This window comes from Pseudomonas sp. LAM2023 (assembly GCF_016620375.1).
Taxonomy (GTDB): Bacteria; Pseudomonadota; Gammaproteobacteria; order Pseudomonadales; family Pseudomonadaceae; genus Aquipseudomonas; species Aquipseudomonas anuradhapurensis.
This window is the reverse complement of sequence record NZ_JAENHV010000023.1, coordinates 1-55687: the sequence shown is the minus strand read 5'-3', so window position 1 is coordinate 55687 and position 55687 is coordinate 1. Positions and strand designations below refer to the sequence as shown.

Below are 55687 nucleotides of genomic sequence, written 5' to 3'. Positions count from 1 at the left end.
GGCTGCGAAGGTATCGAATTCGATTTCCGCCGACAGTGGGTCCTTGGCCAGCTCGCCGTTGCCGACCGGGGCCTTGGCTTCGGCGGCCAACAGGTCTTCCTTGCTGGCGGCGACCATGGCTTCGACCTTGGCTGGCTCGATGCGGCTCATCAGCGCTTTGAACGGGTTCAGCTGGTGGTTTTCCAGGCGCGACTGGTGGTCGTTCCAGGTCAACGGGGCCACGTTGAGGAAGGCTTCGGCGTCGGCAGCCAGCACTGGCAGCACCGGCTTGAGAAAGATCACCAGTTGGCGGAACAGGTTGATGCCCTGGGCGCAGATGGCCTGCACTTCATCCTGCTTGCCTTCCTGTTTGGCCAGCGACCACGGCGCCTTGTCGGCGATCCAGGCGTTGGCGCGGTCAGCCAGTGCCATGATCTCGCGCATGGCACGGCCGAAGTCGCGGCCTTCATAGGCCTCGGCGATCGACGGGGCGGCCGCCAGGAAGGCTTCGCTCAGCTCGGGTGCGGCATCGCCAGCAACCATCACGCCTGCATTGCCCTTGTGAATGAAACCGGCGCAGCGGCTGGCGATGTTGACCACCTTGCCGACCAGGTCGGAGTTGACCTTCTGCACGAAGTCTTCCAGGTTCAGGTCCAGGTCATCGACGCCACGGCCCAGTTTGGCCGCGTAGTAGTAACGCAGGTATTCGGGCTGCAGGTGGTCGAGGTAGGTGCGGGCCTTGATGAAGGTGCCACGCGACTTGGACATCTTGGCGCCGTTCACGGTCAGGTAGCCGTGGACATTGACCGCAGTCGGCTTGCGGAAGCCGGCGCCTTCGAGCATGGCCGGCCAGAACAGGGCGTGGAAGTTGACGATGTCCTTGCCGATGAAGTGGTACAGCTCGGCCTTGGAGCCCTCGTTCCAGAAGGCATCGAAGTCCAGCTCCGGGCGGCGTGCGCAGAGGTTCTTGAAGCTGGCCATGTAGCCGATCGGTGCATCCAGCCATACGTAAAAGTATTTGCCGGGCTCGCCCGGGATCTCGAAGCCGAAATACGGCGCATCGCGGGAGATGTCCCACTCCTGCAGGCCCGAGTCCAGCCATTCGGCCAGCTTGTTGGCCACCGCATCCTGCAGCGTGCCGCTGCGGGTCCACTGCTGCAGCATGGCCTGGAAGTCCGGCAGCTTGAAGAAGAAGTGCTGGGAATCACGCAGTACCGGGGTGGCACCGGAAATGGCCGACTTGGGGTTCTTCAGTTCGGTGGGCGCATAGGTGGCGCCGCATTTTTCGCAGTTGTCGCCGTACTGGTCTTCGGCGGCGCACTTGGGGCAGGTGCCCTTGATGAACCGGTCGGCGAGGAACATGCCCTTTTCCGGGTCGAAGTACTGGGTCACCGAACGGGTGGCGATGTGCCCGGCTTCACGCAGGCGCGTGTAGATCAGGCTCGACAGCTCGCGGTTCTCTTCGCTGTGGGTGGAGTGGAAGTTGTCGAAGTCCACCAGGAAGTCGGCAAAGTCGCTGCTGTGTTCGGCCTGGACGTTGGCGATCAGTTGCTCCGGGGTGATGCCTTCCTTCTCGGCGCGCAGCATGATGGCCGAACCGTGGGCGTCGTCGGCGCAGACATAGATGCACTGGTTGCCGCGCAGCTTCTGGAAGCGGACCCACATGTCTGTCTGGATGTACTCGAGCATATGGCCAAGGTGGATCGATCCGTTGGCATAGGGCAAGGCGCTGGTGACGAGAATCTGACGTGGCTCGGACATGGTGGCTCGGCTACTTATCTGGCGACGGAGTAAAAATGAGGTTGATCGGCCACTATAAAGGGCTGGCGAAGATATTTCACCCCGCATGCACATCTGCTGACGATTGACGGGTTAGGATAGGCGCCTGTTTTACATTCAGTTTGCCAATGGGAGTCTCCATGAGTGCCGTCACCCGTGCCGCCGTCGAAGGCGTGCTTCGCCAGTACACCGACCCCTATCTGAACCAGGATCCGGTCAGCGCCGGCTGCGTGCGCGCCATCGATATCCAGGGCGGCCAGGTCAGCGTGCAGTTGCAGCTGGGTTATGCCGCAGGGCTGTTCAAGAACGGCTGGGCCCAGGTGCTGCAGACCGCCATCGGCAACCTCGCGGGCGTCAGCAGTGTCCAGGTGTCGATCGATTGCGTGGTCGCCGCGCACAAGGCCCAGGCCCAGGTGCCGGCCATGGCCAACGTCAAGAACATCATCGCCGTGGCCTCGGGCAAGGGCGGGGTGGGCAAGTCGACCACCGCGGCCAACCTGGCCCTGGCCCTGGCCCGCGAAGGTGCTCGGGTGGGTATTCTCGATGCCGATATCTACGGCCCCAGCCAGGGCGTGATGTTCGGTATCGCCGAAGGGACCCGCCCGCAGATCCGTGACCAGAAGTGGTTCGTGCCGATCAAGGCGCATGGCGTGGAAGTGATGTCCATGGCCTTTCTCACCGACGACAACACGCCGATGGTCTGGCGCGGGCCGATGGTTTCCGGTGCGCTGCTGCAACTGGTGACCCAGACTGCCTGGGACGACCTGGACTACCTGGTGATCGACATGCCGCCGGGTACCGGTGATATCCAGCTGACCCTGGCGCAGAAGGTGCCGGTGGCAGGCTCGGTCATCGTCACTACGCCGCAGGACCTGGCCTTGCTGGATGCCAGGAAGGGCGTGGAGATGTTCCGCAAGGTCAACATCCCGGTACTGGGCGTGGTGGAAAACATGGCCGTGCACATCTGCTCGAACTGCGGCCATGCCGAGCACCTGTTCGGTGAAGGCGGTGGCGAAAAGCTGGCGAGCCAGTATGGTGTCGACCTGCTGGCCTCGTTGCCGCTGTCGATGCTTATCCGTGAACAGGCCGACAATGGCAAGCCGACCGCCATCGCCGAGCCGGAAAGCCAGATCGCCATGGTCTATCAGGAGCTGGCGCGCCAGGTCGGGGCGCGGATCGTGCTGCAGGAAGCGGCTGCACCGGCAATGCCGAGCATTACCATCAGCGAGGATTGATGTTGGCTTGAGCCTCGTAGCGCCTGGGAGAGCGAGCGCCGCCCGCGCGGCGCTCGCTCTCCCAGGCGCTACGAGGCTCAACCCATCAGGCATAAAAAAACCCGCCGGAAGGCGGGTTTTTCTGAAAGCTAAAAAGCTCGATCGACTTAGGCGATCTGAACTTCTTCAGCCTGCATGCCTTTCTGGCCGCGGGTAGCGACGAAAGTAACAGCCTGGCCTTCTTTCAGGGTTTTGAAGCCGTCAGCTTGGATGGCTTTGAAGTGCACGAACAGGTCATCGCCCGACTGAGGGGTGATGAAGCCGTAGCCTTTCTCATCGTTGAACCACTTAACAACACCGGATTGACGGTTGGACATTTTTCTGTCTCCTTGGACAATTTGATAACGGTCAGGAAAAACCCTGCCCGGGACTGAGCGCAAAGAGAGCAGAAAATTCAGCGATGGGCCGATCAGGATCGTGCATCAAACTAGAGATTCTCGGTGTCACGTGCAGCACAGTGGCGTCACCTTACCCCACTTTCCGCAACCTGCCAATGGTCAGAAGGCGCTTTAGGCGAATTCGGATCGACGGCGGCGCAAACCCCCGCCCGGCGCGGGATGAGGCATGGAACTTTAACCTGGGCGCGGGGACCGGTAAGATGCGCGTCTGGTTTTTCCCCTCGCAACTCTTCTAGGACATCCCGCCATGAGCATCAAATCGGACAAGTGGATTCGCCGCATGGCGCAGGAACACGGCATGATCGAACCGTTCGTCGAGCGCCAGGTGCGCGGCGAGCAGGACAACCGGGTAATTTCCTTCGGCGTCTCCAGCTACGGCTACGACGTGCGCTGCGCCGACGAATTCAAGGTGTTCACCAACATCAACTCGGCCACCGTCGACCCGAAGAACTTCGATGCCGGTAGTTTCGTCGACATCAAGAGCGACGTCTGCATCATCCCGCCGAACTCCTTCGCCCTGGCGCGCACCGTCGAGTACTTCCGCATTCCGCGTGACGTGCTGACCATCTGCCTGGGCAAGAGCACCTATGCCCGTTGCGGCATCATCGTCAACGTCACCCCGCTCGAACCCGAATGGGAAGGCCACGTGACACTGGAGTTCTCCAACACCACCACGTTGCCGGCCAAGATCTACGCCAACGAAGGGGTGGCGCAGATGCTGTTCCTGCAGTCCGACGAAGAATGTGAAGTGTCGTACAAGGACCGTGGCGGCAAGTACCAGGGCCAGCGCGGCGTCACCCTGCCGCGTACCTGAGCCGACAAGCGCGGGGAATTACCCGCGCCTTTGGCACTCCAACGGGATAATGCCGATGCGCATGATGCGCAGCGGCCTTGTCAGGAGCAGCCAATGAAACTCCATCCCGCAATCAGTGCCAAGCTGGCAGTCCTGCAGCCCAACCATGTGGGGTTGTTGTCCTGGTCACTGCTGGCGCACCCGCTGCCGATGCAGGCGGGGGGCGTGCCCCACCAGCCTGATCCAGATACGCCACAGCCGCCGGAGCCGGGCGAAACACCGCCCATGGAACCGGGCGAGCCGACTCTGCCTGACGAACCGCCTCCGGCGCCTGTCGCCTGAACCGCTAAAGCGCCCAGACGCGCCCTGCACCGGCCAGGTAGACGCGGCTGGTAACCGTAGGCGTAATTTCCCAACCCCCGGTGAACTCGCCGAACGCCGGCAGCAGGCTGACCTGGCCATCGACCATGAAGCACGGCAGGCGCAGGCGCTGTCGCGCCTTGCCGCGCAGGACGAAGACCGGGTGGACATGGCCGGCCAGCACTGGGTGTGTTGGATGAGCATGCGGTTCGTGCTGTAGCGCGAAGGGTTCCAGAAGCCAGGGTTCGTCCAGTACCTCGATGCCAAGAGAAGTGGGTGGATCGCCGGCGCTGCGATCATGATTGCCGCGTATCAGCACGATCTTCACGGTCTTGTGCCGTTCGCGCCAGGTCTGCAGCCTGGCCAGCGTCGCTGGCGCTCGCGCCGCGCGTGCATGCAGGAAGTCGCCCAGAACGATCAGTTGCTCGCAATCATGCGCGGCCAACAGGGCATCCAGGCGGGCCAGCGTCGCGGCAGTGGTACCGCGTGGTACCGGCTGGTGCAGGGCGCGATAGCTTGCCGCCTTGCCGATGTGCACGTCGGCGACCAGCAGGGCGCGGCGTGCCGGCCAGTAGATGGCCTTGTCGGAAAGCAGCCAGAGCTGCTGGCCACAGTGTTCGATGGCCAATAGGTCGGTCATTGAGTATTACTCGCTGCGCTTTCCAGTTCGGCGACCATCCGTGCAATCCGGTCTGCCAGTTTCTCGGTGCTCAAGGTTTCGCGCATGCCCTCCACCAGCAAGGCAAACGCCAACGGCCCCGGCCGTTGCAGCAGCCGCAGGTCGAGCCGCAGGCGCTCCATTTTCAGCAGTTGCCGATGCAGCCGCTCGATCTCCAGTTCCTCATTCAACACTTCGTCTCGCGCCTGGCCCAGCAGCAAGTTGTCGGCGTCATGCTTGCGAAAGACCTCGTAGAACAGGCCACTGGACGCCTGAATCTGTCGCAGGCTTTTCTGCGCTGCCGGATAGCCGCCAAACACCAGCCCGGCAATCTGGGCGATCTCGCGAAAACGCCGCAATGCCATTTCACCCGCGTTGAGGCTGGCCAGCACGTCGTCGAGCAGGTGCTCTGTAGCCAGTGCCTGCGGCAGGTGGATCGCCCAATCCACGTTGCCGGGGCTGAGCAGTTCGAAGCCATAGTCGTTGACAGCGATCGAGACCGACAGCGGCTGCACGCGGCTCACCCGCCAGGCAATCAGGTTGGCCAGGCCAAGGTTGGCCATGCGCCCGGCGAACGGGTACAGAAACAGATGCCAGCCCTGGCGGGATTTGAAGGTTTCGGCCAGCAACGTGGCGGTGGACGGCAGCGCCGACCATTGCGCCTGCAAGGCCAGCAGCGGGCGCGCCACGCGCATTTCCGGGCTCTCGAAACGCCCTTGTGCTGCTGCATCCAGCTGGCCGACCAGAGCCTCGGCCAGTTCGCTGGAGAGCGGCATGCGGCCGCCGTTCCAGCGGGCAACCGCGGCCTTGCGGGCGCTGCTACGGCGCACGTAGGCGGTCATGTTTTCCACGCGTACCAGTTCCAGCACGCGCCCGGCGAACAGCAAGGTATCGCCAGGCCGCAAGCGGGCGATGAAGGCTTCTTCGACGCTGCCCAGCGCTTTGCCCCCACCGCCCTTGCTCCAGTACTTGAGTTGCAGGCTGGCGTCGCTGACGATGGTGCCGATGCTCATGCGGTGGCGGCGTGCCAAGCGTTCGCTGGCGACCCGGTAAATGCCGTCGGCCTGGCGCTCGACCCGCTGGTAGTCGGGGTAGGCGCTGAGCGAGCTGCCGCCATGACAGACGAAGTCCAGCGCCCATTGCCACTGGCTGTCACGCAATTCGCGGAAGGCCCAGGTGCTGCGCACTTCCTCGAGCAACAGTTCGGCGTGAAAACCACTGCCCAGGGCCATGCTGACCAGGTGTTGCACCAGCACGTCCATGCACAGGCGTGGCGAATACCGCGCCTCGATGTGCCCGGCGGCCAGGGCCTGCCTGGCGGCAGCTGCCTCGACCAGTTCCAGGCTGTGGGTGGGCACCAACGTAACCCGCGAGCGCCGCCCTGGCGCGTGGCCGGAGCGCCCGGCCCGCTGCATCAGCCGGGCAATACCCTTGGCCGAGCCAATCTGCAGCACGCGCTCCACTGGCAGAAAGTCCACGCCAAGGTCCAGGCTGGAGGTGCAGACCACCGCTTTCAGGCCGCCCTGCTTGAGGCTGCGCTCCACCCAGTCACGGGTCTCGCGGGCCAGTGAAGCGTGGTGCAGGGCGATCAACCCGGCCCAGTCGGGGCGTGCGTCGAGCAGCGCCTGGTACCACAGTTCGGCCTGTGCCCGGGTGTTGGTGAACACCAGGCAGCTGCTACTGGCGTCGATTTCCTGGCAGACCTGTTCAAGCATCTTCAGGCCCATGTGCCCGGCCCAGGGGAAGCGCTCGATGGCTGCCGGCAGCAGGGTATCGACCAGCAGCGGCTTGTCTTGCCTGCCTTGCACCAGCAGGCCACCCTGCGGCAGCAACACCTCCAGCGCGTGCTGAAGGTTGCCGAGGGTGGCGGACAGGCCCCAGGTCGGCAGGCCAGGGTGCCAGCGGCGCAGGCGGGCCAGGGCCAGTTGCAGTTGTACGCCGCGCTTGTTGCCCAGCAGTTCGTGCCATTCGTCCACCACCACCAGGCGCAGCGTGGCGAAATCGTCGCGGGCCTGTGCGCGGGTCAGCAGCAGGGTCAGGCTTTCGGGGGTGGTGACCAGCACACTGGGCAGGCGTCGCGCTTGGCGGGCACGTTCGGCACTGCCGGTATCGCCGCTGCGCACGCCCACGCTCCAGGGCAGGCCGAGCTCGTCCAGCGGCGCCTGCAAGGCGCGGGCGGTGTCAGCGGCCAGGGCACGCATCGGCGTAACCCACAGCACCTGCAACGGCGCAGCCTGTCGCCCCTGGGCTTCGGCCTTGAAGGCGCGCAGCGCGGCGAGCCATACCGCGTAGGTTTTGCCGGCCCCGGTACTGGCATGCAGCAGGCCGGATTCGCCGCGTGCCACGGCGGCCCAGACACGGCGCTGGAAAGCGAACGGCTTCCAGCCACGCTTGGCGAACCAGGCACTGGCGAGGTCGGTGGCGGCGGGCATCGGGCATGGCGTCCTTGGCGGGCTGTGTTTCTACAGACAACCGGCCAGATGCAATGGTTTTACCTGATCAATTGGCCAGCAGGTAGCCGCTGCGGCATACCTGCTCACCGGCCACATGGGCGATGACCATGCCGGCGGTGGCCATGCGCCGTACGCTGCGCGCATACAGCAGGCCGGGCTGATCGTTGCGCACGGCAGTCACGCGGTCGCTGAGCGGGTCGATGACTTCGGCGATCAGCTGGCCAGCCTCGAGGGTTTGCCCAGGCTTGGCGTGGTACACCAGTAGCCCGCCCAACGGGGCGACCACGGGCTCGACGGCGGCCAGTGGGGTAGCGGGGCTGCGCAACGCGGGCAGGGCGGCGTGGGCGCCTTCGATGACCCCGCTGTAGGTCAGGAAGTCGAGGATCGCCTGGCAGTCCTTGCTGGCCAGGTCATGGCTGACATCGGCCTGCCCGCGCAACTCGACAGTCACCGAGCAGCAGCCCAACGGAATCGGGAAGCGCTTGCCGAAGCGCTGCTGCAACTGCCACCAGACCAGGCTGAAGCACTCATCGAACGACTGCCCGCCCGAGTCGGTGGCCAGCAGGCTGGCCTGCGCGCCCAGATAGCGGGCCAGGGGCTCGATCTGCACCCAGGCGTCCGGGGTGGTGTACAGGTGCTCCACAGCTTCGAAATCGCAATGCAGGTCCAGCACCATGTCGGCATCGCAGGCCAGCCGCTGCAGGATCAGGCGCTGGGCTTGCAGCGGTGTGCGTGCAGGGTGCGCATCCAGGCCACGGCGCAGGTACTCGCGGATCAAGGCGAGATTATGCGCCGGGTCCTGGGTCAGGTGTTCTTCGATCTGATCGCCGATGCTGTCCGACAGGTCGACGAAGTTGCGGTTGAAGTTCTCACCGCTTTGCAGTTCGAAACGCCCCAGCGGTGCGTCCAGCAGCACCTGTTCCAGGCCGACCGGGTTGGCCACGGGTACCAGGATGATCTCGCGCTGCAGGCGGCCTTGCTGTTCCAGTTCAGCCAGGCGGCGCTTGAGATGCCAGGCCACCAGCATGCCCGGCAACTCGTCGGCATGCAGCGAGGCCTGGATATACACCTTGCCGCCACCGCGGGGGCCGAAGTGGAAGCTGTGCAGCTGGCGGGTGATGCCCGGAACGGGGGACAGCAGGTCGTGGGTTGAATGGTGCATGGTCGTCCTGATGGCGTGGCGAAAACGGTCTGCGACACGGGTCGGCACACAGATAGAAGCATAGATTGCGTGACTGCGCCTCATCCGCTATCAGTTGGATCAGCGCGCGGTCTGGTTCGCGGTGCGAATTGTCTCAAGCCAGCAGGGCCTGCAGGGTCGCCAGGTCGTCCGCCTCTTCAACCGGCTTGTCCAGCCGCCAGCGCAGCATCCGCGGAAAGCGCACGGCAATGCCGCTCTTGTGCCTCCGGGACAGGGCGATGCCCTCGAAACCCAACTCGAATACCAGCGTCGGTGCCACGCTGCGTACCGGGCCGAAGGTTTCGACCGTGGTCTTGCGGATGATGGCGTCGACCTTGCGCATCTCTTCGTCGCTGAGCCCTGAATAGGCCTTGGCAAAAGGTACCAGCGCCCGCCCCGGGGTGCCGGCCGGCGCGTCCCACACGGCGAAGGTGTAGTCGCTGTACAGGCTGGCCCGCCGGCCATGGCCGCGCTGGGCATAGATCAGCACGGCATCGACGCTGAACGGGTCGATCTTCCACTTCCACCAGGTGCCCATGTCCTTGGTCCGCCCTACGCCATACAAGGCCTCGCGCTGCTTCAGCATCAAGCCTTCCACCCCCAGGCTGCGTGACTGTTCGCGCTGGCGGGCAAGGTCGGCCCAGTCCGGGCCTTCGAGCAGCGGCGAGAGCAGCACCGGGGCCAATGGCTGTGCCTCGAGCACCCGTTCCAGCTGCCGGCGGCGCGCGTGCTGCGGCCGGCTGCGCCAGTCCTCGCCCTGCCATTCCAGCAGGTCGTAGGCCTGCAGGACCACCGGCGCATCGCTCAGCAGCTTCTTGCCCAAGGTCTTGCGGCCCAGGCGCTGCTGCAACAGGGCAAAAGGCTGTACCGCCAGCTGTTCCGCCGAGCTGCCCGGTTTCCACACCAGGATCTCGCCATCGAGCACGACCCCGTCGGGCAGGGTCTGCGCCAGGCTGTGTAGCTCGGGAAAGCGCTCGGTGACCAGTTCCTCGCCGCGCGACCAGACCCACAGCTGGCCGTCGCGTTTGACCACCTGGGCGCGAATACCGTCCCACTTCCATTCGATCTGCCAGTCGTTTGGCGAGCCGAGCACTGCATCGAACTGTTCGCTCGGCACTTGCAGAGGGTGAGCCAGAAAGAACGGGTAGGGCTGGCCGCCACGCTGGCCATGCTCATCGTCTGATGCCGGGGCGACCAGGCTCTGGTAGCTGGCGGCGGTGGGGCGGTGGCTGATGTCGGTGTAGCCGACCAGGCGCTGGGCCACGCGTTTGGCATCCAGCCCGGCCAGTTGCGCCAGGGCACGGGTGACCAGCAGCTTCGATACGCCAACGCGAAAGCTGCCAGTGATAAGCTTCAGGCACAGCATCAGGCTGGGGCGGTCCAGCTGGGCCCACAATGGCGCCAGGCGTTGCTGAAGCTGATCGACGGGCAGGCCGCGCAATGGCAGCAGATGGTGTTCGACCCAGTGGGCCAAGCCATCGTCGCTCGCGTGATGGCTTTGCGGCACCAGCAGGGAAATGGTCTCGGCCAGGTCGCCAACGGCCTGGTAGCTTTCCTCGAACAGCCAGTCCGGCAGCCCGGCCAACGCAGTGGCCAGTTCGCGCAGCACCCGCGTAGGCACAAGTTGGCGCGGCCGGCCACCGGCCAAGAAGTACACGGCCCAGGCGGCATCCGCAGCTGGGGCGGTGCTGAAGTAGTCACGCAAGGCCTGCAGCTTGGCAACGCTGGAGGTGGTCGCATCCAGCCTCAGGTACAGGTCGGCGAACGCTTTCATGCGTTTGGCCCCGTGGCGACAGCGTCGTCTTCCTCGCCGTATTCGGTCGCGAAGGCGCGGGCATCGAGGCCTTGTTCGTTCAGGTAGCGCACCAGCACATTGACTGACCCGTGGGTGACCATCACCCGTTCCGCGCCGGTCTGGCCGATGGCCCAGAGCAACCCCGGCCAATCGGCATGGTCCGAGAGCACGAAGCCACGGTCCACCCCGCGCCGTCGGCGGGTGCCACGCAACAGCATCCAGCCACTGGCGAAGGCATCGCTGTAGTCGCCGAAACGGCGCATCCAGCTGCTGCCAGCGGCCGAGGGTGGAGCCAGGACCAATGCCTGGCGCAGCAGCGGGTCGTTGCGCGGGATATCACCGGCGTAGCGGGTCTCTGGCAAGTACACGCCAGCTTCCCGATATACCCGGTTGAGCGGCTCGACGGCGCCATGCACCAGGATCGGGCCAATGCTGGCGTCCAGCCCGTGGAGGATCCGCTGGGCCTTGCCGAAGGCGTAGCAGAACAGCACGCTGGCCTTGCCCTGTGCGCAGTTGGCGCGCCACCAGGCATTGATCCCGGAGAAAATTTCGCCTTGGCTGGGCCAGCGGTAGATGGGCAGGCCGAAGGTCGATTCGGTGATGAAGGTGTGGCAGGGCACCGGTTCGAACGGTGCGCAGGTGGCGTCCGGCTCCACCTTGTAGTCACCGGAGGCGACCCAGACCTCGCCCTGGTACTCCAGGCGCACCTGCGCCGAGCCCAGGACATGCCCGGCCGGGTGCAGGCTCAGGGTAACGCCATGGTGCAGCAGGCGTTCGCCGTAGGCCAGGGTCTGCAAATTGATGTCCTGGCCGAGGCGGCTGCGCAGGATGCCGGCGCCAGGGCTGGCGGCCAGGTAATGGCGATTGCCGATGCGGGCGTGGTCGCCGTGGCCATGGGTGATCACAGCTCGGTCCACGGGCCGCCACGGGTCGATATAGAAATCACCGGGCGGGCAGTACAGGCCTTCGGGGCGGGCGATGACGAGGTCCATGGCTCAACGTCTGGGATAGGGCTTGCTAGCTCAGAGTGTCGAGGGCCGCGGCAAGTTCGATGTGTGAGGGCAGCCCTCTCGAGGGCTGCCCGGACCGCGTCAGGAAATAGCGATCTTCCAGCCCGACTTTCTGGCGTCTTCGATACTGATCTTGGCAACGCGGGAGATGTTCAGGCGTTTGCCGTCATGCATCAGGTAGGGAGCGGTACGGAAGTGATCCCATACGGTGTCGGCGCTGCTTGGCCGCAGGTCCTCGGTGTCATAAGTGATTTCCAGCTTGGCCGGTGAAGTGACAGCAGGGGCGCTGGCATCTCCGTCGCTGATCATGCGGTAGTCGGCGATGGCGGTACCTACCCAAAGTTGTGCATTGACGGTAGCGCCAGCTGGAACTTTGAGCGTATCCGGCCAGGAAATTTCAATTTTCAGGGTTTCTGTAGCCATGTTCATCATCCTCTTGATGGAAGTGTGCCGCAGCTGTCGGGGAACAGTGCGGCACCGAGGATGCTAGGTAGCTGGCCGGCTGCGGGTCAGCAGGAAACGGTCCACTAGCGGCCAGGCACCAACGCCAAACGCTGATTGCCATACGCGCGCCCGAAGTTCTGCTGCTGCAGCGGCAGGCTCATGAAGCGCCCCTTGAACCACGCATCCAGCCCGTCGCTGTAGTGTGCGCTGGCCGGGTTGCCGGACTGTCCACTGCTGGTCAGCACCTGCAACGGCTCGGCCTGGCCGAAGTCGACGATCATCCGTGCCGAGGCTGGCAGGCGGGTATCGAAGTCGCTGCCCCAGGCGTAGGGTGTCAAGGCCAGGGTGGTGAAATCACCACCGGCAGCCTGCGACGAGCGGCTGATGGCATCGCCCAGGCCGTGGTAGGCCGGTGCCGGCCAGCGGTACTGGTGCAGCTTGCCCCACTGCCAGGCACGGCGGTCGGCCCCCAGTTGCGTGGTGCCCGCGTCGATGGCGCCAGCCAGGCTGCGCGCCAGGATGGCCGGCTTGTCTTCTTTCTGCGGGGTGTTGCGGTCATCCCAGAGCGGGCTGTCGTCGCGCCCCAGCAGGTGGTCGGCCTGGGCCGAGAACGACAACCGCGCATTGCTGACGAAAGCCTGCCAGGCCGGGCTGGATTCCGGCCCGAGGTCGTCGAGGAAGGTTTGTCGCGCGACTTCCTGGAGGAACAGTTGGTACAGGGCGGCATCGGCCGACACCGGGCTCAGGCGGCCATCGAAGGCCTTGAGCCGGGCCAGCGCGTCGCGGGCCTTGTCACGCTGGGCGGCGGGCAGGGCGTCGATTGCCTGCTGCAGCGGCTGGGCCATGCCAGGGGCGTCGAACACCTGCTTGAGCTTGTCGCCCAGCAGGGTGACCTGGTCGTTCTGCAGGGCCATCAGGCTGCGGCTGTCGTGACGGCCATTGGCGGCCAGCTGCGCCAGGCGTTCGGCCCGCTCGGGGTAGTACCAGGTGCTGGACAGTTGCATGCCATAGCCGCGCGGCAGGCTGCGCTGGTTGGCGTGGCCGATCCAGCCGGCAGGCGGGTCCTGGTCGTAAGGGTGCAGCATCGGGTCGGCAAAGCCGTCCCAGTCGTAGCGGCCGTCCCAGCCCGGCGATGGCAGCAGGCCCTGGCCGTCGCGGCGGTTGGGGTAGCGGCCACTGACTTGCCAGCCGATGTGCTCGGGCTCGGCGAAAACGAAGTTGAGGGCGGCGGCAGTCACTTCACGGGTACTGTCGAAGGCGCGCTCCACGCTCTGCGCCCGGGTCAGGTCGAACAGCGCATCCAGGCTGCGGTCACCCTTGACCTGCGGCAGGTTCAGCGCCAGGCCCAGGCTGGCATTGCCTGGCTGGGCCAGCAGGGTACCGTGGCGGGTGTCATACATCACTTCGCGCAACGGGCGCTGGCCACGGACGAAGAAGGTTTCGCTACGGGCGCGAGCCGGCAGCCATTTGCCGTCGGCCAGGTAGCTCACCTGGCTGCCCTGATGTCGCAGTTGTTCCAGGTACAGGTCCTGGTTGTCGGCCATGACCGCGCTGCTGCTCCAGGCCAGCTTGCCGTTGTAACCGGCCAGCACGATGGGCAGGCCGGGCAACGACAGCCCGGCGACCTGGTACTTGCCGGTGTGGATCTGCACCGGGCTCAGGGCCCAGGCGGCGCGGCTGTCGCTGGCCAGCAGGCTCTTGCCGCTGCGGCTGCGTTGCGGCGCCAGGGCCAGGTTGGCCGAACCGGGGCTGCCCAGCAGGTCGAGGTCGGCGAGCTTCTGGCTGGCGGCGGCCAGGGCTGGCAGGCCAGGCAACTGGCTGGCCAGGTTCAGGCCCTTGAGCTTGTCTACTTCTGCTTCGGCCAATGGCTCGTCCGGGGCGCCGGGCAACAGCCAGGCCAGCTTGTCGCTGCCGGCTTTCTGCGCCAGGACCAGGGCACTCAGTTCTTCCTGCAGGTTCACTGACTGGCTGAAGGCGTACAGGCTGAAGATCAGCGCCGAATCCTCGGGCTTCCAGTATTCGGGACGATAGCCACTGCTGGCCAGGCCGGCCGGCAGCCTGTCGCGGTAGCGGAACAGGTAAGCGTTGACCCCGCGTGCATACACCTCGAAAAAGCGCTTGAGCCGTGGCGATGCTTCGGCGTACTGCTGGGCGGCGCTCTGCTTGAGGTTGGCGGCGCGCATCAGCCGGTCGATGTCCAGCGCGTCGCTGCCGGCCAGTTCGGCCAGGCGGCCCTGCGCCAGCAGGCGCATGGCCACCATCTGTTCGATACGGTCGCCGGCATGCACGTAGCCCAGGCTGAACAGCGCGTCATGGAAGCTGCTGCTTTCGATCAGTGGCGCACCCATGGCATTGCGCCGTACCGAGACGTTCTGCGCCAGGCCCTTGAGCGGCTGCACGCCACTGGCCGGTGGCACGCTGCCCTGGTAGCCGCCCGTCTGGCAGCCGGCCAGCCCGAGCATGCCGAGCAGCGTGGCGGCGGTTACGAACCGCGGGCGGAAGGGGGGGAAGGCGGGGGCGGCCATGACAAGGGCTCCTGCAAGGCGTGGCGGTTTTGGAAAGGCGCTAAGGTAGTAAGCGCGCAGGCGCCATGCAAGGTCCTTGGGCGCTTTATTTGCCAGCGCCGGTACAAACCTTGAAGTGGGTGGCCAAGGCATCGGAAAAATGCGTGCAATTGATGCGTGCATGGCCTTGATAGTCCCGGCTCACGGCGAAGGCCGAGCCCGGCATCAGGAGCACCTTGTGCTGCTCCAGGCGCTGCATGAACGGCTGCAGGTCGGCCAGCTCAGGGTGATAGACCCACAGGAACATACCGCCTTGTGGCTTTACGTCGAACTGCCAGCCACGCGCTCGCAACAATTGCTGGGTTTGCGCCTGCTGGCGGATCATGCGCTGCTGCAGGTCTTTCATGTGCCGGGCATAGGTGCCATCGGACAAGATGGTGTTGACGAAACGTTCGCAAAACGCTGGCACGGCAACGCAGGTCAGCAGTTTCAGACGCGTCAGCGGTTCGATCAGCGAAGCCGAACAGGCGATGTAACCAACGCGCAGTGACGCGGACAGGCACTTGGAGAAACTGCCGATGTAGATGACCCGCTCGAGGTTGTCCAGTTCGGCGAGGGTCTGGCGCATGCCCAGGCTGAAGTCGCCATACACGTCGTCCTCGACCACGAAGAAGTCGTGCTCCGTCGCCAGGCGCAGGATGCCGAAGGCAATGTGCGGGCTGATGTTGCCGCCGGTCGGGTTATGGAAGTTGCTGTTGCAGAAGAACGCCTTGACCTTGTGCCTGGCCAGCTGGGCTTTGATGTCCTCCACGTCCGGCCCGTCCTGGGTACGCCGCACGCCAAGTACCTGGCCACCGGCCAGCTGGATCAGCTTGATCAGGTTGCCATTGCCGGGCTCGTCGACCAACACGTGATCGCCGGGCTTGATCAGCAACCGCGCAACCAGGTCCAGTGCCTGCGTGGCGCCCAGGGTGGTCAGCAACTGGCTGGGGCGGGCTTCGATCCGGGTCAGGCGCTGCAGGTGCATGGACAGTTGCCTGCGCATGGGCAGGTAGCCCTGGATGTCGCCATATTCCGCCAGCGAACTCTGCTCCAGCCGCGCAGTGCGGCGTATCGCCTTGGCCAGCAGCTCGGTGTCACGCCAGGCCGGTGGCAGCCAGCCGCTGCCGAGCTTGGTGTAGTGCCGGCCACTTTGCAGCAGCGTGAACAATGGGTCGTCGGCCATGCCTGCCGGGGGCTCGGCAGGGCCGGTATCTGATGTACCTGGCTGCCGGCTGCTACAGGCGACAAAGTAGCCGCGGCCTGGGATGGCGGTCAGCACACCTTCGCTGACCAGCCGGGCATAGCAGGAGACGACATCGTGATAACTGCAGTCAGCCGCCGCGGTTAGCTTGCGGATAGATGGCATGCGCTGGCCAGGCAGCCACTCGCCGGCTTCGAGGCGCTGTTTCAATTGGTCATGCAGGCTGTTCGGGCGCATGGCGGGTCCGCCGACTGTTAGAAAAAACAGCCTAACAGTTAACCGGAAAGTGCGTCGACTGTTTGCGTTTCAGGGCGCGGCAGCTGCCACCATGCCCCCGCCGGTGCCGTTGCAAGTGCCGGATACGTGACCGTCCACCCACCTGAGCACATGCCATGTCGAGCACACTTCCGCGGCGCACCTACCTGTATTTCACGGCGCAATCGATCAACCTGACGACAGCGGTCATGTCGGTGACCATGGCTGCCACTGTCGGGGCGGCGCTGGCGCCTGCCAGCACCTGGTCCACTGTGCCTTACGGTTTTCAGTTCCTGTGCATGATGCTGGCCACTTACCCGGTCTCCAGGCTGATGGGCCGTATTGGCCGCAAGCGGGCATTCATGCTGGGCTCGATACCTTTGGCCGTGTCCGGCATTACCGGCTACCTGGCGGTGCAGCAACAGCACTTCGCGACCCTGGTGATCAGCCACTCGGCGTTGGGTATCTACATTGCGTTCGCCAACTTCAACCGCTTTGCCGCTACCGACAACCTGGCACAGAGCCTGAAACCCAAAGCGCTTTCCCTGGTTGTGGCCGGCGGTGTGATGGCTGCCGTGGTTGGGCCGGCACTCACCGAGTGGCTCCGCGACGTTGGCGGCTACCCGCTGTTTTCGCTGTGTTACGCCGCTTTTGTCGGCCTGGCGGCGATGTCCTTGCTGATTGCCGCCTGCCTGCCCGGCGAGGCCACAGGGGCGATCCGGGTGCCAGCGAGAAACGCGTCTGCTGCAACCAGCGAACCGCTCAGCCCGGTGCTGGTCGTGGCCATGGCCGTGGCCGCGCTGGGTTACGGGGTCATGAACTTGCTGATGATCCAGGCTTCCATGCACATGAAACACCTGCATGAGGATTTCTCCGACGTGCGCCTGGCGATTCAATGGCATGTGATCGCCATGTTCGCCCCGTCGTTCTTCACCGGCGCCATCATCCACAAGCTCGGGATCAGGGCCACCCTCTGCGCCGGCCTGGGCCTGTTGATCGGTTGCACGGCCATGAACCTGTGGTCGCACAGTTACGCGATGATGACCTTGTCGTTGATAGCCCTTGGCCTTGGCTGGAACCTGACCTACGTGGGCGGCGGGGCGCTGCTGGCGCAAACGCTGCAGCACAGCCCGTCGGCCATGCACATGCAAGGGAAGAACGACCTGGCCATCGCCCTGTGCGCCACCGTTGGCGCATTCAGCCCGTCGCTGTTGCTGGGCTCGGTCGGCTGGAAGGGTACCAATGCCATCTGCATGGCACTGTGCATCGTGCTGCTTCTGGCCTGTGGCCATGCACTGCGCGGCCCGCTGGCGGGGCGCGCACGTGCTGTTCAGGTCAGGCGCCGTGGCACTTCTTGAACTTTTTCTGGCTACCGCACGGGCATGGGTCGTTACGGCCAACGTCCTTCAGGGCATTGCGTACCGGCTCCTGGTGGCCGTGGTTGCAGTGTGGGCCGTGAACGTGGCCATGATCGTGGTGGTGATCATGATCGTGGTTGCAGTCAGGGCCATGAACATGGGGTTGCTGGGACATTGCAGGGTTACTCCGGGTGGTAATCGCCGGGGATTATCTCACCACTGCGCGACAAGTGCAGGTCCCGATGCATGAGCAAGCCGGTCGCCAGTTCGCCCTGCAGGCTGTAGTGCAGCGGCTCACCGCTCTTGAGCAGCTTGGCCAGTGGTTTCAGGTGCTGCCACAGGTTGGTTCGCGCGGTGATCTTGAAGGTACGCCGGGCATGCCCGCCGACACTGCGCCACAGGCTGGTTTCGTCCTGCACCAGCAGCAGGTCGTTGAGGCGTATGGCATAGGACAGGTTGCGGATGAACAGGCGGCTGTCATTCGGGTTGACGACCTGCAGGTGCAGCACGAACTCCTGTTCCAGCAACCTGGCCTTGACCGTCTCGACCTCGACCAGGTGCACCTCGGGTTCGCGCCAGTCATCGCCGCCCCAGCTGCTGCAGCCCGCCAGCAGGGCCAGGCAGGCGAGCAGCGGAGCGAGCAGCAGGCGGGCGGGGGCGATCATCTCAGCTACCTACGTAGCTGGCGCAGCATTTCTTGAACTTCTGGCCGCTGGCGCAGGGGCAGGGGTCGTTGCGCCCGGCCTTGAGCCCGACCGTCGGGTCGATGAAATACCAATGCCCGGCATGCTGGACGAAGGCCGAGCGTTCGCGGTGTTGGTGATCGCCATCCTGGTCGTGCCAGCGTGCGGTGAAGGTCACAAAGGCATGTTCAGGCTGGCCGCCCAGCACTTCTGCCGCTTCCACCTCCAGGCCCAGCCAGGTGCTCTGGGCACTCCAGGCGGCCATGGCGGCACGGTCCAGGCCGGCTTGCTGGGCCGGCAGGGTGGTGGCCACCAGGTAGTCGACCAGGCCCAGCACATAGGCACTGTAACGTGAGCGCATCAGCGCCTGGGCATCCGGCGCCGGGGTGCCGGCATGGTAGTGCCCGCAGCAGGCGTCGAGCAGGTTGCCACTGCCGCAAGGGCAGACCGAGACACTCATCATCACCACCAGTACTTGCCAAAGTTTTCCGGGTTGGCCCAGAACTTGGCATTGAGCCAGTCCGGTACCTGCTTGTAGTCATGTAGATCATAGGTGAACAGGCTCAGGACCTGCTCGTCCCGGCAGAATTTCTCGCTGGCCGAGAGGGCCAGGGCAAAAAAGTCGGTGTCCTGCCAGCCGCAGGCGGCCAGGTCGGCCAGCACTGCAACCCGGCTGGCATTGAGGTTGCGCACCCCGCCGAGCAGTTCCAGGCCGGTGCGCTTGGGCAGATGCTCCAGGCAGTCCACCAGTAGCGCCAGGTCAAAGCGCTGCGCCGCCAGTTCGGCCGGCAGCGGGCCGGGGGCTGCGGTGGCGATGGTCACTTGCGGGTGGGCCTGGGCGAAGGCGTCCAGTGCCGGAAAGCGCGTGCCCACCAGCAGCAGGCGTTGCGGGGTGAAACGATCGAGCAGGGCAGCCAGGGCCTGCTGCGGGGTGCGCTGGGAAAAGCGGTCGTTCATTGCAAGTCCTCTTCAAGTCGTCCAAGACTAGCGGGCCACAGCGTATGGGCAAAGAGGCATGTGACCGCGTCGTGGCTTATTGCTGGCAGGGATGGCATGCGCGGTCTTTACTCCGAGAGATCGGCCTTATGCCGATTCCCCCTAGGAGAAGCAAAGAAATGAGCATAGTACGCACAGCGATACCCCTGGTCCTGCTCACCAGTGTGTTGACTGGTTGTGCAGGTTTGCAAAAGACCGACTGGCCGAAATGTGCTGCCGTCGGGGGTGTAGGCGGCGCTGCCTTGGGCGCCATCGAGAGTTCCAGCTGGGCTGGCTGGGGTGCCTTGGTGGGCGGTAGCCTGGCGGCAGGCTACTGCTGGGCCCATGGCGATGGCGACGAGGACGGCGACGGCGTGCCGGACAGCCGTGACAAGTGCCCCGGCACCCCGCGCGGCGTGCAGGTGGATGCCAACGGTTGCCCGCCTGAGCCGGCACCGGTGGTCGAGGAAGTGGTGGTGCAGAAGGAAGAAGTCATCGTCATCCGCGATGTGCACTTCGAATTCGATTCTGCGCGCCTGACCGCCAGCGACAAGGAGCGCCTCAACACCGTTGCCACCCGGCTCAAGCAGGAAGCACCGTCCGCCCGTCTGAGCGTCAGCGGTCACACCGACAGCGTCGGCTCCGACCAATACAACCAGAAGCTGTCCGAGCGGCGGGCCCACGCGGTGACCGATTATCTGGTCGAGAGCGGTGTGCCGCGCAGCAGCTTCGTGTCGGTGGTCGGTGCCGGTGAAACCCAGCCGGTGGCAGACAACGCCACGGCCGAGGGGCGTGCCATGAACCGCCGTACCGAAATCAAGATCCAGCGTTAGAGCGCCTGCGCCCGTGCCTTGAGCAGTGGCACGGGCGCGTCCCGCGGCGACAGCCGCTCGTGGCCAGCGGCACCGTCAGTGGCACGCCTGCAAGCGACGGATGGCGCGGCCTCTCCACCAAGCGGCGCTGGCGCCTGCCTTGGCATTGCAGTTAATGTGGTTCGCACGGCCCGCTCGAACGGGCGTCTCGACATAACAACAATCCATGGGGGCGGGATATGAAATTCATCCTGGGCCTGGGCAAGGTCCTGACGGTCGCATTCTGGGGCGTGGTGTTTTTCAATCAATTGATGCCGCAACCCTTGCCGTTCAATCTGCTGATCAATGCTGCGGGTATCGCCTTGCTCGGCCTGCACGTGCTCGAAGTGCTGTTCTTCAATGGCAGCCTGCGCGGGCGCAGCCATCGCTGGTTCGATCGGTTGCAGATCCTGCTGACGGGTATCTTCCATGTCATGTCCATCCCCCGTGCGCAGGAGGCGCCGCGAAATGCGTAATCTGATGTTGCTGGCCATGCTGGCCGTTCCCCTGGCCCAGGCCGAGAGCCTGGAGGTGGCAGCCAACTCCATGCTGCGCCTGCCAAACAAGTCGGCCACTGTGCATCTTGCGCAGTTGCGCGTGGCCGATGCCGCCACCCTGTTGTTGCCGGCCACGCTGGCGGAATTGAAGGTCGACCAGCTGCAGTTGGGGCGGGACGCGCGTATCGCCATTGCGCCGTCCGACAGCCCGTTGCTGATCGAGGCGCGCAGTGCACGGCTGGCCGAGGGCAGCGAATTCAGTGCGCCAGGCGCGGCGGGCACGTACCAGCGGGCCGCGCGTTCGGGGCGTAGCCTGGACCTCAAGCTGGCCGAACTGGATGCCGAGCGGCTGGCGATCGATGCCCGTGGTGGCACGGGTGCTCCCGGGTATGTGGGGCTCGATGGCGCCAACGGCCAGGCCGGCGGCTGTACCTGGGGCCAGGCCAGCCGTGGTGCCAATGGCGACGACGGCGGCAACGGCCAGGATGGTGCACCGGGTGGGCGCATTCGCCTGAGCGTGCCGCAGGGTTTCCCGCAGGAGCGCATCGTGGTGCGCCTGGACGGCGGCGCAGCGGGCAAGGCCGGGGCGCCAGGCAAGGCAGGTAAGGGCGGGGCCAGCAAGGGCTGCCTGGTGTACAGCACCGAGGCCGGGGCCAATGGCCGCCCGGGGCAGCCGGGTCAGCCAGGGGCGCCGGGGGCGACCGGTGAGTTGATCCTGCAACGCCTGTAGAAGCCTTGCTGCATCCCCTTGTAGGAGCGGCCTTGTGTCGCGATGGGCTGCGCAGCAGCCCCCGATTTCAGCGTTTTTGCATTGATTTATGGGGCTGCTGCGCAGCCCATCGCGACACAAGGCCGCTCCTAACAGGGGGGCAACCCGTCAGGCCATCAGGCGCGAACTGGCCACGGCAACCACCGTCAGGCCCAGCAGCAGGTTGATCCCCACCATCCGCCGAATCCGCCCGAGTACCGCTGCACCCGTCGGCCAGTCCTCGGCCTGCACGGCTGCTTTCAGTTCCGGCAGCAGCAGCGCCTGGACGCGCATGAACAGGGCGAACATGGCGATGCCGCCACCCATCATCACCTGCACGTACTTGGGTGCGGTCTCGAAGCCGCTGAAGCGCATGTGCAACATGCCGATACCACTTATCGCCAAAATCGCCACGGCCAGCCAGACCCAGCCGAAGAAGCGTCGGAACACTTCCACCCACAAACGCAAGCGCGCAGGCCCTTCCAGGGCTGCAACCGTTGCCGGGCGCAGTACCAGCCAGGCGAAGAACATGCCGCCAACCCACACCAGGGCGGCTAATACATGCAATGTGTAGGGCAGGGCAAAGGCAAGCATCCGGATCTCCATGCGGCACAAAGGGCAAGAGCGGGGTATGATAGCCGCCCCATGCGAAACACTGAAAATATATCCAGCCCGGCGGGCGCCTGCAGACCATGATCAGCAACGAACTCAAAGCCACCATCCAGGGCGCCTATACGCGTTTTCTCGAAGCCAAGAGCCTCAAGCCGCGCTATGGCCAGCGTCTGATGATCGCCGAAGTGGCCAAGGTGCTCGGCGACATCGCCTGCGACGACGAAGGCCGTCGTGCTGGCGAACCGGCCGTGGTGGCGGTGGAGGCAGGCACCGGTACCGGCAAGACGGTGGCCTACAGCCTGGCCGCCATTCCGGCTGCCAAGGCCGCCGGCAAGCGCCTGGTGATCGCTACGGCGACCGTGGCGTTGCAGGAGCAGATCGTGTTCAAGGACCTGCCCGACCTGATGCGCAGCAGCGGGCTCAACTTCAGCTTCGCCCTGGCCAAGGGCCGCGGCCGCTACCTGTGCCTGTCCAAGCTCGACATCCTGCTGCAGGAAGGGCACGCCCAGTCGGCCACCGCCCAGCTGTTCGAGGAAGAAGGCTTCCGCATCGAAGTCGACGAGCGCAGCCAGAAGCTGTTCAACAGCATGATCGAGAAGCTTGCCGGCAACCGCTGGGACGGCGACCGCGACAGCTGGCCAGAAGCCCTGGAAGACCAGGACTGGGCACGCCTGACCACCGACCATAGCCAGTGCACCGGCCGCCATTGCCCGAACTTCCAGCAGTGCGTGTTCTACAAGGCGCGCGAAGGCATGGGCAAGGTCGATGTGATCGTCACCAACCATGACATGGTCCTGGCCGACCTGGCCCTGGGCGGCGGCGCGGTATTGCCCGACCCGCGCGATACCATGTACGTGTTCGACGAAGGCCACCACCTGCCAGACAAGGCCATTGGCCATTTCGCCCATTACTCGCGCCTGCGCTCCACCGCCGACTGGCTGGAGCAGACTGCCAAGAACCTGACCAAGCTGTTGGCCCAGCACCCGTTGCCCGGCGACCTGGGCAAGTACATCGAGCAGGTGCCCGAACTGGCGCGGGAGGTGCGCACCCAGCAGCAGTTCATGTTCACCCTGTGCGAGCAGGTGGCCGATTTCCGTCCCGGCGAGGACAACGAAGGCCGTGAGCGCCCGCGCTACCGTTTCGAAGGCGGCGTGGTGCCCGAGCAGATTCGCGAAGTGGGCATCGAGCTGAAAAAGGGCTTCGCCCGCCTCAACGACCTGTTCACCCGGCTGGCCGACCTGCTCAAGGAAGGCATGGACGGCGAGGTCAACATCGGTATCGCCAGCCACCAGGCCGAGGAGTGGTATCCGCTGTTCGGCAGTTTGGTCACCCGCGCCCAGGGCAACTGGGAACTGTGGACGGCGTTTACCGCCGAAGACCCCGAAGACAGCCCGCCCATGGCCCGCTGGCTGACCCTGGCCGAGAGCGGTGCACTGTTCGATATCGAGGTCAATGCCAGCCCCATCCTGGCCGCGGATATGCTTCGTCGCAGCCTGTGGAACGTTGCCCACGGCGCGTTGGTGACCTCCGCGACACTGACCGCGCTGGGCAAGTTCGACCGCTTCCGCATGCGCTCGGGCCTGCCGCGTGATGCGGTCACCTGCGTGGTACCGAGCCCGTTCGTGCATGGCGATGCCGGCTTGCTGCGGGTCCCCGACCTCAAGGCCGACCCGCGCGATGCCACGGCGCACACCGCCGCGATCATCCGCGAGTTGCCGAGCATCGTCGAGGATGCCCGTGGTGCGCTGGTGCTGTTCTCCTCACGCAAGCAGATGCAGGATGTGTTCGATGGCCTCGACCGGGACTGGCGCAAACTGGTGCTGATCCAGGGCAACCTGTCCAAGCAGGAAACCCTGAACAAGCACAAGGCGCGGGTCGACGATGGCCAGCACAGTGTGCTGTTCGGCCTCGCCAGCTTTGCCGAGGGGGTCGATCTGCCGGGGGCCTACTGCGAACACGTGGTGATTGCCAAGATCCCCTTCGCCGTACCCGACGACCCGGTCGAAGCGGCACTGGCGGAGTGGATCGAGGCGCGTGGTGGCAACCCGTTCATGGAAATTGCGGTGCCCGATGCCTCGCTGCGGCTGATCCAGGCCTGTGGTCGCCTGCTGCGAACCGAACAGGATCGCGGCGTTATCACCTTGCTTGATCGGCGGCTGGTCACCCAGCGCTATGGCAAGGCTATTCTCAATGCGCTGCCGCCGTTCCGGCGGGAGATTGCCTGACTGCCGGAGCACTTGCTCCGGCGCGTTGTCCATCACTCAGTCGTGGGCCATGAAGGCCCTGAAGGAGAGCTTCAGCCTTATGGTCCGCCGCACCTTGCCCGCCGTTCTCGCCTTGTTGTTCAGCTCGCCCTTGCTGGCGGGGCAGCAGACGCTCTTCAGCTTCGTGCGCCCAGCCTCGGTGGTCAATGTGCTGACCGAGGATGCCGGCATGCCCCAGTACAATGCGGAGCAGACGGCTGAAGGCGAAGTGTTGCGACGGGTGGTGTTCAACCCGGCCCAGCGGCCAACCCTGCGCCTGAGCCCGCAAAGCGGGGTGTGGGACTGGTCCGCTGGGCAGTTCCTGACCTTGCGCCTGCAAAGCGCAATGGACTGGGCCCTGACCGTGGATGTCACGGTGCAGGGCAGCGATGGCAGCGCGCTGACCAGCCGCATCGACTTGCCAGCCGGCCCTGCCCAGACCGTGATGGTACCGCTGACGGCCCGCTCGCCGCTCAGCCAGGGCATGCGCGCTGGCCCACCGATGCCCTGGGCCCATGAAGGCCAGCGCTTGTTGCTGGCCAGCAGCGCCGGTGCGGTAGACCTCAAGCAGGTGGCCTCGGTCAGCCTGAGCATCCCCAGCCCCAAGGTGGCGCAGAGCTTGTTGATCGAGCGGGTTGGCATTCAGGATGACGACCAGGCTTACCAGGCGGCCTATCGTGAGCTGATCGATGCCTATGGCCAGTCCACGCGGGGCCATTGGCCAGAGAAAGTGGCTGACGACGAACAGCTCAAGGCAGCCGATACGCGTGAGCAGCAACAGCTCAAGGGCTGGCTGGCAGAACGTGGCAAACAGCAACTGGACGCCTACGGTGGCTTGCTGGCCGGGCCGGCGTTCGAGGCCAAAGGCTTCTTCCGTACGGAAAAGCGCGATGGCCGCTGGTACCTGGTGACACCGGAAGGGCACCCGTTCTACTCGTTGGGGGTGAATGCCGTGGCCGCGGATGGCGGGCGCACCTACGTCACCGGCCGCGAGGGCATGTTCAAGGCCTTGCCGGGCCAAGGTGATGCGCTGGCCGCCTTCTATGGCGAAGGCAACAACGACGACGGCAATGCCTCGTCACAAGGGCGCCACTTCAAGCAGGGGCGCTGGTTCGACTTCTATGCCGCCAACCTGCAGCGCACCTACGGCAAACCTTGCCCGCCGGCAGCAGGCGGGCAGCCGGCCAACTGCCCACCGCCAGAGCTGGATGCCGCCCGCTGGCAGGCGCATGCGCTCGACCGCCTGCAGGCCTGGGGGTTCAACACGCTCGGCAACTGGAGCGAGCCGGCCCTGGGCCAGGCCCGGCGCATGCCGTACACCTTGCCGCTGTCGATCGTGGGCGATTACGCCAGCATCAGCACCGGCATGGACTGGTGGGGCAGCATGCCCGACCCGTTCGACCCACGATTTGCCATGGCCACCGAGCGCGCCGTGGCCATTGCCGCCCGCGATCACCGTGACGACCCCTGGCTGATCGGTTATTTCGCCGACAATGAACTGGCCTGGGCCGCCCCCGGCAGTGACCCCAAGGCACGCTACGGCCTGGCCTACGGCACGCTGCGCCTGACCACCGATGTGCCGGCCAAGCGCGCCTTCCTCAAGCAGTTGCGCGACAAGTACCGCAACCAGGAGGGGCTGTCCAAGGCTTGGGGCATCGAACTGAGCGCCTGGGAACTGATGGAGGATCCGGGCTTCGAAGCGCCGCTGCCCAACCCGGAGCACCCGGAAATCGAGCGTGACTACCAGTATTTCCAGCAGGTGTTTGCCGAAACCTACTTCAAGACGATTGCCGACTCGTTGAAGTGGCATGCGCCGAATCACCTGTTGCTGGGGGGGCGGTATGCGGTCAGCACGCCCGAGGCGGTCAAGGCCTGTGCCGAATTCTGCGATGTGCTCAGCTTCAACTTCTATACGCTCAAGCCGCAGGATGGCTACGACTTCGCCAGCCTGGCCGAGCTGGACAAGCCGGTGCTGGTGTCCGAGTTCCAGTTCGGCTCGCGTGACCGTGGGCCGTTCTGGCCGGGGCCGCTGGAGCTGGCTCGGGAAGAAGACCGTGGCCCGGCCTACGGCAATTTCCTCAAGGCGGCGCTGGCACAGCCGATGATCGTCGGCGCGCACTGGTTCCAGTATCTCGATCAGCCGGCCAGCGGGCGGTTGCTCGATGGCGAGAACGGCCATCTCGGGCTGGTAGCGATCACCGACATGCCTTATCCGGGGTTTGTCGAGGCCGTGCGCAAGAGCAACCTGCAGGCCATGGGCCAGCTGCGCGCCGAGCTGGAAAAGCCTGCCCCATAACTCAGACAGGCCTGTGTAGGAGCGGCCTTGTGTCGCGAAAGGGCCGCAAGGCGGCCCCGGCAATCTCGGCACCAACGCGGCACCCATGGCTGCTACGCAGCCCATCGCGACACCAGGCCGCTGCTCCTGGAGGGGACGTGGCGCGGCTGGTGGCACCATTCGTCGCGACCACCCAGCCCAAGCCAGTTTGCAAAACGCCAAACTACTGAAACAATGCACACCATTTTTCGGAAATGGTCGTACGGAGAACAGCGGGTGCAGATCCAGGGTCACTATGAGCTGAAGTTCGAAGCCGTGCGCGAGGCGTTCGCCGCGCTGTTCGATGATCCCCAGGAGCGTGGCGCCGCGCTGTGCATCCAGGTCGGTGGCGAAACCGTCGTCGACCTGTGGGCCGGCAGTGCCGACAAGGATGGCCAGCAGGCCTGGCACAGCGACACCATCGCCAACCTGTTCTCCTGTACCAAGACCTTCACTGCGGTTACTGCCCTGCAACTGGTCGGTGAGGGCAAGCTGGCCCTGGACGCTCCGGTGGCCAACTACTGGCCCGAGTTCGCCCAGGCCGGCAAACAGGCTATCACCCTGCGCCAGCTGCTCAGCCATCGTGCCGGCCTGCCGGCCATCCGCGAGTTGCTACCGGCCGAAGCCCTGTATGACTGGCAGGCCATGGTCGCTGCCCTGGCCGCCGAGACGCCCTGGTGGGCACCTGGCACCGAGCACGGCTATGCCGCCATCACCTACGGCTGGTTGATCGGCGAGCTGATCCGCCGCGCCGATGGTCGTGGCCCTGGCGACTCGATCGTGGCCCGTACTGCGCGCCCATTGGGGCTGGATTTCCATGTCGGCCTGGCCGACGAAGAATTTTACCGCGTGGCGCATATCGCCCGTGGCAAGGGCAACCCCGGGGATGCCGCGGCGCAGCGCCTGCTGCAGGTGACCATGCGCGAGCCAGAGGCGCTTTCGACCCGTGCCTTCACCAATCCGCCAGCCATCCTTACCAGCACCAACAAGCCGGAATGGCGGCGCATGCAGCAGCCTGCGGCCAACGGGCATGGCAACGCGCGCAGCCTGGCGGGCTTTTACGCCGGGCTGTTGGATGGCAGCCTGCTCGAATCCGAGCTGCTCGATGAACTGACCCGTGAGCACAGCCTCGGCCAGGACCGCACCTTGCTCACCCAGACCCGTTTTGGCCTGGGTTGCATGCTCGACCAGCCCGAGGTGGCCAATGCCACTTTCGGCCTCGGCGCGCGCGCCTTCGGCCACCCCGGTGCCGGCGGTTCGGTCGGTTTCGCCGACCCGGAGTACGATGTCGCCTTCGGCTTCGTGGTCAATACCCTTGGCCCATACGTGCTCATGGACCCACGGGCCCAGAAGCTGGTGCGCGTGCTCGCAGGCTGCCTTTGATCGGGTAATGCGGGTATTGCCGCATCCCTTTGACTATCCTCAATGCCAATGCCTGAAGTGTGTGGGCAAAATTTCTTTCTATTTCATGGTGTATCGCTGATGTCTTCACATAAAACCTTAGCACTCGCCCTGTGCCTGACCGCCGTTACCGGCTGCGCCAGTCACCCCCAGGACGCCTCGAAGGACAGCGGCTCGAGCTGGTGGCCCTTCGGTTCGGACAAGGTTGCCGAGCAGGAAGTGAAGCAAGCCGTTACTGAAAACGTGGCCAAGGCCGACGCCAAGTCCGAGAGCGCCAGCCGTTGGTGGTGGCCATTCGGTGGTGAGCAGAAGCAGGCCAAGGGGCCGGTGGTGCCCAAGATCGACGAGAAGGCCACCCAGGCCTGGCTGGACGAATACGAGCCCAAGCTGCGTGAAGCCATCAAGGGCAGCAAGCTGGAGCTTGAGCGCCGCGACAACGTGCTGGCCGTGACCCTCCCAGTGGACAGCTCATACAACCCTGACCGCCCGAGCATGCTGTTGCCGATGTCCTTGGGCCCGATTACCCGCGTGGCCAAGACCGTCGAAGGCGATGCCAAGACTGCCGTGCTGGTGCTCGGCCATGCCGACAGCAGCGGTGCCGCAGCGGCGAACCAGAAGCTCAGCCTGGAGCGCGCCGCTTCGGTGTCGGCCATCTTCCGCCTCAGCGGCCTGCAGCGTGACCGCCTGAACCTCAAGGGCATGGGCTCGGTCATGCCGCGCGCGGCCAATGACAGTGCCGAGGGCCGCGCCTTGAACCGTCGCGTGGAAATGCTGCTGACTCCGCAGAACACCATGGTTGCGCTGTTGGCCAAGTACCAGCAAGCCGCCCCGGCCCCGGCGCCAGCCTCGATGGTGGCGGTGCAGGATACCAAGGCCCCAGCCGCCAAGGCTGCCGACAGCAAGCCGGCGGCCAAGGCTGCGGCGAAGAAGCCTGCAGCCAAGGCCAAGGCGCCAGCCAAGACTGCGGCCAAGAAAAAAGCCGCCCCGGCCAAGCCCGTGGCCAAGAAAGCTACCGCTGACAAGAAAGTAGCTGCCAACAGCCCTGCGAAGACCAACTGATCGTCAAGGAACGCAGCAATGACCCAATCCCTGGCTGATATGCGCCGCGACTACACCCGAGATGGCCTGGCCGAAGCCCAGGCCCCGGCGGAGCCGTTCGCCCTGTTCCACCAGTGGTTCGCCGATGCGGTGAAAACCGAGCAGGTACCGGTAGAAGCCAATGCCATGACCCTGGCCACCGTCGATGCCGACGGCCGCCCCCATTGCCGCGTTTTGCTGCTCAAGGGGCTCGATGAGCGTGGTTTCACCTTTTTCACCAACTACGACAGCGCCAAGGGCCAGCAACTGCTGGCCAACCCCTACGCCGCCATGACCTTCTTCTGGCCGGCGCTGGAGCGTCAGGTGCGCATCGAAGGGCGGGTGGAAAAGGTCACGGCCGAGGAATCGGATGCCTACTACCAGGTGCGTCCATTGGGCAGCCGCCTGGGCGCTTGGGCCTCGCCGCAGAGCCGGGTGATTGCCGGCCGTGAGGAACTGGAAAGCCTGGTCAAGGCCACCGAGGCGCGCTTCTCCGATACCCAGCCGCATTGCCCGGAGCATTGGGGCGGGTACCGGTTGCTGCCGGAGCGGGTCGAGTTCTGGCAGGGCCGGGCCAGCCGCTTGCATGACCGGCTGAACTACCGCCTGGTCGATGGGCAATGGCTGCGCGAGCGCCTGGCGCCCTGACATTGCGGGGCCGCCTTGCGGCCCTTGCACACCACAGGCCGGGGTCGCACCCCAGCAACGGACGCGTTTGAGCTGCGCCCCAGATGATGAACAGGTGTCCAATATCTGGGGTGTAGCTCAGTTCCCTGTAGGAGCGGCCTTGTGTCGCGATGGGCTGCGCAGCAGCCCCGACAATCGATCAGACTACCCCGGATACCCCGCCGCCTCGCGCTCCAGCCACCCCGCCAACTGTTTGCGCCGCACCTTCTCCAGCCGCGCCTGTTCCAGCTTTTGCAGCATGTACGCTCGCTTGCCAGGGTCCGCCCCGGCTAGCGACAGCGCCAGGTCACGGTCCATCCAGCGGCGCATGCGCACATACAACCACCCGTGGAAATACAGCCCGGCAACGGTGGCAACCACGACGATGAAGTAATCCATGGCTATCCTTGGTCTCACTTGAAATGGCCTGATACAGCCAGGCAGGCTGTACCTCGGCTGAATGAAAGCAACTTTATTGCGTTTGTACCGTGACAGTCGTCAACGTGCAGCGTCTAATGAGCACCCGACTTATGGAGACTTTACCCATGCGTAAATCCGCTTTGCTGGTGGCGACCTTCACCACCATGTCGTTGTTGCTGGGTGGCTGTGCCTCGAGCCTGACCGGTGACAGCTACTCCCGTGATGAGGCCCGCCGCGTGCAGACCGTGCGCATGGGCACCATCGAATCCCTGCGCCCGGTCAAGATCGAGGGTACCAAGACCCCGATCGGCGGCGGCGCCGGTGCCATCGTCGGTGGCGTGGCCGGCAGCGCCGTGGGTGGCGGCCGTGGCAGCATCGTGGCTGCCGTGATTGGCGCTGTTGCCGGTGGCCTGGCCGGTTCCGCGGCCGAAGAAGGCCTGACCCGTACCCAGGGCGTGGAAATCACCGTGCGCGAGGACGATGGCAGCATGCGCGCCTATGTGCAGGCGGTGCAGGAGAACGAGATCTTCCGCGTTGGCGACCGCGTACGCATCATGACCGTCGACGGTACCAGCCGCGTCTCGCACTGACCGTAGCGCAACAAGAAAAAACCCCGACATGGCTGCACGCCAGTCGGGGTTTTTTCATGCCGTGGTCAGCTCAACCAGCGCTGGGCTTGCGGCTGGCCATGGCGGTTACGGCGTAGCCGAACACGGCGGCAAGGAACGAACCGGTGAGAATACCCATGCGGTCCATCCCGGCGAACTCGCTGCTGCCTGGGACAAAGGCGAGTGAGCCAACGAACAGGCTCATGGTGAAGCCGATACCACAGAGGATCGCCACGCCCAGCAATTGGCCCCAGCTGGCACCCGCAGGCAAAGCGGCCAGGCGCAGTTTGACCGCGACCCAGGTCAAGCCGAAGACGCCCACGGTCTTGCCCAGCAGCAGCCCGACGGCAATGCCCAGTGGCACAGGGTGGGTAAAGCTGTCCACACTGATGCCTGCCAGCGATACACCGGCATTGGCGAAGGCGAACAACGGCAGGATGGCGTAGGCGACCCACGGGTGCAGGGCATGTTCCAGGGCAAGCGATGGCGAGCGCTCGGCATGCCGAGTACGCAGCGGGATGCACAGCGCCAGGGCAACGCCAGCCAGGGTGGCATGCACGCCGCTTTTGAGCACGCAGACCCACAGGATCAGGCCAACGATCATGTAAGGCCCAAGCTTGACCACGCCAAGCCGGTTCAGCGCCACCAGTACCACCAGGCAGGCGGCGGCCAGCAACAGCGACAGGCTCGACAAGGTGCCTGAATAGAACAGGGCAATGACGATGATCGCGCCCAGGTCGTCGATGATCGCCAGGGTCATCAGGAACAGTTTCAGCGACACCGGCACGCGCTTGCCCAGCAGGGCCAGCACGCCGAGGGCGAAGGCGATGTCGGTGGCGGTGGGGATTGCCCAACCAGCCACGGCTGCGGGGTTGTCACGGTTGATGAACCAGTAGATCAGTGCCGGTATCACCATGCCGCCCACGGCAGCGGTGGCAGGCAAGATTACCTGGGACGGTTTCGACAGGTGGCCGTCGACCACCTCGCGCTTCACTTCCAGGCCGATCAGCAGGAAAAACAGCGCCATCAGGCCGTCGTTGATCCACAACAGCAATGGTTTGGCGATGTGCAACGCGCCGACCTGTACGGCGACAGGCACGTCGAGCAGGCCGCTGTACAGGTATGACAGCGGCGAATTGTTGATGACCAGGGCCAATATGGCCGCAGCGATCAGCAGCAGGCCGCTGGCGGCTTCGAGCTGGAGGAAACGGGCTAACAGGCTACGCACGGGCTATAGGCTCTCCATGGGCAGTTACGGATGGAAATGGCGTACACCCTAGCCTGTGAAGATATGCTTTAAAATAAAAACTATATTCTTTTTTGTTATATGTTGTTACTGGGCTGGGCTGGAGGAAGCCTAGATGCAGAATGGGAAATAGGGGGCAAGGGAAGTCTGATGTTTTCTCGGATTTTTCTTGCGCCTACAGGGCGGCTTTCGCGGTTTTGCCCGCGAAAGCGCCCTCACAGGCCATGAACCGTCAGAGGCCGAGCATATCCCGCGCCACCGCCTCGGCAATGCGAATACCATCGACGCCTGCCGACAGAATCCCGCCCGCGTACCCAGCCCCTTCACCCGCCGGGAACAGCCCCTTGAGGTTCAGGCTCTGGAAGTCCTCACCGCGGGTGATGCGCAATGGCGACGAGGTACGTGTCTCGATCCCGGTCAACACCGCATCGTGCAGGTTGTAGCCCTTGATCTGCCGGTCGAACGCCGGCAATGCCTCGCGGATCGCCTCGATGGCGAAGTCTGGCAGGCTCGGCGCCAGGTCGCCCAGGGTCACGCCTGGCTTGTAGGACGGCTCGACACTGCCCAGCGCGGTCGAGGGCCGGCCGGCGACGAAGTCACCCACCAGTTGTGCCGGGGCCTGGTAGTTGCTGCCGCCCATCACATAGGCATGGGCTTCCAGGCGTTCCTGCAGTTCGATGCCGGCCAGCGGGCCGCCGGGGTAGTCGCGTTCGGGGTCGATGCCGACGACGATACCGGAGTTGGCATTGCGCTCGTTGCGCGAGTACTGGCTCATGCCGTTGGTGACCACCCGGCCTGGTTCGCTGGTGGCGGCGACCACGGTGCCGCCTGGGCACATGCAGAAGCTGTACACCGAACGGCCATTGCTGGCGTGGTACACCAGCTTGTAATCGGCAGCACCGAGTTTCGGGTGGCCGGCGTATTTGCCCAGGCGCGCCTTGTCGATCAGGGTTTGCGGGTGCTCGATACGGAAGCCCACCGAGAACGGCTTGGCTTCCATGTATACGCCCTTGGCGTGCAGCATGCGGAAGGTGTCGCGGGCACTGTGGCCGAGGGCCAACACCACGTGGCGCGAGTGCAGTTGCTCACCGCTCTCCAGCACCACGCCGGTCAGTTGGCCGTCGTCGATCAGCAGGTCGGTGACCTTCTGCTGGAAGCGTACTTCAGCGCCCAGGGCGATCATGTCCTGGCGCATCTGCTCGACCATGCCGGTCAGGCGGAAGGTACCGATGTGCGGCTTGTTGATGTACAGGATTTCGTCCGGCGCACCGGCCTTGACGAACTCTTCCAGCACTTTGCGGCCGTGGTGTTGCGGGTCCTTGATCTGGCTGTACAGCTTGCCATCGGAGAAGGTCCCGGCGCCGCCTTCGCCGAACTGCACGTTGGACTCGGGGTTGAGCACGCTCTTGCGCCACAGGCCCCAGGTGTCCTTGGTGCGCTGGCGCACTTCCTTGCCACGTTCGAGGATGATCGGCTTGAAGCCCATCTGCGCCAGCAGCAGGCCGGCGAAGATGCCGCACGGGCCGAAGCCGACCACGATCGGGCGTTCCTGCAGGTTGGCCGGGGCCTGGCCGACGAACTTGTAGGTCACGTCGGGCGCCGGGCCAATGTTGCGATCGTCGGCGAACTTGCTGAGCAGCTCGGCTTCGTTGCTGGCTTCCAGGTCGATGGTGTAGATGAACAGCAGCTCGCTGTTCTTCTTGCGCGCATCGTAGCTGCGCTTGAACAGGTTGAAGCTGAGCAGTTGCTCGTCGCGAATGCCCAGGCGCTGGACGATGGCTTCACGCAGGGCTTCGTCGGGATGGTCCAGGGGCAGCTTCAGTTCGGTGATTCGTAGCATGGCAGGGTCCAGTATCCCGGCCATGGGCGGCCGGCGGCTTTACACAAACCGCCAAGTATAAGCTGTTCGCCACCCCGACTGGCAGGATAAAAGCACCCGGCGATCAGTTGTCGCGTGCGCCGCCGTAGTAACCGCAGCCCTGCAGGGTGTTGCCGTCGATGCGCAGTTCGGTGCGCAGGTGATAGATGGCGCCGGTGGCGCTGTCCACGCAGCGTTGCGGCGCGGCCCAGAGTTCCACGTGCTGGCCGTTGGCTTCGCTGGTCAGGGTCAGGCCGCCACCGGGCACTTGCTCTTCGAGGAACGGCAGGGGCAGGGGGGGCTGACCGATGCGGTTGAGCACCATGCCCTTGCCGCTGGCCTTGATGTCCCAGCCCGGCTCATGGCCGTTGGCACGCAGGGTCAACTGTTTGAAGTTGGGGTCTTCACAGGCGCGGATGGACGGTTCCAGGCGATACAGCTGGCGTACTTCCAGCTGGCCGTCGGTGCTGGCCTGCTTGCTGCCGGTGAGGCGACCACGGACATCGGCGAACAGCTTGTCGTTGGCATCCTTGGCCAGGTTGGCGGCTTCTTGCAGGATGCCAGTGGCGGCGACGTCGTTGATCACGAAGGTGCGGCTTTCGCTGCATGGCTTGAACAGCAGCTGGCCACCGGCGGCACGCAGTTCGCCCTGCATGCGCGTGGTGCCGATGTTCGGGTCGCTGGGGGCGTCGGCCATGAGCTGGCAACCACCGAACAAGGGCAACAGAGCGGTGAGTAGCAGGGTGGGAGTGAGGCGCATGGGGCGAGCTCCGGAGAATCTTTGCCAAAGAGCTGGCCACGTTACTCAGGCTCGGTGTGGATCACAAGCCTTTGGTAAACCTGTGCCGGCCTCTTCGCGGGTAAGCCCGCGAAGAGGCCGGCACAGGCGATACAAAATCCGGCAGGCAGAAAAAAGGGCCCGAAGGCCCTTTTTCCCGATCAACCCCCCAGATACGCGTCGCGCACCTTCGGGTCTGTCAGCAGTGCTTCACCGGTGCCTTGCATCACGACCCGGCCGTTCTCCAGCACATAGGCCCGGTCAGCGATCTTCAGCGCCTGGTTGGCGTTCTGCTCCACCAGGAACACGGTCACGCCATCACGGCGCAATTGTTCGATGATGTCGAAGATCTGCTGGATGATGATCGGCGCCAGGCCCAGCGAGGGCTCGTCGAGCAGCAGCAGCTTGGGCTTGCTCATCAGCGCCCGGCCAATGGCGAGCATCTGCTGCTCGCCACCGGACATGGTGCCGCCACGCTGGATATAACGCTCCTTCAGGCGCGGGAACAGCTGCAGCACCTTGTCCAGCTGCTCCTGGTAATCGCCCTTGTCGGTGAAGAAGCCACCCATCGCGAGGTTTTCCTCGACGGTCAGGCGCGAGAACACACGGCGGCCTTCCGGCACCACCGCGATGCTCTTGCGCATGATGTGCGAGGATGGCTGGCCAACCAGTTCTTCACCCAGGTACTTGATGCTGCCGCTGTGCGCCTGCGGTGAGCCGCACAGGGTCATCAGCAAGGTCGACTTGCCAGCACCGTTGGCGCCGATCAGGGTGACGATCTCGCCCTGGTTGATTTCCACGTTGACGCTGTGCAGCGCCTGGATCTTGCCGTAGAAGGTGGAAACGTTCTCGAACTTCAGCATTTACGCTTCCCCCAGGTAGGCTTTGATCACTTCAGGGTTGTCGCGGATTTCCTCCGGGGTGCCGTGGGCGAGGGGGGTGCCCTGGTTGATCACGACGATGTGGTCGGAAATGCTCATCACCAGCTTCATGTCGTGCTCGATCAGCAGCACGGTGACGTTGTGAGACTCACGCAGGTACGCGATCAAGGCCTTGAGGTCTTCGGTTTCCTTGGGGTTCAGGCCAGCTGCAGGCTCGTCGAGCATGATGATCCGCGGTTGGGTCATCATGCAGCGGGCGATTTCCAGGCGACGCTGCTGGCCGTAGGCGAGGGTGCCGGCGGTACGGTTGGCGAATTCGGTCAGGTTGACCTTTTCCAGCCAGTACTGCGCGCGTTCCATGGCCTCCTTCTCACTGCGGCGGAAGCTCGGGGTCTTGAACAGGCCGGCGAAGAAGTTGGTGTTCAGGTGACGGTGCTGGGCAATCAGCAGGTTTTCCAGTGCGGTCATTTCCTTGAACAGGCGCACGTTCTGGAAAGTCCGCACCACGCCCTTGCGGGCGATCTGGTGGCCGGCCAGGCCCTGGATCGGCTGGCCGTCGAGCAGGATGGTGCCGCCGCTGGGCTTGTAGAAGCCGGTCAGGCAGTTGAACACCGTGGTCTTGCCGGCGCCGTTCGGGCCGATCAGTGCCACCACCTGTTTTTCCTTGACGGTCAGGCCCACGCCATTGACCGCCAACAAGCCGCCGAAGCGCATGCTCAGGCCGCTGACTTGCAGAATTTCACGGCTCATCGATGCAGCTCCATGTGTGGTCGTTGCATAGGCAGCAAGCCTTGCGGACGCCAGATCATCATCAACACCATCAGCGCACCGAACATCAGCATCCGGTATTCGCTGAACTCACGCATCAGCTCTGGCAGCAGGATCATCACGATGGCCGCGAGAATCACGCCCAGCTGTGAACCCATGCCGCCGAGCACGACGATGGCGAGGATGATCGCCGACTCGATGAAGGTGAACGACTCCGGCGTCACCAGGCCTTGGCGCGCGGCGAAGAAGCTGCCGGCGAAACCGGCGAAGCAGGCACCCAGGGTGAAGGCCGAAAGCTTGATCACGGTCGGGTTCAGGCCCAGGGCACGGCAGGCGATCTCGTCTTCGCGCAGGGCTTCCCAGGCGCGGCCGATCGGCATGCGCAGCAGGCGGTTGATCACGAACAGCGCCAGCAGGGCCAGCAGCAGGGCCACCAGGTAGAGGAAGATGACCTTGTTGATCGAGTTGTATTCCAGCCCGAAGAACTCATGGAAGGTCTGCATGCCCTCGGCGGCACGGCGTTCGAAGGTCAGGCCGAAGAACTCCGGCTTGGGGATGTTGCTGATGCCGTTGGGGCCGCCGGTCCAGTCGGTGAGGTTGCGCAGGAACAGGCGGATGATCTCGCCGAAGCCGAGGGTCACGATCGCCAGGTAGTCACCGCGCAGGCGCAGCACCGGGAAGCCGAGCAGGAAGCCGAAGGTGGCGGCCATCAGGCCGGCGATCGGCAGGCATACCCAGAAGCTCCAGCCCAGGTAGTGCGAGAGCATCGCGTAGCTGTAGGCACCGACGGCGTAGAAACCGACGTAGCCGAGGTCGAGCAGGCCGGCCAGGCCGACCACGATGTTCAGGCCCAGGCCCAGCAGCACGTAGATCAGGATCAGCGTGGCGATGTCCACCGCACCGCGCGAGCCAAAGAATGGCCAGACCAGGGCCGCGACGATCAGGCCCATGATCACGTAGCGCTGGGTTTTCGGCAGGGTCAGGTAGTTGCTGACGGCTGGCGGGATCAGCTTGCGCTCCGAGCGGCGGCCCATCACCGCGCTCCACTGCCTGTCGAACAGCACGCGCAGGAACATCAGCAGCGAACACACGGCGATGATACTGATGGTGAACGACCCTTGGCTGTGCACCGCCAGGCTGATGCCGTCGATGCTCAGTTTCAGGCCCAGCACCGGGAAGGCCACGGCCCATACCAGCAAGGCGCTGAAGAACGCCTGTTTGAGATTTCTGTTCATACTTTTTCAACCTCCGGGCGGCCCAGGATGCCGGTCGGCCGGAATAGCAGGACAAGAACCAACAAGCCGAATGCCACCACGTCCTTGTACTGGTCGCCGAAGATATCGGCACCGAACGCTTCGGCCACGCCCAGCACCAGCCCGCCGAGCATGGCGCCCGGGATGCTGCCGATGCCACCCAGCACCGCCGCGGTGAAGGCCTTCAGGCCCACCAGGAAACCGGCGTTGGGGTTGATCACCCCGTACTGCATGCTCAGCAGCACGGCCGCCACCGCCGCCAGGGCGGCACCGATGACGAAGGTGAGGGCGATGATGTTGTTGGTGTTGATGCCCAGCAGGTTGGCCATCTTGATGTCCTCGGCACAGGCGCGGCAGGCACGGCCCAAGCGGGAACGGGAGATGAACAGGGTGAGGCAGGTCATGGCCACCAGGGTGACCACGAACACCAGGATCTGCATGTAGGAAACCAGAACTTCTTCCGCACCGCCCGGCCCGAACGAGAAGCTTCCGGGGATCAGGTTGGGGATGGACTTGTCCTTGGAGTCTTGCGACAGCAAGACGGTGTTCTGCAGGAAGATCGACATGCCGATGGCGGAAATCAGCGGGATCAGGCGGTTGCTGTTGCGCAGGGGGCGGTAGGCAACCCGTTCGATGCTGTAGCCATAGGCACTGGTAACGAAGATCGTCGCGACGAAGGCAACGGTCATCAGGATCGGCAGCGAATGGATACCCATCATGGCCAGGCCCGCCAGGGCGATGAAGGCCACATAGGAACCGATCATGTACACCTCGCCGTGGGCGAAGTTGATCATGCCAATGATGCCGTACACCATCGTGTAGCCGATGGCGATCAAGGCATAGGTGCTGCCAATGGTCAATCCATTAACCAGTTGTTGGAAGAAATGGTAGATCTCAGGCATTACAGCGCTCCTAAAAACCTGATTTGCATTTCGCTGGCGGGGGTACGGCCAGGAAACCGCGGGTGACGGTTTTAAGATTTTCAGGTGAACCCGCCCCCGGATCGCGGGGATCAGGCCCATGAACCTCGTAAAACAAAGCCCACTGCTCGCACAGTGGGCTCCTAGGTCAGCTATTAGTCACGCAGTTACTGAGGGGAGACTTCGGTCTTCGGCTTGCCGAAGTGCCATTCGTAGACCACGAACTTGAAGTCTTTCAGGTCGCCTTTCTCGTCGTAGGACAGGGTGCCGGTCGGGGTCTTGAAGGAGCCGGCGTGGATGGCCTCGGCCACCTTGTCGGTGTCTTCGGACTTGGCTGCCTTGATACCTTGGGCGATCAGCTCGACAGCCGAGTAGGCCGGGAATACGAACGGGCCGCTTGGGTCCTTGCCGTCAGCCTTGATGGCATCGACGATGGCCTTGTTCTCAGGGTCGGCGTCGAACGACTTCGGCAGGGTCACCAGCAGGCCTTCGGAGGCGTTCTGGGCGATCTGCGAGATGGAGTCGTTACCCACGCCTTCCGGGCCCATGAACTTGGCTTTCAGGCCTTTTTCCTGAGCCTGGCGCAGGATCAGGCCCAGCTCCGGGTGGTAGCCGCCGTAGTAGACGAAATCGACGTTGTTCTGCTTGAGCTTCTGGATGATCGAGGAGAAGTCCTTGTCACCGGCGTTCAGGCCTTCGAACACGGCGACCTTGGTGCCTTTCTTCTCGAGGGTCTGCTTGACCGCGGTGGCGATGCCTTCACCGTACTGCTGCTTGTCGTGGAGTACCGCAACCACTTTCGGCTTGACGTGGTCGGCGATGTAGTTGCCGGCGGCCGGGCCCTGGGCGCTGTCCAGGCCGATGGTGCGGAAGATCAGCTTGTAGCCACGGGCGGTGATTTCCGGCGAGGTGGCGGCCGGGGTGATCATGATCACGCCTTCGTCTTCGTAGATGTCGGACGCTGGTTGGGTGGAGCTGGAGCACAGGTGGCCGATGACGAACTTGACGCCGTCGTTGACCACCTTGTTGGCGACTGCCACGGCCTGTTTAGGGTCGCAGGCGTCGTCGTATTCCTTGGCTTCGAGCATCTTGCCATCGACGCCGCCCTTGGCGTTGATATCCTTGATGGCTTGCTTGGCGCCGATGAACTGCATGTCGCCGTACTGGGTCACAGGGCCGGTCTTGGGGCCTGCGATCCCGATCTTGATGGTATCGGCGGCAAACGAATGGCTGGCTACCCCGGCCAGAACCATTGCGGCGAACAGCTTGGAAATCTTGATCATAGTGCTCCACTCATTCTGTTGTAATTCTTATAGTCCTGGCGGCCAGGGCTACAGACCGGGCGGGATTTGCGGCGTGGCCATGCCAACGCGCAAGCCCACCTTCCCCCGGAACATGTCCCGGAACTGTACCGGTACAGTGTAGAGCGCTGTCCAAGCGCTTGAAAAGCGTTCGAAAAGTGCCTGTTTCCTGGGTTGTCGCTTGGTCGACACAAAGATACAAAAAAGCGCCATCAAACTGCCTGTATCTGCGATCCCGCCCCACAAGTTCGGGATCAATCGACCAAATTACATATTTGAAACCGGGTTTTTCTGCAAAAATGCCGGCCTTTTTAATTGACCGATTTTTGCGGATACCACCCATGACTGATCACACAAGCACCCTCTATGCCAAATTGCTTGGCGAGACGGCAATCATCGAGTGGAAAGCGTTGGAGCGTTTCTGGGCCAAGGGTGACCTGATTTGGGTCGACCCGAGCCTGGACCTGATCACCGTTGCCGAGGCAATGGCCGAGAATCGCAGCGAGATCTTCGCCAAGTGGCGTAGTGATGGCACTGTCGGCCCGGTGACCGCCGAGCAGGCCCAAGAGCTGCAAAGCCGCGATCCAGAGATCTGGGCCGTGGTGGTTTCACCGTTCATCGTGATTCAGGTGAAGCGCCCAGCCGAGGCGTGATCGTTTTTGGTGCGCGAAAATGCGCAACAGCTCCGTTCTGGTGCTTGGTGGCGCTCAGGGCGAGTGGAGGGAAGTAACAATTCGGCGTGGCGGTAACAGTTTACGGGATGCGTAATACCCCACCGTTGCTGCAAGTTCCTGGGCAGCCTGGGTAATGTTCGACCAGTCAGGAGTCATAGATGAGTACTGCACTACCTTCGCTTGGATTCGCCGGCATCGGTCTGATGGGCCTGCCCATGTGCCGACGCCTGCTGGCCGCAGGCTACCCGCTGACCGTTTGGAACCGCAGCCCGGGCAAGTGTGCCGCGCTCCTCGCCGCCGGCGCGCGCCTGGCCAGCAGCCCTGCCGAACTGTGCCGCGACAGCGACATGCTGCTGCTGTGCCTGGCCGACACCGCCGTGGTGCGCGAAGTGGTGTTCGGTGAGCAAGGCATTGCCCAGGGTGGGCGCCGTGGCCAGTTGCTGGTCGATTTCTCCAGCCTGGAACCTACCGCGACGCGAGAAATGGCTGCCGAGCTGGCGGCCCTGTGCGGCATGGCCTGGCTGGATGCCCCGGTGTCAGGCGGCACACCGGGTGCCGAAGCCGGCACCCTGGCGATCATGGTCGGTGGCGCGGCGGCGGACCTGGAGCGCGCGCGCCCGGTGTTGCAGGTACTTGGCCAGCGCGTGACGCACATGGGTGCGGTGGGGGCAGGGCAGGTAACCAAGGCCTGCAACCAGATGATCGTGGCCTGCAATGCCCTGGTAATCGCCGAAGTGGTGGCGCTGGCGGAACAGTCGGGGGTGGATGCGACACTGATCGCCGAAGCACTGGCGGGCGGTTTTGCCGATTCCAGGCCGCTGCAGATCCTCGCGCCGCAAATGGCCGAAAGCCGCTTCGAGCCGATCAAATGGCATGTGCGTACGCTGCTCAAGGACCTTGATGGTGCGGTGAAGCTATCCCGCGAGCAAGGCGCGGCGACGCCACTCAGTGGCCTCGCCGCACAACTGATGCGCTTGCATGCCAGCCAGGGCTACCTGGAAAAAGACCCGGCGACCCTGGTCGAACTGTACCGCAGCAAGGGTTGATCACACCGCTGTTGGTGTTGCAGCCGCTGCGGCAACTGCAACACCACAGCGGCGCCGGGTGGCCTGGCCGGCTAGCCTGCCACCAGCACGCGGATGGCTTCCAGGCGCAGGGCTGCTTTTTCCAGCATCGCCAGGCCCTCTTCACGCTGCTTGCGCAGCGCCTCGATCTCGCTGTCGCGCACGCTCGGGTTGACCGCTTGCAGTGCAACCAGGCGGGCCAGCTCTTCGTCGGCTTCCGCCGCCAGGCGGCGCTGGGCTTCGGCCACGCGCTCGACGTGGGCCGGCAGGACTTTGGCCTCGCCACTGCTGATGCGCTTGGCCAGCACGTCGCGCTGGGCCTGGACGAACTTGTTGGCGCTGGCGCGCGGTACGCTCTCGAGCTGGTCGTTGAGGGTTTCGAAGGCCACCCGTGATGCCAGGTCGTTGCCGTTGGCATCGAGCAGGCAGCGCAGCGCCGCCGGTGGCAGGTAACGGCCCAGTTGCAGGCTGCGCGGCGCCACCACTTCACTGACGAACAGCAACTCAAGCAGCACGGTGCCGGGCTTGAGCGCCTTGTTTTTGATCAGCGCCACGGCGGTGTTGCCCATCGAACCGGACAGCACCAGGTCCATGCCGCCTTGCACCATCGGGTGTTCCCAGGTGAGGAACTGCATGTCCTCGCGCGACAGGGCCTGGCCGCGGTCGTAGGTGATGGTCACGCCTTCGTCGTCACCCAGCGGGAAGCTGGCGTCGAGCATCTTCTCGCTCGGCTTGAGGATCAGGGCGTTTTCCGAATGGTCTTCGCTGTCGATGCCGAATGCGTCGAACAGGGTTTCCATGTAGATCGGCAGGGCGAACTGGTCGTCCTGTTCGAGAATTGCCTCGGCCAGCGCCTGGCCTTCACCGCCGCCGCCGGAGTTCAGTTCCAGCAGGCGGTCACGGCCGGTATGCAGTTCGGCTTCCAGGCGTTCGCGCTCGCTGCGGGCGTCGGCCACCAGTGCCTCCCAGGCCATGCTTTCGCCCCCTTCGAGCAGCGGCAGCAGGCGCGGGCCGAACTGGTGCTGCAGGGCGTTGCCGGTCGGGCAGGTGTTGAGGAAAGCGTTGAGGCCTTCGTGGTACCACTGGAACAGGCGCTCTTGCGGGCTGTCCTGCAGGTACGGGACGTGCAACTGAATGGTGTGCTTCTGGCCGATCCGGTCGAGGCGGCCGATGCGCTGTTCAAGCAGGTCCGGGTGCGCCGGCAGGTCGAACATCACCAGGTGGTGGGCAAACTGGAAGTTGCGGCCTTCGCTACCAATCTCGGAGCAGATCAGCACCTGCGCGCCGAATTCTTCATCGGCGAAGTAGGCGGCGGCACGGTCGCGTTCGAGGATGCTCATGCCCTCATGGAATACCGAGGCCGGGATGCCGGAGCGCACGCGCAGGGCGTCCTCCAGGTCCATCGCGGTTTCGGCATGGGCGCAGATCACCAGTACCTTGGTGCGCTTGAGCATCTTCAGGGTGTCGATCAGCCAGTCGACGCGCGGGTCGAAACGCCACCAGCGCTCCTCGTCGGCCACTTCGCCCTGGGCCTGGAAGGCGACTTCCGGGTACAGCTCGGCATGCTCGCCGGCTGGCAGCTCGCGGTATTGCTCGGGCGTGGCCAGCGGGTAGGGGTGCAGCTGGCGCTCAGGGAAGCCCTGGATGGCCGCGCGGGTGTTGCGGAACAGAACGCGGCCGGTGCCGTGGCGGTCGAGCAGCTCGCGGATCAGCCGTGCGCTGGCCTGGGTATCGCCGTCGCTGACGGCGGCCAGCAGGGCTTCGCCTTCGGCACCGAGGAAGCCCTGGATGGTGGCGTGGGCCTTGGGAGACAGGCGGCCTTCGTCGAGCAGCTCCTGCACGGCTTCGGCCACCGGGCGATAGTGTTCGCTCTCGGCGCGGAAGGCCGCCAGGTCATGGAAACGGTTGGGGTCGAGCAGGCGCAGGCGGGCGAAGTGGCTGTCCTGGCCGAGCTGTTCGGGGGTGGCGGTGAGCAGCAGTACGCCCGGGATCACCTGGGCCAGTTGTTCGACCAGGCCATATTCGGCACTGACCTGGTCTTCGTGCCAGACCAGGTGGTGGGCTTCGTCGACTACCATCAGGTCCCAGCCGGCGGCGAACAGTGCGTCCTGGGCCTTTTCGTCGTCGACCAGCCACTCCAGGGCCACCAGCGCCAGCTGGGCATCCTCGAACGGGTTGCTGGCATCGCTTTCGATGAAGCGTTCTGCGTCGAACAGCGCCACCTGCAGGTTGAAGCGCCGGCGCATTTCCACCAGCCACTGGTGCTGGAGATTTTCCGGTACCAGGATCAGCACGCGGCTGGCGCGGCCCGACAACAGCTGACGGTGGATCACCAGGCCGGCTTCGATGGTCTTGCCCAGGCCCACTTCGTCGGCCAGCAGGACACGCGGCGCGCTGCGGTCCGCCACTTCGCGGGCAATGTGCAACTGGTGGGCGATGGGTTGGGCGCGGCAGCCGCCCAGGCCCCACAACGCAGATTGCATCTGTTTGCTGGTGTGCTGCAGGGTGTTGTAGCGCAGGCTGAACCACGACAGCGGGTCGATCTGCCCGGCGAACAGGCGGTCGCTGGCCAGGCGGAACTGGATGAAGTTCGACAGCTGGGTTTCTGGCAGGGTGCGTGGCTGGTTCTGCCCGTCCAGGCCGTGATAGACCATCAGCCCGTCGATGTCCTCGACCTCGCGCACAGTCAGCTTCCAGCCTTCGAAGTGGGTGATCTGGTCGCCCGGCGAGAAGCGCACGCGGGTCAGCGGCGCATTGCGCAGGGAATATTGGCGGGTGTCGCCAGTGGCCGGGTAGAGCACGGTCAACAGGCGGCCATCCTGCGCCAGGATGGTACCCAGGCCGAGCTCGGCTTCGCTGTCGCTGATCCAGCGTTGCCCCGGTTGATACTGCTGCGCCATACTGCCTGAACTCCCGCGATGAAAAAGCCGATTATGTTAACGGATCGGCCGGTCGGACCAAAGTGCCGTGCGTACCGAAAGGTGTGCAAAATGCAGCAACAGGCCGACTCACGCCATGCCACAGTCTAGCCGTTTCATCGCTCATACCGTGCTGCTGAAGAGGGCCCCGGATCACCATGTCTGCCAAGCACCGCTGGATCAGCACCTCGATCGCCGTGGGCAGCCTGTTGCTGCTGGCCGCCTGCGAACAGAAGAATTTCGCCACCTTGCCCGCCATCCCGATGGAGCAGCTCGAAGTACTGGGCGTGCAGACGCCGATCAAGAGCGTGCATTTTCGTGACCGCGACGGTGAAGGCCTGCTGGTACTGAGCCGCAGCGATGGCCAGGCCAGCGACCCGGAAAGTGAACAGGAAGTGGACAAGGTGGTGCTCAAGGCCACGTTGTACGGGCGCAGCGCCGACAGCGACGCGTTCAAGGCGCGCTGGCAGATCGAGCAGGAAACCACTTGCCCGGGGCTGGACCTGGATGTGGATTTCTACAACGACGTCAGCGACGTCAGTGACCTGAACAAGGACGGTGTCGCCGAGGTGACGGTTGCCAGCCACGCCTTCTGTGGCGGCGGCATCGACCCGCATGACATTACCATCGAGATGCGCGAAGGGCAGGCCAGCTACACCATCACCGGCCAGTCGCTGATTACCCCGGCGGGTGAAGAGCCGATCGGCGGTGAGCGCGAGGACAGTGCCTCGCTCAAATCCGCACCGCAGGTGCTGCGCGAGCACATGGACGCGGTCTGGCAGCAGGTTTACAAGCGCCCCTGGAGCGAGGCCAGCCCGCCAGCCGACGACGATACTGACGACGAAGCCGAATAAAGCTTGACCATGCCTTCAGGTAAATCTGCACCTGCCGATACAGAGGGCATAGGAGAACCTTCATGTTGCCACCGCTCATTCCGCTCAGTGCCGCACCGGTGACTTCACAACAGGATCCGGTCAAGCCGACCCCCGATATCAAGCCGGTGGTACCGACGCAGCCGGCATCCAGTGAAACTGCCATCGACCTCAAGCGCCAGCGTGACCCGCAGGAGCAGGCGCTGCTGCTGCGCGATGAGCAACGCCGCCAGCAACGCCGGCGCAAGGACGACGACGAGCGCTACAGCGCGATGCCGGGTGATGAGGTCAACGCCGACAACACCGTCCCGGTGGCGCCGCTGATAGGCGAGCACGCACGCCAAGGGTTGCTGGTGGACATCGAAGTCTGAGCTGGGGCTGGTCAGCGCCAGCGCCTGGCTTCATCATGCAAGTCTCAGTTGATCGTCGAGCCCACCCATGCGCCAAGACAACCTCATCGATTTCGATGCCGAACGCGCCAAGCGCGCCCACGACCTCAAGGAAAAGCGCCTGAACGAAATGCGCAACGCATTCGAACAGGCGCTGCCGCTGAATACCGGCAAGAAAAAGAAGCCCAAGGGCAAGCCGAAGAAGCGCTGAAACTTGACGCAAGTCAACCCTGCATCCGCCTCGCGTGCCCGGCCCCGGGCACCATTGACCCCGATCAATTTTCCCGCCCCTGACATTGGTTAACGTGCACCCATCGGACAACGGCAAACGAATGGGGAGGCCAGCATGTTCTTCGACAATGTGGTTATCGCCGGGGTGGTAACGGTCGGGTTGATGTTTGCATTCTTTGCCGGTCTGGGCATTTTCATCTGGAAGGACTCGCACAAGCGCAAGCCGCGCTGACCTTTCGGGTACACGAGCACGCAAGGCATTTGGGGCGACTTCGGTCGCCCATTTTTTTGCCTGCGATTTTATGCCGCGCTGGGCGCGGTTCGAGTGGCGGCGGGGCTGCCCGCGAAAACGCCGGAGCAGGAATGCTCGCTGCAATCAAGATGATTAGCTAGCTAATTAATAGGTTTCGCTTTATTCTTCCTGCCATTGTCTATCTTTGAACAAGTCATCCCCGCAAGGTCCGCCTCGTGCCTATCACCCTCCAGGCCCTGTTCGCCCCCAGCAGTCTCGCCGTCAAGTTCGCCATCAAGACCCTGCTCGGTGGCGGCCTGGCCCTGTGGCTGGCGATGCGCTGGGGCCTGGAGCAACCGGCCTGGGCGTTGATGACGGCTTTCATCGTTGCCCAGCCGCTGTCCGGCATGGTGGTGCAGAAGGGCCTGGCGCGGCTGGCCGGGACGCTGGTCGGCACGCTCATGTCGGTGCTGTTCATCGGCCTGTTCGCCCAGGCCCCCGGCCTGTTCCTGCTTACCCTGGCCCTGTGGCTGGCCCTGTGCACTGCCGCTTCCACCCAATTGCGTAGCGCCTGGGCCTATGCCTTCGTGCTGGCCGGCTACACCGCCGCGATCATCGCCTTGCCGGCCATCGACCATCCGTTGCAGGTGTTCGACCAGGCCGTCGCACGCTGCACCGAGATCTGCCTGGGGATCTTCTGTGCCACCGCCAGCAGTGCGCTGCTGTGGCCCATGCGCGCCGAACAGCAACTGGGCGGGCAGGCCCGCCAGGCCTGGCAGAACGGCCTGCAGGCGGCCAGTGCCATGCTGGGTGGCGAAGACGAGGCGCGCAAAGGCCTACTGGAGAGCCTGGGGCGTATCGTGGCCATCGATAGCCAGCGCGAACACGCCTGGTTCGAAGGCAACCGCGGGCGCCAACGTGCCCGCGCCATTCGTGGCCTGAGCCAGAAGCTGATGGTACTGCTGCGGATTTCCCGCTCGGTGCGCCGCCAATGGCGACAACTTGACCAACACGAGACCGAACACCTGGCGCCTTGGCTGGAGCAGGTGCGCGCGTTGCTGGGCAAGCCCGACCCGCCCAGCCTGCTGTTGCTGCGCCAGCGCATCTGGGATGCCGCGCACGCGGAGCAGATCAGTTCGGCGGAACATTTCTGCCTGGCGCGCATGGCCTTGCTGCTGGATTACGCCATGGCCGCCGGCCAGGCGCTGGAGGACGTGGAGGCGGGCAGGGCGCCGAAGGATGTGTCGCAAGGCCTGGCGGTGCATCGTGACTGGTCGCTTGCCCTGTTGTTCGGCTCACGCAGTGCGTTGGCCTTTCTGGTGATGAGCGGCTTCTGGTTGGCCACGGCGTGGCCGTCGGCACCGGGTGGGCTGGTGCTGACCTGTGTGGTGTGCAGCCTTTTTGCCAGCCGTGAGAACGGCGCCCAGATCGGTCTGAGCTTCTTGCGGGGGATCTTCCTGGCGGTACCCACCGCATTTCTGGTCGGGCAGATACTGCTGCCGCAATGGAGCAGCTTCGCCATGCTCTGCCTGGGCATGGGCGTGCCGTTGTTTCTGGGGGCACTGGGCATGGCGCACCCACGCACCGGGGCCACGGCCACCTCGTATTGCCTGCACTTCATCGTGCTGGTGTCGCCGCTCAACGCCATGCAGTTTGGCGTGGCCACCCTGCTCAACAGTGCCTTGGCCATGCTGGTGGGGGTGTCGGCAGCGGTGATGGCCTTCCGCTTGCTGGTGTTCCGTCACCCGGCCTGGCTGGGCCGGCGCCTGCGCGCGGCGACCCAGAGCGACCTGGTACGCCTGACCCGGCGTGACCTGCGCGGGGCCGACACCTGGTTCGGCGGGCGTATGGCCGACCGCCTGATGCAGTTGGCGCGGCATGCCGGTGAACTGCCCGACAATGAGCGCAAGCGCTGGGATGACGGCCTGCACGGGCTGGATATCGGTGATGAACTGGTACACCTGCGCATGTGCCTGGTAGTGGCCCAGGCACCGCTGGGCCAGGCCGAGCGCGAATACCTGCAGCAGCTGGAGACGGTGCTGGCCAAGGGGCCGGCGCCTGGGCGTGGCCAGTACCTGGATGCCAGCAGCGAAGCGTTCATAGCGGCCTTGCGCCGGCAGCCGTCGAGCGACCCGCTGCGCTTGGCCGAAGGGGCGGTGTTGCAATTACAGAAAAGCTGGGCCAAGTGGTGCCGCTGGCAGGAGGAAGCCCATGGGGTTGCGTGAATGGGAAATGGGCGGTGTGCTGTTCAGCCCGTTCCTGGTCTATGTGTTGCTGGCGCTGGTGCTTACCGGCGTGTTGCGCCTGGTGGTGCAGGCCACGCCGTTGGGGCGCTGGATCTGGCATGAAGCGCTGTTCGACGCGGCACTGTTCGTTTGTGTGTTGTTCCTGGTGGTGCGACTGCTGGGGCCCTTATAGAGGAGTGTTTCGATGCGTGCGGCCGTACGTATTCTGGTGACCTTGTGTGTGGTGGCCCTGGCCGTGTTCGCCGGCTACCAGCTGTGGCAGTACTACATGCTCACCCCCTGGACGCGCGATGCCCGCGTGCGCGCCGACGTGGTGGTGATTGCCCCCGACGTATCGGGCTGGGTGCGAGAGCTGAAGGTCCGTGACAACCAACAGGTCAAGGCGGGCGACCTGTTGATGAGCATCGACCGCGAGCGCTTCCAGGCGGCGTTCGACCAGGCCAGCGCCGTGACCGAAACCCGCGCCCAGCAGCTGCGCCTGCGCGAGCGTGAAGCGGCGCGGCGTACCGCCCTTGGGCCAGAAGCGATCAGTGCCGAGCTGCGTGAAAACGCCCAGATCAATGCGGCCATAGCGCGTGGCCAATTGCACGAGGCCGAGGCGCAGTTGCAGATTGCCAGGATCAACCTGGCACGTAGTGAGGTACGAGCACCTCGCAGCGGGCATATCACCAACCTGCGGTTGGCCGAAGGCAACTATGTCAACGCCGGGGAATCGGTGATGGCGCTGGTGGATGATGCGACCTTCTATATCCAGGCCTATTTCGAGGAAACCAAGCTGCCGCGCATCCGCGTGGGGGACACGGTGAAAGTCTGGCTGATGGGCGCAGGCGAGCCGATGCAAGGGCACGTGGAGAGTATCAGCCGCGGCATCACCGATCGCAACAGCAACCCGGACAGCCAGTTGCTGCCGGAGGTGGAACCGACCTTCAACTGGGTGCGCCTGGCGCAGCGCATCCCGGTACGCATTCGTCTGGACCAGGTGCCGGAGGGGGTGGCCCTGAGTGCGGGGATGACGGCGAGTGTGCAGGTGCATGAGGACTTGAAGTAGCTGCCAAGGCCGTTGCGCAGCGGTTTGTATTGCTGTGAGCGGCCTGGTGTCGAGATGGGCCGCAACGCGGCCCGGAAATTCGCGGTTCAGAGAAACATCCCGCCCGACACCTCCAGCCGCTGCCCGGTGATCCAGCCATTGCCGTCTTCGAGCAACAGCGCAATCGCCGCGCCGATATCATCCGGCAGTCCCACCCGCCCCAATGCCGTGTTGCCGGCGATGTATTCATTCACCTGGCGGTTATCCCTTACCACACCGCCGCCGAAATCGGTCTCGATCGCCCCCGGCGCCAGAATGTTCACCCGAATGCCGCGCGTGCCGAGTTCCTTGGCCTGGTAGCGGGTCAGCACTTCCATCGCGCCCTTCATCGCGGCATAGGCGGCATACCCTGGCAGGGCGAAGCGCGCCAGGCCGGTGGAGATATTGACGATGCGGCCATTGTCCACCAACAGCGGCAACAGCCGTTGGGTAAGGAAGAACGGCCCTTTCAACTGGATGTTCAGCAATTGGTCGAACTGCGCCTCGCTGGTCTCGGTATACGGCACGTTCAGCCCGATCCCGGCATTGTTCACCAGAAAGTCGAAACGCTCGCGGCCAAACTGCTGTTGCAGGGTGGTTGCCAGGCGCTCGGCGAAGCCGGCGAAACTGCCGCTGTCGCCAACGTCCAGCGGCAACATGGCGGCCTTGACCCCGGCTTGTTCCAGGCGGGCGGCCACGCCCTGGGCTTCGTCCGCCTTGCTGTGGTAGGTGCCGATCACATCGATACCGCGTGCAGCCAGGTGTTCGGCGGCGTTGCGGCCAAGGCCGCGGCTGGCGCCAGTGATGAGGGCAATCTTGCGAGTCATGGTGAATACCTCATGGTGGGTGGATGAGGACAGGGTATTGGTCAGCCAGGCACTGTTAAATCCAGCGAAAATGGAAATACTGTTCGGTAAAACCGGATAGCAGGAGGCCTGAGTGAACAAGCTGGAGTTGTTGCGCACCTTTGTGCGAGTCAGTGAAGTCAGCAGTTTCACCTTGGCGGCAGAAAGCCTGGGGCTGCCACGTTCGACCGTGTCGGAGCAGGTGAGGGCGCTGGAGCGCATGCTCGGTACGCAGCTGTTCAACCGCACCACCCGCCGGGTGCGGGCAACCCAGGACGGCGTGTTGCTGTATGAGCGCAGCAAGGACCTGCTGTCGGGCATGGACGAGATCGAAAGCCTGTTCCGGGCCGACGATGCCGAGCTGGCCGGGCGCCTGCGTATCGACCTGCCGACGATGATGGCCCGTCGGTTGATCATCCCGCTGCTGCCGCAGTTCCTGCAGCGCTTTCCACGCCTGGAAGTGGAGCTGAGTTGCACCGATCGCCAGGTCGACCTGTTGCGCGAAGGCTTCGATTGCGTGATGCGCATCGGTGCCCTGCATGACCTGGATGTAGCGGCGCGGCCGGTCGGGCAGCTGAGCATGTGCAATTGTGCCAGCCCAACCTACCTGGCTCGCTACGGTGTGCCTCGCACGTTGCAGGACCTGGCCGAGCACCAGTTGGTGCACTATGTGCGCACCCTGGGCGGGCGCAGCGCCGGGTTCGAATACGTGCACGGCAATGAAGTGCGCTACCGGGCCATGGCCGGTGTGGTCACGGTCAACAATGCCGAGGCGTATTCGGCTGCTTGCCTGGCCGGGCTGGGGCTGATCCAGGTGCCGGCGGTGGCCGTGACCGAGCACCTGCAGCGCGGCGAGTTGGTTGCCGTGCTGCCGGACTGGCAGGCGCCGGCCATGCCGGTGTCACTGCTGTATGTCCGGCAACGGCACGTGCCGCGCCGGGTACAGGCATTCATGCAATGGCTGGGCGAGGTCCTGCGCTCACAGGTCGACGGCGGCAACTGAGCGGTGAAAAGCGTGGCATCCGTGCCGCGGCTTGCGTTAGGCTTCGCCCATGAGTTGCCCGCAGAGGCGACCCTCCCGCCTGGCGTGCGTATCTTCCGATTTCTTTGCGAGGTTACGTCATGGCCATCACTTCTCAGGACATCTGCAACGCTGCCGAGCAGCTCAAGGGCTTTGTCGGTTTCAATGGCAAGCGCGGCGTGCACATCGTGCGCTTTTCCGAGGACGCGTTCGGCATGGACGTGGCCGATGCCAGCATCACACCTTGCAGCGAGTTTGTCTGGCGGCCCGAGCAGGGGCAGCGCATGGTGCTGTGCCGCGAACGGTTGGCGTTGTTGCTGGAACAGCACGTCGATGAGCGCTTGAACATCGGTGAGCCGCTGCGTGCCTACATGCGTCGTCACGATCTGCCGGAAATCATCGCCGAACGCAGCCTGCAGCAGCCATGCTGACGCTACAGGTACGGGGCCGAGCGTTCGGCGGCTTGCTGCCACAACGCCTCGAGCCCCGTACTGTCCAGTGGCCGGCTGAGATAATAACCTTGCACTTCATGGCAGAGGTCCTTCTCCAGCATCTCGAGCTGCTGCTCGCTCTCTACCCCTTCTGCCGTCACCGTCAGCCCCAGCGCCTTGCCCAGGCTGATGATGGCCTGGACCACGGCGCGGTCGCTGCCGCCACCGCTGCCGAGGCCGCCGATGAAGCGTTTGTCGATCTTGATGCTGTCGAACGGGTAGGTGCGCAGGTAGCCCAGTGACGAATAACCGGTGCCAAAGTCGTCCATGTTCAGGCGCACACCCAGTTCCTTGAGTGCCAGCATGGTGCCCAGCGCGCCTTCGATATCGTTGAGCATCACATTTTCGGTGATTTCCAGCTCCAGGCGCTGGGCAGGGAATGCAGTGTCCAGCAGGATCTCGCGCACGTCCGCCACCACATCGCTGCGCAGGAACTGGGCCGGTGACAGGTTTACCGAAACCAGCACGTCGGCAGGCCAGTGCAGGGCGGTGCGGCAGGCTTCGCGCAGCACCCAGCGGCCCAGCGCGACGATGATGTCGCTGTGTTCGGCCAGCGGGATGAAGGTATCCGGCCCGAGCAGCCCTTCTTGTGGGTGCTGCCAGCGCAGCAAGGCTTCGACGGCGACGATGCGCAGGTCGTTGAGGCGGTAGCGCGGCTGGTAATGCAATACGAACTCCTGGTTGCGCAGGGCCCGGCGCATGTCGTTCTCCAGCTGGCGGCGGTACTGGATCTGCTGGTTCATCTCGGCCGCGAAATAGCGCCAGGTATTCTTGCCATCGGCCTTGGCCTGGTACAGGGCAATGTCGGCGCAGCGGATCAGCTCGCCGGCATCGAAGCCCTGGCTACGGGTCTGGGCTACGCCGATGCTGGCGCCGACGTGCAGGGGCTGGCTGTCGAACACGATGGGCTGCTGCAGCAGGGCGATCAGGCGCGCACAGAAACTGTCGATTTCGCTGCGGTTGTCCATGCCGCTGAGCACCAGGATGAATTCGTCGCCGCCCAGGCGTGCGACCAGGTCGCCATCACGCGTGCTGTCGCGCAGGCGCGTGGCCACTTCCAGCAGCACGGCGTCGCCGGCGGTATGGCCGAGGGTGTCGTTGATCGGTTTGAAGTCGTCGAGGTCCAGCAGCAGCAAGGTCATCGGCGGCGAGTCACTGCCGCGCAGCAGCGCCTGCTCCAGGTGCCGGGCGAGCTTGTTGCGGTTGGCCAGCCCGGTCAGCGGGTCGTGCAGCGACAGGTGCTGGATGCGGGCGTGCGCATCGACTTCATCGGTGATGTCGCTGGCGGTGCCGCGATAACCGACGGGTTTGCCGTCGTACCAGATGGCACGGGCCGAAATCCGGCAATAGCGGTTCTGGCCATTCTGGTCGCGGTAGGTGCAGCGCAGGTTGGCCAGTTGTTGCGGATCGGCCATGGCCAGGGCATCCAGCCACGGCGAGAGGGGGGTGGTATCGCAGGCCAGCAATTGGTTAAGCGGCTGGCCGAGCCAGTCGCCCACCGGGTAGCCGGTGACCTTGGTGAAGCGTTGCGACAGATAGCTCAGGCGTTGCTGTCGGTCAGTTTCCCAGATCCAGTCGGATGCCGACTCGGCTACTGCGCGAAAGCGCTGTTCGCTAGCCTCCAGGGCCTGGTTGCTCTGCTGCAGGCGGGCGAGCGTGAGGTCGATCGCCCGCGAACTGCGCAAGGCGTGGCGAAACAGGTAGAGCATGACCAGGCCGAGAATCAGCAAGGCACCTGCCAGTGGCGGCATTACCGCCTGCAACAGCTGGCGCCCCGGCATCGGGTTGTTCCAGGACAGGTGGAAGCCGGTGTTGCCGAGGTCGATGTGCAGATGCTCGTGCTCCCCGACGTCGTCCTTTTCCACGTGCAGGTTGTTCAGGCCGACACCGGTGCCCAGCCGTGCCAGCTTGTCCTTGGTGAGCTGATCGACAAACAGCATCACCGGCGCCTGGCTCACCTCGTTCTCGCTGACCTCCCGGTCCGGGCGCACTGCCGCGGCACTGAGTACCGCCGGCCAACCATTGAACAGGACGAAACGGCTGATTTGTTCACGGGGTATGGCCGCCGCACGGGCCTGGTCGATGATCGGCTGCAGCGCTTCCTCTATATAGGTACTGGCCGCCGCCTGGGTAGGCTGGCCTTTGAACAAACCGTAGGTGGTACGCGTGTCATCCACCACGAATACCCCTTCGTAGCCGCTGGCGCTGTACAACGACTCACCCACGTTCTTTTCTTCATAGGCCCATTTCCAGTCGGTCTGCCCTGCCAGGTGCTCGTAGGCGGCATCCCATACCGCGTAGGCGGACAGGAACTGGCGCGAGGCGAGAAGGCGTTGTTCCAGCGCCTGGTTCGCCTGCATGGCACTGCGCTGGCGCTCCTGCTGGTCAAGCGTGCCGGCGATATTGAACAGTGCGCCGACGATAACCAGGCAGGCCAAGCCGAAAACAGCGCTGAAGCCGGCGATGAGGCGGCGCACCTGGAAGCGCGGTGTGGGGCTGGCGGGTGCAAGGTTGGCGGTCCTGGCCATGCGCGAGCGGCTCCTTCAGGAAACCTCCCGCCAAGCATTCAGGAAGGAGGTTCAATCAGGATAGGCCAGCTTGAGCGTGGCAGCCCGGCCGCCGACAAAAATGCAGGGCGCCGGGCGAGCCGGCGTTCTTGGGCTTACGTTTGGCCGTCGTTGCGGCGACGCCCGCCTGCCGGGTTGCCTTTCAGCAAGCGCGAGGGGGGCTTGCCGCTGTCACTGCGCACCTGCGCATGGCTGATCAAGCCGAAGATGAAGCTGCCGCCGATGATGTTGCCGGCCAGTGTCGGCAGGGCGAACTCCAGCCAGAAACTGCGCCAGGTTTCATCGCCGGCCCACACCAGGTAGGACACTTCGACCGAGCCGACCACGATATGGGTGAAGTCGCCCAGGGCCATCAGGTAGGTGATCATCAGGATGATCCAGATCTTGGCGTGCTCCATCGACGGAATCATCCACACCATGGTGGCGATCATCCAGCCGGACACGATGCCTTTGGCGAACATCTGGCTGATATCGTTGTGCATGACCTTGCGCCCCACCTCGAGGAAGGCTACGTCGGTCTTGGCGTCGAAGATCGGCAGCTCCAGCATGACCCAGGCCACCAGCAGGGTGCCGGCCAGGTTGCCAAGCAGTACCACGCACCACAGCCGCAGCAGGCGCCCGAAATTGGCCAGGGTGGGAGAGGTCATGACCGGCAATACGGCGGTCAGGGTGTTTTCCGTGAACAGCTGCTGACGCGCCAGGATCACGGCAAGAAAGCCGGCACTGTAGCCGATGCTGGCGACCACCTGGGCACTTTCGCCTTGAGGGAGGCGGGCGTAGAACAGGCCCATGGCCATGAGTGAGAGGCCCATGGACAAACCGGCAGCCAGGGCCGACCACCACAGTGCAGCGAGGGTCCGCTCCAGCTCCTGGTCGCCCTGGTAGCGAATGATCTCGTGCAGTACCGCCGCGCGGGGCGGTTGGTTCAAGCTGACTTCCTGTTCCTCATCCGCCGACAGGCCCGGGGTTTTCTCGCTTTGCGCATCGCTCATGGCCGCTCCGCTCCGTTGGGGGTGTTCCTTTACAGATCCACGGCGTTTTGATTAGTTGCCGGGTCATCGCTGGCGCTGCAGAAAGTTTTTTCAGATCAAGGTGTTGACTCTGATTTCAAAGCGCGTATTATTCGCCTCCTCGCAGCGATGAACGCTTCGGGGCAAGCGGTAAGTGATTGAAGTTCAAAGGTTTCGAAAGAAGCTGGCGGTAAAAAACTTCAAAATAAACGCTTGACAGCAAATGAGGAAAGCGTAGAATGCGCGCCTCGGTTGAGATGAAACGATCTTAACCAAACGCTCTTTAACAAATCGAATCAAGCAATTCGTGTGGGTGCTTGTGAGTACGGACTGATAGTCACAAAGATTATCAGCATCACAAGTGGCCATGCGAGAAATCACATAGTCATTTGAGATTGCTGAGCCAAGTTTAGGGTTTCTTAAAAACCCAAGCAGTATTGAACTGAAGAGTTTGATCATGGCTCAGATTGAACGCTGG

General features: G+C 64.3%; 52 protein-coding genes (1 of these 52 cut by a window edge). 24 read left to right on the top strand and 28 right to left on the bottom strand.

The genetic code is table 11. The annotated features are described in order from the left end of the window. Window positions 1–1740: the 5' portion of a methionine--tRNA ligase gene (gene metG, locus JKP78_RS13190; protein ID WP_170031891.1), read on the bottom strand. 300 nt of this gene lie to the left of the window's left edge; 1740 of the gene's 2040 nt are visible here — the first part of the coding sequence; it begins with the start codon at window positions 1738–1740; its stop codon lies beyond the left edge, outside the window. Between the two features lie 158 nt (window positions 1741–1898). Between metG and apbC the strand changes: the two genes are divergently transcribed. After that, window positions 1899–2993, top strand: a complete 1095-nt coding sequence (apbC, locus tag JKP78_RS13185; RefSeq protein WP_186685099.1) for an iron-sulfur cluster carrier protein ApbC — start codon at window positions 1899–1901, stop codon at window positions 2991–2993. Between the two features lie 146 nt (window positions 2994–3139). Here the strand turns inward: apbC and JKP78_RS13180 are convergent, their stop codons facing one another. Continuing rightward, window positions 3140–3349 carry a cold-shock protein gene (locus JKP78_RS13180; RefSeq protein ID WP_003254922.1) on the bottom strand — a complete coding sequence of 70 codons (210 nt, stop codon included), beginning with the start codon at window positions 3347–3349 and terminating at the stop codon, window positions 3140–3142. A 328-nt stretch (window positions 3350–3677) separates the two neighbouring features. Here JKP78_RS13180 and dcd point away from each other — a divergent pair, with 328 nt between their 5' ends. Next, a complete protein-coding gene (gene dcd, locus JKP78_RS13175; protein WP_003254920.1) occupies window positions 3678–4244 on the top strand; it encodes a dCTP deaminase in 567 nt (188 codons plus the stop codon). 93 nt (window positions 4245–4337) lie between these two features. Next, complete coding sequence (locus tag JKP78_RS13170) at window positions 4338–4565, top strand: hypothetical protein (RefSeq protein ID WP_186677747.1); 228 nt, start codon at window positions 4338–4340, stop codon at window positions 4563–4565. Between the two features lie 4 nt (window positions 4566–4569). Here JKP78_RS13170 and pdeM read toward each other — a convergent pair whose 3' ends face one another. The 8 genes from pdeM to JKP78_RS13130 all read right to left on the bottom strand — a co-directional run bounded on the left by pdeM (window position 4570) and on the right by JKP78_RS13130 (window position 16107). Continuing rightward, window positions 4570–5223 (bottom strand): ligase-associated DNA damage response endonuclease PdeM, encoded by a 654-nt coding sequence (gene pdeM, locus JKP78_RS13165; protein WP_186685097.1) that lies wholly within the window; start codon window positions 5221–5223, stop codon window positions 4570–4572. Continuing rightward, entirely contained in the window at window positions 5220–7673 is a 2454-nt protein-coding gene (locus JKP78_RS13160) for a ligase-associated DNA damage response DEXH box helicase (protein ID WP_200626790.1), read from the bottom strand. The genes pdeM and JKP78_RS13160 overlap by 4 nt, the downstream gene beginning before the upstream one ends. Window positions 7674–7740: 67 nt before the next feature. Then, the gene (locus JKP78_RS13155) at window positions 7741–8856 is read right to left on the bottom strand and encodes a succinylglutamate desuccinylase/aspartoacylase family protein (protein ID WP_170031876.1); all 1116 of its coding nucleotides are present in this window, start codon (window positions 8854–8856) and stop codon (window positions 7741–7743) included. 133 nt (window positions 8857–8989) lie between these two features. Further along, the gene (locus JKP78_RS13150) at window positions 8990–10648 is read right to left on the bottom strand and encodes an ATP-dependent DNA ligase (protein WP_186685094.1); all 1659 of its coding nucleotides are present in this window, start codon (window positions 10646–10648) and stop codon (window positions 8990–8992) included. After that, a complete protein-coding gene (locus JKP78_RS13145; protein ID WP_186685093.1) occupies window positions 10645–11661 on the bottom strand; it encodes a ligase-associated DNA damage response exonuclease in 1017 nt (338 codons plus the stop codon). Before JKP78_RS13145 ends, JKP78_RS13150 begins: the two co-directional genes overlap by 4 nt. A 99-nt stretch (window positions 11662–11760) precedes the next feature. Then, window positions 11761–12102, bottom strand: coding sequence for a hypothetical protein (locus JKP78_RS13140; protein ID WP_186685092.1), 342 nt, complete (start codon window positions 12100–12102; stop codon window positions 11761–11763). Window positions 12103–12206: 104 nt separating this feature from the next. Beyond that, entirely contained in the window at window positions 12207–14648 is a 2442-nt protein-coding gene (locus JKP78_RS13135; protein ID WP_200626789.1) for a penicillin acylase family protein, read from the bottom strand. An 85-nt stretch (window positions 14649–14733) separates the two neighbouring features. Continuing rightward, window positions 14734–16107 carry an aminotransferase-like domain-containing protein gene (locus JKP78_RS13130; protein WP_200626788.1) on the bottom strand — a complete coding sequence of 458 codons (1374 nt, stop codon included), beginning with the start codon at window positions 16105–16107 and terminating at the stop codon, window positions 14734–14736. Window positions 16108–16262: 155 nt separating this feature from the next. On the opposite strand from JKP78_RS13130, the gene JKP78_RS13125 reads away from it, so the two are divergent. Next, on the top strand, window positions 16263–17483 hold the full coding sequence (locus JKP78_RS13125; RefSeq protein ID WP_234454610.1) for an MFS transporter: 1221 nt from the start codon (window positions 16263–16265) through the stop codon (window positions 17481–17483). On the opposite strand, the gene JKP78_RS13120 is transcribed toward JKP78_RS13125, so the two are convergent. The 4 genes from JKP78_RS13120 to JKP78_RS13105 are packed head-to-tail and all read right to left on the bottom strand — an operon-like array spanning window position 17461 to window position 19123. Then, the gene (locus JKP78_RS13120) at window positions 17461–17658 is read right to left on the bottom strand and encodes an SEC-C metal-binding domain-containing protein (protein WP_003258907.1); all 198 of its coding nucleotides are present in this window, start codon (window positions 17656–17658) and stop codon (window positions 17461–17463) included. The two genes, JKP78_RS13125 and JKP78_RS13120, sit on opposite strands and share 23 nt — an antisense overlap. A gap of 7 nt (window positions 17659–17665) precedes the next feature. After that, window positions 17666–18148 carry an LEA type 2 family protein gene (locus JKP78_RS13115; protein WP_186685089.1) on the bottom strand — a complete coding sequence of 161 codons (483 nt, stop codon included), beginning with the start codon at window positions 18146–18148 and terminating at the stop codon, window positions 17666–17668. Window position 18149: 1 nt separating this feature from the next. After that, window positions 18150–18626 (bottom strand): YchJ family protein, encoded by a 477-nt coding sequence (locus JKP78_RS13110; protein ID WP_170031859.1) that lies wholly within the window; start codon window positions 18624–18626, stop codon window positions 18150–18152. Window positions 18627–18628: 2 nt separating this feature from the next. Then, window positions 18629–19123 carry a DUF6231 family protein gene (locus JKP78_RS13105; protein ID WP_186685086.1) on the bottom strand — a complete coding sequence of 165 codons (495 nt, stop codon included), beginning with the start codon at window positions 19121–19123 and terminating at the stop codon, window positions 18629–18631. Window positions 19124–19281: 158 nt separating this feature from the next. Here JKP78_RS13105 and JKP78_RS13100 point away from each other — a divergent pair, with 158 nt between their 5' ends. The 3 genes from JKP78_RS13100 (at window position 19282) to JKP78_RS13090 (ending at window position 21219) form a co-directional block, all read left to right on the top strand. Beyond that, window positions 19282–19974, top strand: a complete 693-nt coding sequence (locus tag JKP78_RS13100) for an OmpA family protein (RefSeq protein ID WP_186685084.1) — start codon at window positions 19282–19284, stop codon at window positions 19972–19974. Between the two features lie 218 nt (window positions 19975–20192). Beyond that, window positions 20193–20468, top strand: coding sequence for a DUF1145 domain-containing protein (locus JKP78_RS13095; protein WP_170031852.1), 276 nt, complete (start codon window positions 20193–20195; stop codon window positions 20466–20468). Continuing rightward, on the top strand, window positions 20461–21219 hold the full coding sequence (locus JKP78_RS13090) for a collagen-like protein (RefSeq protein ID WP_200626787.1): 759 nt from the start codon (window positions 20461–20463) through the stop codon (window positions 21217–21219). Before JKP78_RS13095 ends, JKP78_RS13090 begins: the two co-directional genes overlap by 8 nt. 147 nt (window positions 21220–21366) lie before the next feature. Here JKP78_RS13090 and JKP78_RS13085 read toward each other — a convergent pair whose 3' ends face one another. Then, a complete protein-coding gene (locus JKP78_RS13085) occupies window positions 21367–21831 on the bottom strand; it encodes a CopD family protein (protein WP_186690489.1) in 465 nt (154 codons plus the stop codon). A gap of 98 nt (window positions 21832–21929) precedes the next feature. Between JKP78_RS13085 and dinG the strand changes: the two genes are divergently transcribed. The 5 genes from dinG (at window position 21930) to pdxH (ending at window position 29532) form a co-directional block, all read left to right on the top strand. Next, window positions 21930–24074, top strand: coding sequence for an ATP-dependent DNA helicase DinG (dinG, locus tag JKP78_RS13080; RefSeq protein ID WP_186690487.1), 2145 nt, complete (start codon window positions 21930–21932; stop codon window positions 24072–24074). Window positions 24075–24153: 79 nt separating this feature from the next. Then, window positions 24154–26388: a beta-galactosidase gene (locus JKP78_RS13075; RefSeq protein WP_200626895.1), complete on the top strand. Its 2235-nt coding sequence runs from the start codon at window positions 24154–24156 to the stop codon at window positions 26386–26388. A gap of 255 nt (window positions 26389–26643) precedes the next feature. Further along, window positions 26644–27789 (top strand): serine hydrolase domain-containing protein, encoded by a 1146-nt coding sequence (locus JKP78_RS13070; RefSeq protein ID WP_186690485.1) that lies wholly within the window; start codon window positions 26644–26646, stop codon window positions 27787–27789. Between the two features lie 99 nt (window positions 27790–27888). Beyond that, complete coding sequence (locus JKP78_RS13065; protein ID WP_186690482.1) at window positions 27889–28866, top strand: OmpA family protein; 978 nt, start codon at window positions 27889–27891, stop codon at window positions 28864–28866. A gap of 18 nt (window positions 28867–28884) precedes the next feature. Then, entirely contained in the window at window positions 28885–29532 is a 648-nt protein-coding gene (pdxH, locus tag JKP78_RS13060; protein WP_186690481.1) for a pyridoxamine 5'-phosphate oxidase, read from the top strand. A gap of 183 nt (window positions 29533–29715) precedes the next feature. On the opposite strand, the gene JKP78_RS13055 is transcribed toward pdxH, so the two are convergent. Then, complete coding sequence (locus JKP78_RS13055; RefSeq protein ID WP_170031831.1) at window positions 29716–29949, bottom strand: hypothetical protein; 234 nt, start codon at window positions 29947–29949, stop codon at window positions 29716–29718. Between the two features lie 146 nt (window positions 29950–30095). Between JKP78_RS13055 and JKP78_RS13050 the strand changes: the two genes are divergently transcribed. After that, window positions 30096–30560: a glycine zipper 2TM domain-containing protein gene (locus JKP78_RS13050; protein ID WP_009684613.1), complete on the top strand. Its 465-nt coding sequence runs from the start codon at window positions 30096–30098 to the stop codon at window positions 30558–30560. A 70-nt stretch (window positions 30561–30630) separates the two neighbouring features. Here the strand turns inward: JKP78_RS13050 and nhaA are convergent, their stop codons facing one another. The 8 genes from nhaA to JKP78_RS13010 all read right to left on the bottom strand — a co-directional run bounded on the left by nhaA (window position 30631) and on the right by JKP78_RS13010 (window position 39565). Beyond that, window positions 30631–31806 carry a Na+/H+ antiporter NhaA gene (gene nhaA / locus JKP78_RS13045; protein ID WP_200626786.1) on the bottom strand — a complete coding sequence of 392 codons (1176 nt, stop codon included), beginning with the start codon at window positions 31804–31806 and terminating at the stop codon, window positions 30631–30633. Window positions 31807–32056: 250 nt separating this feature from the next. Further along, window positions 32057–33664, bottom strand: coding sequence for an NAD(P)/FAD-dependent oxidoreductase (locus tag JKP78_RS13040; RefSeq protein WP_170031825.1), 1608 nt, complete (start codon window positions 33662–33664; stop codon window positions 32057–32059). A 103-nt stretch (window positions 33665–33767) separates the two neighbouring features. Then, on the bottom strand, window positions 33768–34442 hold the full coding sequence (locus tag JKP78_RS13035; RefSeq protein WP_186690479.1) for a COG3650 family protein: 675 nt from the start codon (window positions 34440–34442) through the stop codon (window positions 33768–33770). Window positions 34443–34621: 179 nt separating this feature from the next. After that, a complete protein-coding gene (locus tag JKP78_RS13030; protein ID WP_013973921.1) occupies window positions 34622–35323 on the bottom strand; it encodes an ABC transporter ATP-binding protein in 702 nt (233 codons plus the stop codon). After that, on the bottom strand, window positions 35324–36091 hold the full coding sequence (gene livG, locus JKP78_RS13025) for a high-affinity branched-chain amino acid ABC transporter ATP-binding protein LivG (protein WP_114169627.1): 768 nt from the start codon (window positions 36089–36091) through the stop codon (window positions 35324–35326). After that, window positions 36088–37344, bottom strand: coding sequence for a high-affinity branched-chain amino acid ABC transporter permease LivM (locus tag JKP78_RS13020; protein WP_186690477.1), 1257 nt, complete (start codon window positions 37342–37344; stop codon window positions 36088–36090). Before JKP78_RS13020 ends, livG begins: the two co-directional genes overlap by 4 nt. Beyond that, window positions 37341–38264: a high-affinity branched-chain amino acid ABC transporter permease LivH gene (gene livH / locus JKP78_RS13015; RefSeq protein ID WP_023379080.1), complete on the bottom strand. Its 924-nt coding sequence runs from the start codon at window positions 38262–38264 to the stop codon at window positions 37341–37343. The genes JKP78_RS13020 and livH overlap by 4 nt, the downstream gene beginning before the upstream one ends. A gap of 185 nt (window positions 38265–38449) precedes the next feature. Continuing rightward, on the bottom strand, window positions 38450–39565 hold the full coding sequence (locus tag JKP78_RS13010) for a branched-chain amino acid ABC transporter substrate-binding protein (RefSeq protein ID WP_186690476.1): 1116 nt from the start codon (window positions 39563–39565) through the stop codon (window positions 38450–38452). A 359-nt stretch (window positions 39566–39924) separates the two neighbouring features. Here JKP78_RS13010 and JKP78_RS13005 point away from each other — a divergent pair, with 359 nt between their 5' ends. Continuing rightward, entirely contained in the window at window positions 39925–40236 is a 312-nt protein-coding gene (locus tag JKP78_RS13005; RefSeq protein ID WP_170031813.1) for a DUF2288 domain-containing protein, read from the top strand. A 179-nt stretch (window positions 40237–40415) separates the two neighbouring features. Further along, window positions 40416–41303, top strand: coding sequence for an NAD(P)-dependent oxidoreductase (locus JKP78_RS13000; RefSeq protein WP_170031810.1), 888 nt, complete (start codon window positions 40416–40418; stop codon window positions 41301–41303). A gap of 71 nt (window positions 41304–41374) precedes the next feature. On the opposite strand, the gene rapA is transcribed toward JKP78_RS13000, so the two are convergent. Continuing rightward, window positions 41375–44221 carry an RNA polymerase-associated protein RapA gene (gene rapA / locus JKP78_RS12995; RefSeq protein WP_200626785.1) on the bottom strand — a complete coding sequence of 949 codons (2847 nt, stop codon included), beginning with the start codon at window positions 44219–44221 and terminating at the stop codon, window positions 41375–41377. 176 nt (window positions 44222–44397) lie between these two features. Between rapA and JKP78_RS12990 the strand changes: the two genes are divergently transcribed. The 7 genes from JKP78_RS12990 (at window position 44398) to JKP78_RS12965 (ending at window position 49257) form a co-directional block, all read left to right on the top strand. Next, window positions 44398–45093, top strand: coding sequence for a M949_RS01915 family surface polysaccharide biosynthesis protein (locus JKP78_RS12990; protein WP_200626784.1), 696 nt, complete (start codon window positions 44398–44400; stop codon window positions 45091–45093). Window positions 45094–45155: 62 nt separating this feature from the next. Next, a complete protein-coding gene (locus tag JKP78_RS12985; protein WP_200626783.1) occupies window positions 45156–45482 on the top strand; it encodes an aspartate-semialdehyde dehydrogenase in 327 nt (108 codons plus the stop codon). A 67-nt stretch (window positions 45483–45549) separates the two neighbouring features. Further along, window positions 45550–45711, top strand: coding sequence for a hypothetical protein (locus JKP78_RS12980; RefSeq protein WP_200626782.1), 162 nt, complete (start codon window positions 45550–45552; stop codon window positions 45709–45711). Between the two features lie 135 nt (window positions 45712–45846). Then, complete coding sequence (ccoM, locus tag JKP78_RS25280) at window positions 45847–45963, top strand: cytochrome c oxidase subunit CcoM (RefSeq protein ID WP_027918924.1); 117 nt, start codon at window positions 45847–45849, stop codon at window positions 45961–45963. 236 nt (window positions 45964–46199) lie between these two features. Beyond that, the gene (locus tag JKP78_RS12975) at window positions 46200–48188 is read left to right on the top strand and encodes an FUSC family protein (RefSeq protein ID WP_200626781.1); all 1989 of its coding nucleotides are present in this window, start codon (window positions 46200–46202) and stop codon (window positions 48186–48188) included. Next, window positions 48175–48381 carry a DUF1656 domain-containing protein gene (locus tag JKP78_RS12970; protein ID WP_170031792.1) on the top strand — a complete coding sequence of 69 codons (207 nt, stop codon included), beginning with the start codon at window positions 48175–48177 and terminating at the stop codon, window positions 48379–48381. The genes JKP78_RS12975 and JKP78_RS12970 overlap by 14 nt, the downstream gene beginning before the upstream one ends. A gap of 12 nt (window positions 48382–48393) precedes the next feature. Further along, on the top strand, window positions 48394–49257 hold the full coding sequence (locus JKP78_RS12965; protein WP_170031789.1) for an efflux RND transporter periplasmic adaptor subunit: 864 nt from the start codon (window positions 48394–48396) through the stop codon (window positions 49255–49257). Window positions 49258–49343: 86 nt separating this feature from the next. On the opposite strand, the gene JKP78_RS12960 is transcribed toward JKP78_RS12965, so the two are convergent. Then, window positions 49344–50102 carry an SDR family NAD(P)-dependent oxidoreductase gene (locus tag JKP78_RS12960; RefSeq protein WP_186690466.1) on the bottom strand — a complete coding sequence of 253 codons (759 nt, stop codon included), beginning with the start codon at window positions 50100–50102 and terminating at the stop codon, window positions 49344–49346. Between the two features lie 112 nt (window positions 50103–50214). On the opposite strand from JKP78_RS12960, the gene JKP78_RS12955 reads away from it, so the two are divergent. After that, entirely contained in the window at window positions 50215–51123 is a 909-nt protein-coding gene (locus JKP78_RS12955; protein ID WP_200626780.1) for a LysR family transcriptional regulator, read from the top strand. Between the two features lie 119 nt (window positions 51124–51242). After that, a complete protein-coding gene (locus JKP78_RS12950; RefSeq protein WP_200626779.1) occupies window positions 51243–51572 on the top strand; it encodes a DUF2025 family protein in 330 nt (109 codons plus the stop codon). 2 nt (window positions 51573–51574) lie between these two features. Here JKP78_RS12950 and JKP78_RS12945 read toward each other — a convergent pair whose 3' ends face one another. Together JKP78_RS12945 and JKP78_RS12940 are read right to left on the bottom strand one after the other, a co-directional pair. After that, window positions 51575–54160, bottom strand: a complete 2586-nt coding sequence (locus JKP78_RS12945) for a bifunctional diguanylate cyclase/phosphodiesterase (RefSeq protein WP_200626778.1) — start codon at window positions 54158–54160, stop codon at window positions 51575–51577. Window positions 54161–54294: 134 nt separating this feature from the next. Continuing rightward, entirely contained in the window at window positions 54295–55191 is an 897-nt protein-coding gene (locus tag JKP78_RS12940) for a formate/nitrite transporter family protein (RefSeq protein WP_170031776.1), read from the bottom strand. Window positions 55192–55687: the final 496 nt, after the last annotated feature.

Excerpts from the sequence above, each read along its gene's own strand:
- JKP78_RS12990 (WP_200626784.1), top strand. The coding sequence starts at position 44,398 with ATGTCTGCCAAGCACCGCTGGATCAGCACCTCGATCGCCGTGGGCAGC.
- JKP78_RS13125 (WP_234454610.1), top strand. The coding sequence starts at position 16,263 with ATGTCGAGCACACTTCCGCGGCGCACCTACCTGTATTTCACGGCGCAA.
- JKP78_RS13035 (WP_186690479.1), bottom strand. The coding sequence starts at position 34,442 with ATGCGCCTCACTCCCACCCTGCTACTCACCGCTCTGTTGCCCTTGTTC.
- JKP78_RS13180 (WP_003254922.1), bottom strand. The coding sequence starts at position 3,349 with ATGTCCAACCGTCAATCCGGTGTTGTTAAGTGGTTCAACGATGAGAAA.
- JKP78_RS13170 (WP_186677747.1), top strand. The coding sequence starts at position 4,338 with ATGAAACTCCATCCCGCAATCAGTGCCAAGCTGGCAGTCCTGCAGCCC.
- apbC (WP_186685099.1), top strand. The coding sequence starts at position 1,899 with ATGAGTGCCGTCACCCGTGCCGCCGTCGAAGGCGTGCTTCGCCAGTAC.
- JKP78_RS13040 (WP_170031825.1), bottom strand. The coding sequence starts at position 33,664 with ATGCTACGAATCACCGAACTGAAGCTGCCCCTGGACCATCCCGACGAA.
- JKP78_RS13005 (WP_170031813.1), top strand. The coding sequence starts at position 39,925 with ATGACTGATCACACAAGCACCCTCTATGCCAAATTGCTTGGCGAGACG.
- JKP78_RS13000 (WP_170031810.1), top strand. The coding sequence starts at position 40,416 with ATGAGTACTGCACTACCTTCGCTTGGATTCGCCGGCATCGGTCTGATG.
- JKP78_RS13020 (WP_186690477.1), bottom strand. The coding sequence starts at position 37,344 with ATGAACAGAAATCTCAAACAGGCGTTCTTCAGCGCCTTGCTGGTATGG.
- JKP78_RS12960 (WP_186690466.1), bottom strand. The coding sequence starts at position 50,102 with ATGACTCGCAAGATTGCCCTCATCACTGGCGCCAGCCGCGGCCTTGGC.
- JKP78_RS12985 (WP_200626783.1), top strand. The coding sequence starts at position 45,156 with ATGTTGCCACCGCTCATTCCGCTCAGTGCCGCACCGGTGACTTCACAA.
- JKP78_RS13110 (WP_170031859.1), bottom strand. The coding sequence starts at position 18,626 with ATGAGTGTCTCGGTCTGCCCTTGCGGCAGTGGCAACCTGCTCGACGCC.
- livG (WP_114169627.1), bottom strand. The coding sequence starts at position 36,091 with ATGAGCCGTGAAATTCTGCAAGTCAGCGGCCTGAGCATGCGCTTCGGC.
- JKP78_RS13150 (WP_186685094.1), bottom strand. The coding sequence starts at position 10,648 with ATGAAAGCGTTCGCCGACCTGTACCTGAGGCTGGATGCGACCACCTCC.
- JKP78_RS13160 (WP_200626790.1), bottom strand. The coding sequence starts at position 7,673 with ATGCCCGCCGCCACCGACCTCGCCAGTGCCTGGTTCGCCAAGCGTGGC.
- rapA (WP_200626785.1), bottom strand. The coding sequence starts at position 44,221 with ATGGCGCAGCAGTATCAACCGGGGCAACGCTGGATCAGCGACAGCGAA.
- JKP78_RS13100 (WP_186685084.1), top strand. The coding sequence starts at position 19,282 with ATGAGCATAGTACGCACAGCGATACCCCTGGTCCTGCTCACCAGTGTG.
- pdxH (WP_186690481.1), top strand. The coding sequence starts at position 28,885 with ATGACCCAATCCCTGGCTGATATGCGCCGCGACTACACCCGAGATGGC.
- JKP78_RS12940 (WP_170031776.1), bottom strand. The coding sequence starts at position 55,191 with ATGAGCGATGCGCAAAGCGAGAAAACCCCGGGCCTGTCGGCGGATGAG.
- dcd (WP_003254920.1), top strand. The coding sequence starts at position 3,678 with ATGAGCATCAAATCGGACAAGTGGATTCGCCGCATGGCGCAGGAACAC.
- JKP78_RS13065 (WP_186690482.1), top strand. The coding sequence starts at position 27,889 with ATGTCTTCACATAAAACCTTAGCACTCGCCCTGTGCCTGACCGCCGTT.
- JKP78_RS13075 (WP_200626895.1), top strand. The coding sequence starts at position 24,154 with ATGGTCCGCCGCACCTTGCCCGCCGTTCTCGCCTTGTTGTTCAGCTCG.
- JKP78_RS12965 (WP_170031789.1), top strand. The coding sequence starts at position 48,394 with ATGCGTGCGGCCGTACGTATTCTGGTGACCTTGTGTGTGGTGGCCCTG.
- JKP78_RS13050 (WP_009684613.1), top strand. The coding sequence starts at position 30,096 with ATGCGTAAATCCGCTTTGCTGGTGGCGACCTTCACCACCATGTCGTTG.
- livH (WP_023379080.1), bottom strand. The coding sequence starts at position 38,264 with ATGCCTGAGATCTACCATTTCTTCCAACAACTGGTTAATGGATTGACC.
- JKP78_RS13145 (WP_186685093.1), bottom strand. The coding sequence starts at position 11,661 with ATGGACCTCGTCATCGCCCGCCCCGAAGGCCTGTACTGCCCGCCCGGT.
- JKP78_RS12945 (WP_200626778.1), bottom strand. The coding sequence starts at position 54,160 with ATGGCCAGGACCGCCAACCTTGCACCCGCCAGCCCCACACCGCGCTTC.
- JKP78_RS13095 (WP_170031852.1), top strand. The coding sequence starts at position 20,193 with ATGAAATTCATCCTGGGCCTGGGCAAGGTCCTGACGGTCGCATTCTGG.
- JKP78_RS13030 (WP_013973921.1), bottom strand. The coding sequence starts at position 35,323 with ATGCTGAAGTTCGAGAACGTTTCCACCTTCTACGGCAAGATCCAGGCG.
- JKP78_RS13090 (WP_200626787.1), top strand. The coding sequence starts at position 20,461 with ATGCGTAATCTGATGTTGCTGGCCATGCTGGCCGTTCCCCTGGCCCAG.
- JKP78_RS13155 (WP_170031876.1), bottom strand. The coding sequence starts at position 8,856 with ATGCACCATTCAACCCACGACCTGCTGTCCCCCGTTCCGGGCATCACC.
- ccoM (WP_027918924.1), top strand. The coding sequence starts at position 45,847 with ATGTTCTTCGACAATGTGGTTATCGCCGGGGTGGTAACGGTCGGGTTG.
- JKP78_RS13140 (WP_186685092.1), bottom strand. The coding sequence starts at position 12,102 with ATGGCTACAGAAACCCTGAAAATTGAAATTTCCTGGCCGGATACGCTC.
- JKP78_RS12970 (WP_170031792.1), top strand. The coding sequence starts at position 48,175 with ATGGGGTTGCGTGAATGGGAAATGGGCGGTGTGCTGTTCAGCCCGTTC.
- JKP78_RS12950 (WP_200626779.1), top strand. The coding sequence starts at position 51,243 with ATGGCCATCACTTCTCAGGACATCTGCAACGCTGCCGAGCAGCTCAAG.
- pdeM (WP_186685097.1), bottom strand. The coding sequence starts at position 5,223 with ATGACCGACCTATTGGCCATCGAACACTGTGGCCAGCAGCTCTGGCTG.
- JKP78_RS13055 (WP_170031831.1), bottom strand. The coding sequence starts at position 29,949 with ATGGATTACTTCATCGTCGTGGTTGCCACCGTTGCCGGGCTGTATTTC.
- JKP78_RS13085 (WP_186690489.1), bottom strand. The coding sequence starts at position 21,831 with ATGCTTGCCTTTGCCCTGCCCTACACATTGCATGTATTAGCCGCCCTG.
- dinG (WP_186690487.1), top strand. The coding sequence starts at position 21,930 with ATGATCAGCAACGAACTCAAAGCCACCATCCAGGGCGCCTATACGCGT.
- JKP78_RS13120 (WP_003258907.1), bottom strand. The coding sequence starts at position 17,658 with ATGTCCCAGCAACCCCATGTTCATGGCCCTGACTGCAACCACGATCAT.
- JKP78_RS13105 (WP_186685086.1), bottom strand. The coding sequence starts at position 19,123 with ATGAACGACCGCTTTTCCCAGCGCACCCCGCAGCAGGCCCTGGCTGCC.
- JKP78_RS13130 (WP_200626788.1), bottom strand. The coding sequence starts at position 16,107 with ATGCGCCCGAACAGCCTGCATGACCAATTGAAACAGCGCCTCGAAGCC.
- JKP78_RS13115 (WP_186685089.1), bottom strand. The coding sequence starts at position 18,148 with ATGATCGCCCCCGCCCGCCTGCTGCTCGCTCCGCTGCTCGCCTGCCTG.
- JKP78_RS12980 (WP_200626782.1), top strand. The coding sequence starts at position 45,550 with ATGCGCCAAGACAACCTCATCGATTTCGATGCCGAACGCGCCAAGCGC.
- JKP78_RS13135 (WP_200626789.1), bottom strand. The coding sequence starts at position 14,648 with ATGGCCGCCCCCGCCTTCCCCCCCTTCCGCCCGCGGTTCGTAACCGCC.
- JKP78_RS13010 (WP_186690476.1), bottom strand. The coding sequence starts at position 39,565 with ATGATCAAGATTTCCAAGCTGTTCGCCGCAATGGTTCTGGCCGGGGTA.